Here is a 57,671-nt window from a genome sequence, read left to right as displayed (position 1 = left end):
TGGTCAGTCTGCGCTCCGACGCGACCGCCCGGAACGTGGCGCCGCTCGGCATGGCGGCGCTGGGCCGCTCCGCCCGGCGGGCACTCGCCGCCGGGGAGCCGGCACAGGCCGTCGAGTACGCCGAGCGGGCCGCCCGGCTCGCCGGTGAGTCGGTACCCGGTGGCGACCGGCTGGTGCACGCCCGCGCCCTGCTCCAGGTGGGGCGGATCGCCGAGGCGCTCGCCTTCGCCGAGAAGATCGGGGCGAACGCCGGGGACGACGTCGCCGTACGGGCCGGGGCACTGCTCGTGGTCGGTCAGGCGTACCTGGCCCAGGGCGACCAGGCGCGGGCGGTGAGCTCCTGGCAGGAGGCGTTGCAGGTGGCCACCCGGCACAACCTGCCGGGGCCCCGGGCGTCGGCGATGCGGCGGCTCGGGATGGCCGACTTCGTCAGCGGCCGGCTGAGCCAGGCCAGCAGCCGGTTCGCCGGGGCGTACCAGGTCAACCTGGACGCCGACGATCCCCGGGGACAGGCGTGGTCACTCCAGAACCTGGCCTGGGTCACCACCACCCGGGGCGACTTCGCCGGCACCGACGCCGTACTCGGCCGGGCGGCGCGGCTCTTCGCCGAGATCGACGACCCGGTGGGGCGGGCCTGGCTGCGCGGCACCACCGCGTTCGCCCGGCTGCTCGCCGGCCGGCTCGGCGAGGCGCGTCGGCTGGCCCAGGTCTTCCTGCCGTTCGGCGAGCGGGTCAGCGAGGCGTGGGCGGTCGGCACACTGCGCGCCGTGGAGGCGTTCGCCGCCGCCGAACTGGGTGAACTCGCCGAGGCCGACCGCGAGGCGCGGCGGGCGTACCGGGACTTCGCCGCCGCCGCCGACGACTGGGGCCGGGGCTTCGCCCTGGTCGTACGCGGCGCGGTGGCGCGCGGCGTCGGCGAGCCGGAGCACGCCACCGACCTGCTCACCGATGCGCTCGGGTACGGCCGGCGCACCTCGCACCCGCTGCTCACCGGGCTCGCCAGCACCCTGCGCGGGTTCGTGGCACTCGACCGGGGGGATGTCGCGGCGGCGGAACGGGACGCCGAGGCGGTGCTGGCGGCGGTGGAGCCGCACAACCCGTTGGCGCCGACCCAGCTCGGTCCCCGGATGCTGCTCGCGGCGAGCCGGCTGGCCGACGGCGACGCGGCGACCGCGGTGAACCTGCTCGAACCGATCGCGGCGGCCGGCGCGGTGCCTTCGGTGCTGTTCAGCCGCCGCCAGGCCCTGGCCCGGTACGCGTCCGCGCTGCTCGCCGACGGGCGGACGGCGGTCGCGCTGGACTGGGCCCGGCAGGCGGTGGAGGCTCCGGGCGAGGACATCCGCAGTCAGGTGATCGCCGTTCGGATACTGGCCGAGGCGCTGGCCGGGGCGGGACAGCCGGCGGAGGCGGCCGAGGTCGCCGAGGAGGCGGTCCGGTTGGCGTACTCGACGCAGCAGACCAGTGAGCGGGCCGCGGCGGAGGAGTTGCGGGCCCGGCTGGCCCGGCCGTCGACGGGTCCGGCCGCCCGGGAGGGGCTGGTGGTGGTCCGGCAGCGGCTCGCCGAGGAGATCACGGCGCCGGCCGCCGGGTTCGATTCCATCGATCTTCGGGATACCGCCCAGCCCGGGCAGCCGTTAGCCTAGATCCACTGCCGTCCACAGCGGACTGGCGTCGGCACGGAGGATCGCAGGTGAGACTGCCCCGCTCGGCCGCAGGCTGGACCATCGCCGTCTTCGGAGGGCTCGCCCTGCTGCTCGGCGCCGCCGGCCTGATCCGACCGGAGTGGCTGCTCGCCATGCTCGGCCTCGAGGTGCGTGAACCGGCCGACCGGGTCGCCGGCGACTACACCAGGACCTTCGTCGCGGCCTCGTCGATGGCCTCGTTCAACATGGGTGTCTACTACCTGCTCGCCGGGTGGACCGAATGGCGGCCGTTCTTCCGGTTCACCGTGCTGTTCCGGCTGCTGACCTTCACCGTCTTCACCGTCCTGGTGCTGACCGAGGTGGCGCCGGGCCGGTTCTTCGGAGTGGCCCTCTGGGAGGGCCTCGGTGCGGTTGCCACCGTCGCCGGCCTCTGGTACGACCGGCGTCGGAATGGCAACCAGCCGGTAACAGCCACGGGTGCGGGGGGCTGAACCCGCTCATGTTCCCGGTATTTTCAAGTCTGTGACCGATACCCCGCCAGGCGCGCTGCCGCTGCCCGTCGTGCCCGGCCTGACGGATTTGCAGGTATTTGCCCGGGGTGGTTATGCCACCGTGTACCGGGCGACCCAGCAGTCCGTGGGGCGTGAGGTCGCGGTGAAGGTCGAGAACCGGACTCTGGACAGCGAGCGGGACCAGCGCCGATTCCTCCGCGAGGCGCGGGCGGCCGGCCGGATGTCGTCCCATCCGCACGTGGTCGACCTCTTCGACGCCGGGGTCACCGAGGACCAGCACCCATATCTGATCATGGAACTCTGCGACGGGTCGTACGCCGAGCGGATGCGTACCTCGCCGCTGAACCCGGTCGAGGCCCGCGATGTCGGCGTGAAGATCGCCGACGCGCTCGCCGACGCCCACCAGCTCGGGGTGCTGCACCGGGACGTCAAGCCCGCCAACATCCTCTACTCCCGGTTCAACGAGCCGGCGCTGGCCGACTTCGGGCTGGCCGTACTCGCCGAGGCCCGGGACACGGCGATCACCCTTGAGGTGCTGACCCCGGCGTACGCGCCACCGGAGATGTTCCGGCACAGCCCACCGTCACCGGCCGTCGACGTGTACGCGCTCTGCGCCACCCTCTACGCGGTGATGCACGGCAAGCCGCCGCGCTGGCAGGCCGACCGCAACCCCGGACTACTCACCCTGCTGGAGCTCTTCGCCGAGCCGATCCCGGAGCTGCCGGGCGTACCGGCCCCACTGCTCGACCTGCTCCGCTACGGGATGGCCAACGACCCCGCCGACCGGCCCACCGCCGAGCAGTTGCGGGACCTGCTCGTCGCCGTACCGTTGGATCCGCCGGCTGTGACGAACACGCCGAACCGGAACGTGGTCGCGGGCGTGCCGGTGTCGGGGATCCCGGTCTCCGGGATTCCGGTCTCCGGCGGGTCCTGGCCACCCGGTGCCCTCGGCGCGCCGGCCGGCAGCGTCGCCGCCTCCGGGAGCGGCGGCCCGGCGGGCCCCGCGATGACCTCGGCCCCCGCCGGTACGCCCTCGCCCCGCACACCCACCTCCGGCGCGCCCGTCTCCGGCGTGCCGGTCTCGGGCGTCCCCGTCTCCGGGGCGCCGCCCTCGGGTGGTGCCCCGCCCAGCGTCTACCTCTCGAAGTCCTACACGCCGCCGCCACCCCGGCCCGGCTCCGGCCCGCCGGAGGTGGGCGGGGAGCCCGCCATCTCCCGGCCCCGCCGCAAGCGGCGCTACTGGATCTTCGGTGGTCTGGGCGTGCTTGTCCTGCTGGCCACCATCGCCAGCGGTTCCTGGTTCCTCGCCAACCGAGGGCTGCCGGGGCCGTCGCCGAGCGGGCGGGCGGTGGCGACGACGGCCGGTCCGACCGCCAGCCGGCCGTCGGTCGGGACCGGTGCGCTGCCGGGCTGCCAGTTGCCGCTGCCCCAGGCCGCCCGCTGCCCGGCCGAGCTGGAGTGTTTCGGCCCGGTCCGGCTCCGGGGCACGGTGGCGGAGGCCAGCGAGATTGCCTGCGCGGGCCGGCACACCTGGGAGTCCTATGCCGAAGGTGACCTGCCACCCGGGCTGGACCCGGCCGACCATGCGGCGGTGAAGAACGACATCACCGTTCGCCAGGTCTGCAACGCGACCGTCTTCCGGCACACCACCACCCTGATCGACGTCGCCCCGTGGCGTTTCGAGGTATTGCCGCCGCCGGCCGGCGGAATTGAACGGACCTTCCGCTGCCTGGCCGGTAAGGGCGTCGACCGGCTCACCGGGCCCAGCCTGACGGCGAGCTGATCTCCGCGTGGTGGTGATTACCGAAGTGGGCATTGGCGGCTACGCTCGGCGGTAGCATCCCCCTCCCAGACCGGGGTCCGTCGATGACCGAGACATCGCGCAGAGGCCGGCTACGGCTGCTCGGCACGACCATGGCGGTCGTGCTCACCCTGCTGCTCGCCGCCGGAGCGGGCTGCGACAGCCAGCGCGGTCCCGAGCCCCCCTCGGTGCAGGAGAAGCTCAAGCAGTCGCACATCTACGGCCAGAGCAAGCTGCGGATCGGGGTCGCCACCCTGGAGCCGCTGATGGGCGTACTGGACGACAACGGCAAGTACGTCGGGTTCGACATTGACATCGCCCGGTACATCGCGGCGTCGCTCGGCTACGCCGGGGACCAGCGGATCGAGTTCGTGCAGCTCGCCACCGAGGACCGGATTCCCGCACTGCAGAGCGGGCAGGTCGACATGGTGGTCTCCAGCTTCTCCATCACCGAGGAGCGGCAGAAGCTGGTGAGCTTTGCCGGACCGTACTTCGTCACCACCCAGGAGGTGATGATCCCGGTCGCGCTGAAGAACCGGATCCGCACCATCGAGGACCTGCGCGCCCCCAGCTTGCGGATCTGCGTCGGAGGCGGGTCGACCACCGAGGCCGAACTCGAAAAACACCAGATAAGGACGCTGGTGGTCAAGAACGTCCGGGACTGCGTGCAGGGAATCATCGACGGCAGGTACGACGCGGTGAGTTCCGACGAGACGATCCTCGCCGGGTTCCGCTCCCGCTATCCGGCGAGGTTCGAGATCGTCGACATGCCGTTCGGCACCAGCGAGCAACTCGGCGTCGGGGTGCCGATCAGCGATCCGGCGCTTCGTGACCTGGTCGCCTTCTTCCTGCACAAGAGCTACCAGGAGGGGCGCGCCGGCCGGACGAGTGCATGGCTCAGCGCGTACCACCGGAACCTGGGGCCGTGGCTCCCTCGGCCGGACCGTCAGCAGCCGCCGCCGCTGAACGTCCCGGACCTGGTGGACTTCGACGAGAAGGCGCCGGTGTGACCCTCTCCGGGCGGGAGTCGACGGCACCCCGGTCCGGCGCACCGACCGGCCGGGGCGGCGTCGAGAGTGGACGGCCGGTGGACGGCCGGCCGGCGGCCGGTGACGTCCCGGCGACCGATGCCCTGGCGTCCGACCTGCCGGCGTCCGACCTGCCGGCGTCCGATGATCCGAGATCCGACGTTCCGGTGGTCGCTTCCGCAACCGGCGGCGGTGACCGGGGCGGAGGGGCGGCGGTCGGCTGGCCGTCCACCGCCGACGCCGCGGAGCGGAGATCCCGGGCCAGCCAGTCGTTCTGGACCCTGGTCGTCGGGGTGCCGGCGATCTTCTCGGTACTCCGGCTGGGCGTGGAGGCGGGCGGCGAGTTGCAGACCACCCTGCTGCTGGTCGCCAACGTGAATCCGGTGAACCTGGCCGCCGCGCTGGTCACCACCGCCGCCCGGCTGGTCTCGGCCGGGCTGGTCGCGGTCTTCGCGATCGGCGCCGTGCTGCTGGCCAGTGCCCAGTGCAACCCGTCGCACCGGATCGGCCGGCATCCGCCGATCTTCGCCCGATGGCGGGCGATCACCCCGCCGTGGGTGGTGATCGCCAGCTTCGCCGTCGCGCTCGCCACCTGGCCGATCCTCTACCTGCCACTGCTGCTGCCGGCGTTCGCGGCCGCGTTTCAGCTCAGCCCGGCCCGGCTCGACGAGCGGCGGATCCCCCGGCTGCTGCTCCTCGGCGCACTGCTGGCCGGGTACGCCGTGCTGATGCTGCCGACCCTGGCCGACGCGTGGAAGCAGCGGGAGGCGTTCGCGGTACTCGTGATCGCGGCCCCGCCGCTGCTGGCGATGCTCGTCACCGGCCCCGTACCGGTGGGGGTGGCCCGGCCGCTCGCCATGACGGCCCAGCTGGCGGTACTGGCGATGCTCTGCTGGGCGGCACTGCCGGTGATCACCACTCCGGTGCTGCCGCTGACCGTCACCACGATCCGGGCCGCCGACGACGGCACCGGCACCACGCCGCCGGCCTCGGACGGCGGGCCGGTCGCGCCCGGTGCGGAGGCCGGTGGCGTCGAGCGGATCCGGGGGCACGTGATCACGGTGGACGACGTCAGCATGGTGATCCTCCAGGAGCGCGGTGGCGTCCGGTACGTGCCGACCGGCCGGGTCGAGGCGCAGGTGCTCTGCCCGACCGAGGAGGAACTACCCCGCTACCGGCTGCGGATCCACGGCTTCCACGTCGAGGACTCGCTGCTGGAGGGGATGGGCCGGCGGGTACGCCCGGTGAACCGGATCGACGCGGAGTGCCGGACGGCCACCGGTGCGGGCCTCTGACGCCGTTACCGGCTGATCAGTAGCTCTTGGGCTGGCCGAGGACGCGCTGGGCGACGAAGTTGAGGATCATCTCGCGGCTGACCGGGGCGATCCGGCCGGCCCGTACCGCGCCGAGCAGGGTGGCCACCCCGTAGTCGGTGGTCATCCCGTTGCCGCCGTGCACCTGGATCGCGGTGTCCACGGCCAGCGCCGCCGCCTCCGCCGAGGCGTACTTGGCAAGGTTCGCGGCGACACCGGCTTCGACGTCCCGTCCGGCGTCGTACAGGGTGGCGGCCTTGGCGATCATCAGTCGGGCCAGTTCCACCTGGACGGCGGCGTGCGCTAGCGGATGCGAGACTCCCTGGTGGGCGCCGACCGGCCGACCCCAGACCCGTCGGGTGGCGGTGTAGGTGGAGGCGCGTTCGATCGCGTACCGGCCGGTGCCGGCGCTCATCGCGGCGACGGTGATCCGCTCCGGGTTGAGCCCGGCGAAGAGCGCCGGCAGTCCGGCGTCCAGCCCGCCCCGGTCGCCCGGCTCGGCCGCCCCGCCGACCAGGGCGTCGCCGGGCAGCCGTACCTCGTCGAAGTAGAGCAGCCACTGGTTCTCCGGGGAGACGATCTCCATCTCCAGCTTCGACATGGTCAGCCCGGGGGCGTCGGTCGGGACGACGAAGAGCGCGGGGCGGAGCCGCTCGTCGGGTGTCGGGCGCCCACCGCCGCCCGGGTCGGTCGTTCCGTCGCCCTCCGCCCCGGCGGGCCCGTCGTCGGGTACCCGGGCGACGACCAGCACGTACGGCGCCTCGTCCACTCCGGAGATGAAGCACTTCCGGCCGGAGAGCAGCCAGTCCGCGCCGTCACGGCGGGCGACCGTGCCGAGCCGGTGGAAGTTCGAGCCCGCCTCCGGTTCGGTGATCGCGAAGGCGATCTTCAGGGACCCGTCGGCGAGCCCGGGCAGGAAGGTCCGGCGCTGCGCCTCGGTGCCGTGCCGACCGATCACCGTACCCGCGATGGCCGGCGAGACCACCAGGAGCAGCAGCGGGCAGCCGGTCGCCGCCAGTTCCTCGCAGACGATGGCCAGTTCGGTGATGCCGCCGCCACCGCCGCCGTACTCGGCGGGGATGTTGACCCCGAGGTAGCCCAGCCGGCCGGCCTCGTCCCACAGCTCGGTGGTGTGCTCGCCGCCCTTCGCCTTGGCGACGAAGTAGTCGTGGCCGTAGCGCTGGCCGAGGGCCCGGACGGCCTCGCGGAGCTGCCGCTGCTCGGGAGTGGGGTCGAAGTCCATGCGGGATGCCTTCCTTCGAGGGAGCTGGGGATGGGCGCCGGACTACTCCGGGCCAGGGGCGCCGGGCCCTTCCGGGCCTGGTGTCGTGGGCTGCCCCCGACCTGGTGTCGTGGGCTGCTCCGGGGTGACCACGGCGAGCACCGCACCGGTCTCCACCTGGGAGCCGGCGGCGACCGGCAACTCGGCCACCACCCCGGCGGCCGGGGCGGCGACCGGGTGTTCGAGCTTCATCGCCTCCAGCACGAGCAGCGGCTCACCGGCGGCGACCCGCTGCCCGGCCGTCACCAGGGTCCGGCTGACCGTGCCGGGCATCGGCGCCAGCAGCGAGCCCTCGGCCAGCTCCGGTACCGGCTCGGCGTACCGGGGCAGCTCGGTCAGTACCACCGGACCGTCCGGACCGTCCACGAAGGAGACCGCCCCGACCCGGTGTACGGCGAACGCGTGCCGGACCCCGTCGACCGCCAGCACGGTGCGGGACGGTTCGGCGGCGAGCAGCACCACGTCGGGTTGCCTGCTCGGCTCGGGCTGCCCGCTCGGGTCGGATCGCCTGGCGCCGATCGGCCGGGCCGCCCAGGTGACCAGAGTGCCGGAGCGGTCCAGCCGGTAGTCGACCTCGATCGGGCCGGTCGGGCCGGCGTACCCGATGGTCTGTGCCATGCTGGGGACGTTGCGCCAGCCGGACGGCAGCGTACCGAGCACCGGGGCCGCGGCCCGGCGCTCGGCGGCCCCGGCCAGCGCGGCGGCCAGCCCGGCCAACCCGACCCGGTCCGGCGGGAGCAGCGGGGCGAAGACCTCCGGATGCCGGTCGAGGAAACCGGTGTCGATCTCGCCGGCCCGGAACTCCGCCGAGCGCAGCACCCGGACCAGCAGGTCCCGGTTGGTCGTCACGCCGTGCAGCTCCGCCCGACGCAGTGCGCCGGCCAGCGCCCGGGCCGCCTCGTCCCGGGTCGGTGCCCAGGCGATCAGCTTGGCGACCATCGAGTCGTAGTGCACCCCGACCACCGAGCCGTCCCGTACCCCCGAGTCGAGCCGCAGCCCGGAGCCGCGCCGGGGGTCGGTGCCGAACTCGGCGGTCACCCCCGGCACGGCGAACCGGTGCAGCGTGCCGGTGGCCGGCAACCAGTCGGCGGCCGGGTCCTCGGCGCAGAGGCGTACCTCGATCGCGTGTGCGATGACCGGCGGGGCGGTGGTCGGCAGCGCCCTGCCCTCGGCGACCAGCAGTTGCAGCCGGACCAGGTCGGTACCGGTGACGCATTCGGTCACCGCGTGCTCGACCTGGAGCCGGGTGTTCATCTCCAGGAAGTGGAAGTCGCCGGCCGGGGTGAGCAGGAACTCGACGGTACCCACCCCGAGATAGCCGACGGCGCGGGCGGCGGCCACCGCCGCGCTCTCCAGCCCGGCCCGCAGGTGTGGGGTGACCGCGACCGAGGGTGCCTCCTCGACGATCTTCTGGTGCCGACGCTGGATGGAGCACTCGCGTTCGCCGAGCGAGAGCACGGTGCCGTGCGCGTCGGCGACGACCTGCACCTCGACGTGCCGGGCCCGCTCGACGTACGGCTCGACGAAGACCGTGCCGTCGCCGAACGCGACGGCGGCCTCCCGGCGGGCCGACTCGATCGCCCGAGTCAGGTCGGCCGGGTCGCGGACGATCCGCATGCCGCGCCCGCCGCCGCCGGCCGCCGCCTTGACCAGTACCGGAAACGCGTCGACCTGACCGGCGGCGGTGTACGTCGGCAGCATCGGCACCCCGGCGTCGGCGAGCAGCGCCTTCGCCTCGGTCTTGTCACCCATCGCCGCGATCGCCTTGGCGGGCGGGCCGACCCAGGTCAGCCCGGCGTCACCGACCGCGCTGGCGAAGCCGGCATGCTCGGCGAGGAAGCCGTAGCCGGGATGCACCGCGTCGGCCCCGGTCCGGCGGGCCGCCTCGACCAGCCGGTCGACCCGGAGGTACGTCTCGACCGGCGCGGCGCCCGGCAGCCTGACCGCGACGTCGGCCTCGGCGACGTACGGTGCGTCGGCGTCCGGGTCGGAGTGCACGGCGACCGTCTCGATGCCGAGGGACCGGCAGGTGGCGAAGATCCGTCGGGCGATCTCGCCCCGGTTGGCCACCAGCAGTCTGCGGATCATCCGCCGCTCCTCCTCGCAGGGTTCGGGGTGTGCATCGGTCGTCCGGGCACGCGGCTCAGAACCGGAAGACACCGTAGGTGTCGGCGCCCCGGACCGGTCCGTTGTGGACTGCGGAGAGGCAGAGCCCGAGCACCGTACGGGTGTCCCGGGGGTCGATGACGCCGTCGTCGTAGAGCCGGCCGGAGAGGTGCAGCGCGGCCGACTCCGCCTCGATCTGCCGCTCCACCGTGGCCCGCATGGCGGCGTCGGAGTCCTCGTCGTACGGCCGGCCCCTGGCCTGCGCGGCCTGCCGGGCCACGATCGAGAGCACTCCGGCGAGCTGGGTCGGTCCCATCACCGCAGACTTGGCGTTCGGCCAGGTGAAGAGGAAACGCGGCTCGTACGCACGCCCGCACATGCCGTAGTTCCCCGCCCCGTACGAGGCGCCGAGGTTGACCGTCAGATGCGGCACGGTCGAGTTGGACACCGCGTTGATCATGAGCGCACCGTGCTTGATGATGCCCCGCTGCTCGTACTCGGTACCGACCATGTAGCCGGTGGTGTTCTGCAGGAACAGCAGCGGGGTGTCGGCGGCGTTGGCGAGCTGGATGAACTGGGCCGCCTTCTGCGCCTCCTCGGAGAAGAGCACGCCCTGGACGTTGGCCAGGACGCCGACCGGATAGCCGTGCAGGTTGCCCCACCCGGTGGCCAGGGCACGGCCGTAGGCCGGCTTGAACTCGTCGAACTCGGAGCCGTCCAGGATCCGGCCCAGCACCTCGCGCGGGTCGAACGGCACCCGCAGGTCGCCGCTGGGGATGCCGAGCAGCTCCTCGGGGTCGTACTTCGGCGGCTCGGGCAGGGCGGTCCGGGGTGCCGGACCCTGCTTGCGCCAGGCGAGCCGGCGTACGCACTGCCGGGCCAGCCGCAGCCCGTCCGGCTCGTCGGCGGCGACGAAGTCGGCGAGTCCGGAGGTGCCGGCGTGCATGGCGGCGCCGCCCAGCGACTCGTCGTCGGCGTTCTCCCCGGTAGCCATTTTGACCAGCGGCGGCCCGGCCAGGAAGACCTTCGCCCGGCCGCGCACCATGATGGTGTGGTCGGACATCCCCGGCACGTACGCCCCGCCGGCCGTCGCGGTGCCGAACACCACCGAGACGGTCGGGATCCGAGCCGCCGAGAGCCGGGTCAGGTCCCGGAAGACCCGCCCACCGGGGATGAAGATCTCCGCCTGGCTGGGTAGGTCGGCCCCGCCGGACTCGACCAGGTTGATCATCGGCAGCCGGTTCGCCAGGGCGATCTCGCCGGCCCGCTGGGTCTTGCGCAGGGTGTACGGGTTGACCGCGCCGCCGCGTACCGTCGGGTCGTTGGCGACGACGACGCACTCGACGCCCTCGACCACCCCGATCCCGGTGACCACGCCGGCACCGGTCGGGAAGTCGGTGCCCCAGGCGGCGACCGGGGAGAGTTCCAGGAACGGGGCGTCCCGGTCGAGCAGCAGCTCGATACGTTCCCGGGCCAGGAGTTTGCCCCGGTCGTGGTGCCGGGCCACGTACTTCTCGCCGCCGCCGGCCCGGGCGGCGTCCAGCGCGCTCTCCAGCTCCGCCAGCCGGTCCAGCATCGCCGCCCGGTTCTCCCGGTACGCCGGAGCCGCCGGGTCGACGGCCGTCCGCAACACGCTCACCCTCGGCTCCTCACGCCCACCGCCGACCCGTGCCGGGTCAGCTCCCGATGTCCCACGGTCAGATCCCCAGGCCCTTGGCGATGATCTCGTTCATGATCTCCGTGGTACCGCCGCCGATGCCCAGGATCCGGGCGTCCCGGTAGTGCCGCTCCACCTCGGTGTCGCGCAGGTAGCCGTGGCCGCCGTGCAGTTGGACAGCCTGGTCGACCACCCAGTCGCAGGCCGCCACGGCGGCGTTCTTGGCCATCGCCACCTCGTCCGGCACCGGCTCGCCGGCCGCCACCCGGTCGGCGACCTGCCGGACGTACCCGCGGGCCGCCGCCGTCCGGGTGGCCATCTCGGCGAGCCGGTGCCGGACGACCTGCCGCCGGGTCAGCGGAGCGCCGAGGGTGTGCCGGTCCCGGCACCAGGCCAGGGTCAGGTCGAGGCAGCGCTGCGCGGTGGCGTACGCCTGGGTGGCCAGGGAGAGCCGCTCGGTGCCGAACTCCCGCATGATGGCGGCGAAGCCGGCGTTCTCGGCACCGACCAGGTTTCGCGCCGGGACCCGAACGTCGGTGAAGGAGAGTGCGGCGGTGTCGGAGCAGTGCCAGCCGAGCTTGTCCAGCCGGCGGTCGACGGTGCAGCCCGGTGCGTCCTTGTCGATCACCAGCAGCGAGATGCCGGCCGCACCCGGCGGACCGGTCCGGACGGCGGTGGTGACGAAGTCGGCCCGTACCCCGCTGGTGACGAAGACCTTCGCGCCGTTGACCAGGTAGTCGGCACCGTCCCGCCGGGCGGTCGTGCGCAGCGCCGCCACGTCCGAGCCGCCGTCCGGCTCGGTGACGGCGAGTGCACCGATCCGGGTCCCGGCGAGGGTCGGCCGGACGTACCGGTCGACCAGGTCGGCGGCACCGCCCGACTCCGGCCGACCGTCCCGCTGCCAGGCGCTGACGATGTGCGGCAGAGCGATGCCGTGCGTGAAGAGCGCGGCGACCAGCCCGGACGAGCCGCCGGCCCGGATGAGTTCCTCGGTGACCAGCAGGCTGTCCCGCAGGTCGCCGCCGCTGCCGCCGACCTCCTCCGGAAAGCCGCCCCCGAGCAGTCCCAGTTCGGCGGCGACGCCGTGTAGTGCCCGGGGTACCTCGCCGGCCCGCTCCCACCCGTCTAGTTGGGACAGTACGTCGCGCGCGACGAACCGGCGGGTCAGCTCCCGGAGCTGCCGCCGTTCCAGGCTCTCCGGCTCCCTCATCCCGACCCCGCCACGGCCGGTCGCCCCGCCGCCCGCCCGGGCTGTGCCGCCTGCTCGGCCTGTGCTGTCTGCCCGGGCTGTGCCGCCTCCCCTGTCCCCGCTGCCTCACCGGCCCGCGGGGTCGCCTTGCCGGTCCCCGCCGCCTCTATCGGTGGCCCGGGGAGCAGTTCGGCCGGCAGGTCGACGACGCGGGCGCGCAGCAGTTCGCCGAGCGCCTTGGCCTGCGGGTCGAACCGGGTGGAGCCGGCCGCGCCCGCGCCCAGTAGGCCGGTGAGCACGAAGTTGACCCCCCGTACGTGGGGCAGGTCGTACCGCCGCACCGGCAGTGTGGCGGTCTCCGGCAGCAGCGTGCGCAGCCGTTCGACGGTCAGCCAGCCGCGCAGCCAGCGGTGTCCGGCGTCCGACCGAGCCCACACCCCGAGGTTGGCGTCGCCGCCCTTGTCGCCCGAGCGGGCGCCGACCACCGTCCCGAGCGGTGCCCGCCGGGTCGGGCCGGTCTCGACCCGTGGCTCCCCGTCCGGACCGGCGAGCGGCACCGCGTGCTGCGGCGCGGTGACCGCCGGAGGTGCGATGTCGACCCGCTCGCCGGAGGGAAGTACGGCGACCTGCCGTACCCGCTCCTGGGCCACCTCCTCGGCGACGAAGACCCCGTACGGGCTGGCGTCGCCAGGCGGGGTGGTCAGGGTGCAGCCGGGATAGGAGGCCAGGGCCAGTTCGACGGCGGCGGCCGAGAACGCCCGCCCGGCCCGCTTCGGGTCACCGTCGCTCAGGTGTACGTGCAGCAGCGCGCTCGCCGTCTCGGTGCCGACCGCGTTCACCTGGTCGGTACGGGCGAGCCTGAACTCCAGCCCGTCGCCGCCGACGGCCTCGGTGAGCTGGGCCCGGACCAGTGCCGCCTTCGCCTCGATGTCCAGTCCACAGAGGACGAAGGTCATTGAGTTGCGGAAGCCGCCCAGCCGGGTTACCCCGACCTTCAGGGTTGGCGGCGGGGGCGTGCCACGGGCCCCGCTGACGCGTACCCTGTCCGGCCCGGCGTCGGCCAGGGTGACCGTGTCGAGCCGGGTCACCACGTCCGGGCCCAGATAGTCGGGGCCGGCGATCTCGTAGAGCAGTTGTGCGGTAACGGTCTCCCGGGTGACCGCCCCGCCGGTGCCCGGATGCTTGGTCAGCACCGCCGAGCCGTCCGGGTGCAGCTCGGCGATCGGGAAGCCGGGACGGTGCCCGCCGTCCGGCAGCTCGGTGAAGAAGCTGAAGTTGCCGCCGCTGACCTGGGTGCCGCACTCCAGCAGGTGGCCGGCGACGGTCGCCCCGGCCAGCGGGTCGAGATCGGACCGGGTCCAGCCGAAGTGCGCGATCCCCGGGCCGACCGCCAGCGAGGCGTCGGTGACCCGCCCGGTGACCACCACGTCCGCCCCGGCACCCAGGCAGGCGGCGATGCCGAACGCCCCCAGGTACGCGTTCGCGGTCAGCGTGCCCGGCCGGTCCAGCGAGTCGCCCTCGACGTACCCGATCCGGGCCGGCAGCCCGAGCCGGTCGGCGAGGGTACGCAGCGCGGCAGCCAGCCCGGCCGGGTGGAGTCCGCCCGCGTTCGTCACGATCCGCACGCCCCGGTCCAGCGCGGTGCCGAGGCAGGGTTCGAGCTGCCGGAGGAAGGTGCGGGCGTAGCCGAGTTCCGGGTCGCGCCGCCGGTCCCGGCCGAGGATCAGCATGGTCAGCTCGGCCAGGTAGTCACCGGTCAACACGTCCAGGTCGCCGCCGTCCAGCATCTCCTGCCAGGCGCTGGACCGGTCGCCGTAGAACCCGGAGGCGTTGCCGATCCGCAGCACGTCCGGGCTGACGCCGATCACGGCACCCCGCCCGGCTCCCCGCCGCCGCTATCCGGTTCGCGGCGGCCGCTATCCGGCTCGCCGTCACCGCCTGGCCTGCCGTCGCCGCCTTGCCCGGGATGTTCGGTGGGCTCGCGGCCTGGGCCGGGTGGGCCGGCGAAGACCTGGGCGATGCCGAGCCACTCGGTGGCAACCGGCCCGACCGCGACCAGGGCCAGGTCGGCGTGGTGTCGTCGCTGGGTGACCAGCAGGCAGAAGTCCAGTGCCGGCCCGGAGACCCGGTCCGCCGCGTCGGCCGGCCCGAACCGCCAGGACTCACCGTCGGGCCCGGTCAGCTCGACCCGTACGGGTGCGTCGGGGATCGGGCGGCCGTGCGTGGCGAAGGCGTGTCCGACGGTACGGGCACCGAGGTGGGCGACGTGCCGGAGCCGGGCGGTCGGCGTACGGGTGACGCCGAGCGTGTCGGCGACGTCCTCGCCGTGCGCCCAGGTTTCCATGATCCGGGCGGTGGCCATCGAGGCGGCCGACATCCGGGTGCCGTACCAGGGCATCTTCTCCCCGGCCGGCACGCCGCGCAGCGCCCGCACCAGGGCCGACCGGCTGGCCCGCCACCGGTCCAGCAGTTCGGGTACGGGTGCCAGGAACTCCGCCGCGCCCCGGTCGATGAAACCGTGCGGGTCGTTGGCCGCGTACCGGATCGACTCGGCGAACGCGTCGACGTCGGTGGCGGCCAGCGTGGCGACGTGGTCGGTCCAGGCGAGGTGGGCGATCTGGTGGGCGACGGTCCAGCCCGGCGCGGGTGTGGGACGGCCCCAGTCCGCCTCGGGCAGTTCCGCGATCAGCGCCTCCAGCGCCGCCGACTCGGCGGCCAGGTCTGTCAGCAGACTGTCCAGGTCGACCATTCGCGGCCTCCTTGCCGGTCGCGGATCGTGTGCCTTCGGTGTGGGTGGGTGGCGGTGGCAGGTGGGTGGCGTAGCGGTGCGGGTCAGGGATGTGCGGTGGCGACGATCGAGGCGAGTTGGTGTTTCCAGATGCCGAGCAGAGCGCCGCGCCGGGCCGAGTCGTCGGAGAGGAGGTTGGCCACCCCGAGCCCTCGGAGCAGGTCGAGGGTCGCCTGGATCGCCTCGCGTACCCCCGGTTGCCGCTCGTCGGCGTCGAGCAGGTCGACGGTGAGCCGGTGCATCTCGCGGCCGACCCGGGCCTCCAGCGGCACCAGTGCGTCCCGCAGTTCTGGATCGGTCCGCCCGGCCACCCACAGCTCCAGGGCGGCGACGAAGAGCGGGCCGGTGAACGCACTGGCCAGCATGTCGATGACCCGGTCGAGCCGCTCGGGTCCGGCCGGCAGGCCGGCCGCCTCGGCCCGGATCTCCGCTGCCCGGCGCTCGGCCAGGTGCTCGACGGCGGCCATTACCAGGGTGCTCTTGGTGGGGTAGTGGTGCAGTTGGGCCCCCCGGGAGACGCCGGCCCGGGCCGCCACCACCGTGGTGGTGGTGCCGGACCAACCCCGCTCGACCAGGCACTCCACAGTGGCCTCCAGCACCCGGGCCTGGGTGGCCCGGCTGCGTTCCCGCTGGGGGGTACGGGTCGGTGTACTGGACACGGAGACAGCCTGCCGGGTGAGAAACAAACAGTCAAGACTGCTTGTTTCTCGTCGCTGGTCCGTCGATTCCACTTCGTACACTTGGCGTACGCAACTGAGGCGTCGTGGTAACCCGGAGTTGGTTGACGGCGTTTTGTGCGAAAAGTACCGTATCTCTGCTTCGCGGTCCGCGAGGCGTTCTCCCGCTCGGCGGAAAGGTGGGTCAGCAGGATGTTCGACGACCTCGTAGAGGAGATCCAGGAAGATCTCGACGAGATTGAGGACGCGTTGGAGGACGTCGGCCTCGACGTCGAAATCGACGGGGAGTAACCGTCCGGGGTGGTCGACCCGGGTCGACTGCCCCACGTCGGCATGCTGGACGGACATCCGGACCGCCGAAGGATCGGCCGCTGCTGCCGACGGTCTCGGAATCTTGGCAAATTGGGGCCCGTGGCGAACCGTAGTTTGCCAAGGATCTTGGCGAGGTCACTGTGCGTGGCGGGCGCGGATCAGCCCCGCACCATCCCGGTGGTGGTACGGGGCCGAGGGCGGACGCGGTCGGTCAGTCAGACCCGGGCGCGGCGGGCCAGGCGCTCCGGGTCGAGGATGATGATGCTCTTGCCGTCCAGGCGCAGCCAGCCCCGCGAGGCGAAGTCGGCCAGCGCCTTGTTGACGGTCTCCCGGGAGGCACCGACGAGCTGGGCGATCTCCTCCTGGGTCAGGTCGTGGGTGACCCGGAGCACGCCGCCGTCCCGGGTGCCGAACCGGCCCGCCATCTGGAGCAGGTTCTTCGCCACCCGGCCGGGCACATCGGTGAAGATCAGGTCGGCCAGGTTGTCGTTCGTCCGGCGCAGCCTGCGGGCGAGTACCCGGAGCAACTGCTCGGCGATCTCCGGCCGGTTGTTCAGCCACGGCCGCAGCGCCTGCTTGCGGAGCCGGGCGAGCCGGGTGTCGATCACGGCGGTGGCGGTCGCCGTACGCGGGCCGGGGTCGAACAGCGAAAGCTCGCCGACCATGTCGGACGGGCCCATCACGGCGATCAGGTTCTGCCGGCCGTCAGCGGCCCGGCGACCAACCTTGATCTTGCCGCTCAGGACGATATAAAGGCTGTCGCCCGGCTCGCCCTCGTTAAAGACGATCTCGCCCTTGCGGACCTCGATCGTCTCCATGTCCTTCGCGAGAGCCTCGGCAGCCTCGGGGTCCACGCCCTGGAAGATCCCGCTCCGAGCCAACACCTCATCCATCGCGCACCTCCGCCCACGCGAGCCGCCCGCGGCCGGGTTCCGGCCGGTGATCGGCGCGCGCCGCCAAGTCTAGGCGCATGTGAAGAGTAATCGGAGGAGCACCCCTGGAATCTTGATCTGGCGCCGGGCCGGGTAACCCCAGATAACCCAGGGGTACGCCCGGTTTGGCGGCTGCTGTGTCCGCCCGGGCGGGTCCAGGCCCACGTCCGGGTCCAGATATTGCCGGGCGTCCGGTGGCGACCTGGACAGCAGAGGCGTTACCGGCCATTCGTAACGCCTCTGCTGTCCAGGGGGACGTCCAGGCGGTTGTCGGGCCCGGCCGCGATCAAAGGGCTGTCTGGGGCGACGAAGGGTTTGGGTGGACCGTAGAGTCGGTCGGTGCTTGGCGGACTTGAGTTGACCTACCGTGCCGAGGAGGGGCGGGAGGTTCCGATGCTGGTGTGGCGGCTCGACCGACCGGCGCTGGCGATCAGCTCCGGGCCGCTCGGCGGCGGGATCGGGGTACGACACTGGGTGGTCAACGCGACCGTGTCGATGTCGTACCGCCGGGACGACCCGGACGTCCACCTCGGCGAGCTGGCCGACCGGCTCGGCCTGCGCGGACCCGGGATCGGACTGCTCACCGCGGTCGACGTGGCCGAGGTGGTGACCGCCGACGACAGCGGTGTCCGGATCTGGGCCACCGTTGGTCTCGGTGCCCCGATCTGGGCGGCCGACACCCCCGGCCCGGCACCGTCGCATGGTGCGGCAACGGAGCCTGGTGCGGCAATGGGGCCTGGTGCTGCGCTGGAGGCTGGTGCGGCAACCGAGGCTGTCGGCGCGGTGGGTCCCGTCGGCGCGATGGACCACGTTGGCACGGTGAACATCGTCGCGCTGTTGCCGGAACGGCTCGGCGACGCCGCACTGGTGAACGCCGTCGCGACGATCACCGAGGCGAAGGCGCAGGCGCTGCGCGAGCTGGGCCTGCCGGCCACCGGTACCGCCACCGACGCGGTGACCGTGCTCTGCCCGCCGGACGGTCCCGCCGCCCCGTACGGCGGCCCACGGTCGCGCTGGGGTGCCCCGCTGGCCCGCGCCGCCTGCCGGGCGGTCCGTGAGGGCGGCGCTCGGCCTACCGTCCCCTGGTCGCAGTGCTGAGCGCTGCTGCGTCACGCGGCGAAATCGCGGGTCGAGCCGATGCCCTGTCCGTCGAGGCGATGGCTGGCGCGTCGAGGTGCTGGCACGGCGGAGGTCGATGTGTCGAGGATCCGGTCCTGACCCCAACGGTCGGGTGCCTGGCGGGGCTGCCGCGACAGCTTGGGTAGGCCATGATGACTCACGTCGATCTGGCTGACACGACGTCGTGGTGTACGGGGGAGCGTTTCGATGCGACGACTCGGCGGCATTCTGCTGATTTTCGCGCTGACCTGCGGATTGGCCGGCTGTGGCGGTGGCGACGAACCGCGCCTGCTTCCGGTCCCCGACACCTTCGTCGCCGAGGGCACGTCCCGACTCTCGGATCCGTTCGGCGATCTGGAGATCGAGTCGCGGGAACTTCCCGAGGACGCCGTACTCGTCGGCGCGGAGTACGAGGTGGCACTGAGCCGGTACGGCGTGGCGAGCGAACTGACCGAGGAGGCGGTCCGGGAGCTGCGCCTGCGGGGTCAGGCGCAGGCCGCTCCCTGGCTGGCCGGTAACGGCCGGGAGTTCCTGATGCTCCACCTGACCGAGCCCGAGCGACCCGAGCGTCGGCTGTCCAACCGGTTCCCGGAGGCGGCGGTGCTGGTGGACGGCGAGCCCCGGAGGCTCGGCGAGACGGCACTGCTGCCGAACCGGGTGGTCGTGGTGTCGGTACCGGCGGGGGCGGACGCCACCCTCGCCGTCACCGAGGGCGGGCAGACCCAGTCGATCAGCATTCGTACCGGCAAGCTCGTCGGACCGTCGCCGAAGCCGCTGACGCCGACGTCGGCCCCACCCGGGGCGGACCGGCCGGTCGCCTCGGGTTCCGTCCGGCTGGCCGACTACGTCACCGTCGCCCGCCGGGATCCGGGCCTGGGTTGGGACGCGCTGATCGACGTCGACGTCGAGGTCGAGCTGCGCCGGTACGACCAGAAGCGGGGCGCGGCCCCGGACGGCGCCCTCTGGGCGTACGTCAGCGTGAAACTCCATGCCAACCCCACCCGCGTCAAGTTCAAGATCGATCTGTCCCGGAGCCTGACCATCCGGACCGCCGCCGGACAGGTGCTCCAGGTCCCGGCCGGTACGACGCTGACGGTGCCCAACTTCCAGGCGCCGGGTTCGACGCTGACGGTTCCGGTCACCTGGTCCGAGGCGTTCCGGGTGCCGGCGAAGACCCGGAAGCTGTCGGTGACCTACCGGACCCGGGCCACCGTCACCGAGGACGACGGCCGGAAGGCGGCGTTCGAGCGTCGCGACACCCGCAACACCGGCACCATCACCCTGAAGTGACGGCGCCGGTGTAGTCGACCGAACGCGGGTCGAGGACCGGCCGGAGGTGACCCTCGGGGAAGTCCCGACAGGCGGTGCGGCAACATCGGCCGGTCGACGGTCGCCCCGGTTGCCCGATCCCGGTACTGTCACCGGGCGATGTACGAGACCGGACCGACCACCCCCAAGTCCCGCCGGGCGCCTCGCAGCGCCGGCCGGACCGCCCTCGTCGTGACCGCGGTCCTCGCCGTGCTCCTCGGCACGGGGGTGGCCGGAGTGGCCGCCTTCGACATGCTCGGCGGCGACGACCCGGCCGGGCCGCCGGCCGCGCCGAGCGCTGCCGGCTCCGCCTCGGCCGACCCGTCCCCGACCGGGGAGCCGGCGCCCAAGGTCATCTCCATGTCCGCCACCGGCGACATCGTGATGGGCAACGCCCCCGGACGGCTGCCGGCCAACGGCGGCAAGGGGTTCTTCAACTCGGTCAAGAAGGCGCTCGCCGCCGACCTGGTGATGGGCAACCTCGAAGAGCCGCTGACCGACGACACCGGCACCTCCAAGTGCGGCGCCAACTCCACCCGCTGCCACCAGTTCCGGGCCCCGCCGTCGTACGCGGCGCACCTCAAGGAGGCCGGCTTCGAGCTGCTCAACCAGGCCAACAACCACGGGTACGACTACGGCGAGGCCGGCTACGAGAACACCCAGGAGGCCCTGGAGAAGTACGACCTCCAGCACACCGGCGCGCCCAACCAGATCACCGTGGTCGACGTCGAGGGTGTCAAGGTGGCGGTGGCCGGCTTCTCGTCGTACGTCTGGTCCAACAGCCTGATCAACATCAGCTCGGCGAAGAAGGTGATCCAGAAGGCCGCCACCATCGCGGACCTGGTCGTCGTGCAGGTGCACATGGGCGGCGAGGGCTCGGAGAAGACCCGGGTCCGGCCGGGCACCGAGATGTTCCTGGGCGAGAACCGGGGCGACCCGATCAAGTTCTCGCACTCGATGATCGACGCCGGTGCCGACCTGGTGGTGGGGCACGGGCCGCACGTGATGCGGGCGCTGGAGTTCTACAAGGGCCGGCTGATCGCGTACAGCCTCGGCAACTTCGCCGGCGGCGGGGGGACGCTCAGCAACAACGGCCGGCTCGGCTGGGGAGCCGTGCTCAAGGTCTCGCTGACCGCCGAGGGCGAGTGGGCGGGCGGGCAGCTCATCTCGACGTACATGAACGGCGCGGGCAAGCCGACGATGGACTCGCAGCGCCGGGCCGCCGGGCTGGTCCGGGACCTGTGCAAATCTGACTTCCCGAAGACCGGCGCCCGGGTGGCCGCCGACGGCAAGATCACCCCGCCGGCCGCCGCGAGCTGAGGCTGGACGTCGCGAGCCGAGGCGGGGCGGGCGTCGTGACCTGAGGCGGGGGCGTCGCGAGCTGAGGCGGGGCGTCGGGCCGGCTGCCTTCGGGGCGGGCTGGCTTCCCAGGGTTCGGCCGGGTCGGGCTCCCCGGCGTCGATGTCGGCGCCGCGACGTAGGCTGGCCGGCGTGAGTGCCAGAGACGACTCCGCGCAGACCGGAGTCGCAGTCACGCCCGGCGAGGTGACCCGGGCGATCCGGGCGGCCCGGCCGACCCGGCGTACCGTCGAATCCGATCTCGGTCGCAAGCGACGGGCCCGGCGGATCGGCCGGGTGCTGACCGAGACGCACCCGGACGCCCACTGCGAGCTCAACCACCAGGGACCGCTGCAACTGGCCGTGGCGACCATCCTCTCGGCGCAGTGCACCGACCAGCGGGTCAACGAGGTGACGCCGAAGCTGTTCGCCCGCTATCCGACCGCGGCCGACTACGCCGGGGCGGACCGGGCCGAGCTGGAGGAGATGATCCGGCCCACCGGCTTCTTCCGGAACAAGACCAACTCCTTGATCAACCTCGGCCGCCAGCTCGTCGAGCGGTACGACGGCCAGGTGCCCCGCCGGATGGCCGACCTGGTAACCCTGTCCGGGATCGGTCGCAAGACCGCCAACGTCATCCTCGGCAACGCCTTCGGGGTGCCGGGGATAACCGTCGACACCCACTTCGACCGGTTGGTGCACCGGTGGGAGCTGACCACCGAGACCGACCCGGTCAAGATCGAGCACGCCGTCGGCGCACTGTTCGAGCGGCGCGACTGGACGATGCTCTCGCATCGGGTGATCTTCCATGGCCGGCGGGTCTGCCACGCCCGCAAGCCCGCCTGCGGCGCCTGCACCCTGGCCCGGCTCTGCCCCTCCTACGGTCTCGGCCCGACCGACCCGGCCGCCGCCGCGAAACTGCTCAAGGGCCCCCGGGCCCGCGAGCTGGCGGTGCAGGCGGGGGTCGATCCCGACCTGGTGCCGGCGACCGCCGCCGTCGGCGACACCCCGTGAAGCGGCTGGGGCTGGGCGGGCCACTGCTGGCACTGGTGTTGCTCGCCGCCGCCTGTACCGGGCCGGACGCGGAGCCGGAGGCCGGCGCGGCCCCGGGCGCGGAGGAGAGCGCCACCACGGCCGCCTTCGCCGACTGCGCCGCCCTGACCGCCCCGGTCGCCGCGCCCAGCGGCCCGGCCGGCCCGGCACCCGGGTCGGGGCGGTTGTTGCCTTCGCTGAGCCTGCCCTGCTTCGTCGGGGGCGGCGAGGTCGCCGTCGGCGAGCTGCGCGGGCCGGCCGTGGTCAACCTGTGGGCCTCGTGGTGCCCGCCCTGCCGGAAGGAGCTGCCCGCCTTCCAGCGGCTCGCCGAACGGGCCGGCGACCGGCTCCGGGTGGTCGGAGTGAACAGCGGGGACGCCCGGCCCGCCGCCCAGTCGATCGGCGAGGACTTCGGACTGGAGTTTCCCAGCCTCTACGACCGCGACAAGAGGCTGCTGACCGAGCTGGGCGGCCGGGCCGTACTGCCGGTCACGCTCCTGGTGGACGCCGAGGGGCGGATCCGGCACCGGGACGAGACGGGTGCCCTCGACGATGCCGAGCTGGCCACGCTGGTCCGCCGGCACCTGGGGGTGGCGGTGCCGTCGTGACCGAGTACGAACTTCCGGCGTGGTGCGAGCCGCTGATCACCCGGGTCCGGTCGGCGCGTACCGAGGACTTCACCCGGGTACGCACCCCCGCAGCCGGCGGGCGGGCCAGTGCCGTACTCGTGCTCCTCGGCGAGCAGCCGGAGCACGGGCTCGACGTGTTGATCCTGCAGCGGGCCGCGACCCTGCGTACCCACGCCGGGCAGCCGGCCTTTCCGGGCGGGGCCTGCGACCCGGACGACGAGGACGCGGCGGCGACCGCGCTGCGGGAGGCGCACGAGGAGGTCGGCCTCGACCCGACCAGCGTCACCGTGCTGGCCCAACTGCCCCGGCTGTGGATTCCGGTCAGCGACTTCGTGGTCACCCCGGTACTCGCCTGGTGGCACCGGCCCCATCCGGTGCACTCCCGCGAGCCGGCCGAGGTGGCACACGTCGCCCGGTTGCCGATCGCCGAGCTCGTCGACCCGGCCAACCGGGTCCGGGTACGCCACCCCAGCGGCTGGATCGGCCCGGCCTTCCAGTCCCGGGGCATGCTGGTCTGGGGCTTCACGGCCGGGGTGCTCGCCACACTGCTGGAGATGGCCGGCTGGGCGGGGCCCTGGCCGCAGGACCGGATACTGGACCTTCCGCCGACGAGCCCGCCCCCGAGCCCCGCACCCAGCGCCGGGGAACCCGACACGGCGGACGAGCTGACCGGGCCGGCAACACCCTCCTGACCGGGCATCCGGCCCTGGACGACGGTGCTGGCGGAACGCTCTCGGCGGGGAGGTACGGAAACCGATTCGACGGTAAGCGCCGGTGGCCCAGGCCATTTCCAGGTCTCCCCCGTACCCTGAACGGGTGTCGGTGGTGGATGTCGTTCTGATCCTGCTCATGTTGCTGTTCGCGATCAGCGGCTACCGGCAGGGATTCGTCATCGGTCTGCTCTCCTTCACCGGCTTCTTCGGCGGCGCCCTGATCGGGTTGCAGGTCGGTCCGCTGCTCGCGGAGCAGTTCACCAGCAACTCGACCCGGGTCGTGGTCGCGTTGGTCTCGATCTTCGGCCTGGCGGTGCTCGGTCAGGCTCTTGCCGGCTGGCTCGGTTCGCACCTGCGGCACGCCATCACCAGCCAGGCCGGCCGGACGGCCGACGACGTCGGCGGGGCGCTGGTCTCGCTGTTCGCCGTACTCCTGGTGGCCTGGCTGGTGGCCGTCCCGCTGGCCTCCTCCTCGCTGCCCTGGCTGGCCAGCGCGGTCCGCAACAGTGCGCTGCTGACCGTGGTGGACCGGGTGCTGCCGCCGGAGGCGCAGGCACTCTCCGAGGCGCTGCGCGACACGGTCGACACCAACGGCTTCCCGGACGTGTTCGGCGGACTGACCCCGACCCGGTCCCGCGAGGTGGCCTCGCCCGACCCGGCACTGGCCGGCTCGCAGGTGGTGGTGAACGGACGACGCTCGGTCGTCAAGGTGCTCGGCAACGCCCCCAGCTGCTCCCGCCGGATCGAGGGCTCCGGTTTCGTGTACGCGGAGAACCGGGTGATGACCAACGCGCACGTGGTGGCCGGTACCCGGAGCGTCCAGGTCGAGGTGGCCGGCGAGCGGCACAGCGCCCGGGTGGTCGTCTACGACCCGGACCGCGACCTGGCGGTGCTCTACGTGCCGGAGATGTCCGCCCCGGTGATGCGGTTCGCCACCGGTGAGGCGGCGATCGAGGACGACGCCATCGTGCTCGGCTTCCCGCTGGACGGGCCGTACAACGCCCAGCCGGCCCGGATTCGCGACGTCGGCGAGATCGCCGGTCCGGACATCTACGAGTCGGGTCGGGTCAACCGGGAGATCTACACGATCCGGGGTCTGGTCCGCAGCGGCAACTCGGGCGGCCCGCTGGTGGCCCCGGACGGCCAGGTGCTCGGGGTGATCTTCGCGGCGGCGGCCGACGACCCGAACACCGGCTTCGCGGTGACGGCCGACGAGGCGCGCTCCACCGCCAGTACCGGGCTGGAACGGACCCGGGTCACCAACACCGGCGCCTGCACCTGAACCTGGTGGGACCCGGCGGCGGCGAAACCGTGATGGGACCAGCGGCGAAGCCTGACAGGTGATGGGACCGGCGGCGAAGCCTGACAGTGACGGGGATCGGCGGCGAATGGCGCCGACCGGGTGGTGTCAGGGGCGGTCGCGGTGGAACCGGCGCCGGACCACCAGCACCGCCCCGGCGACGACCAGCAGGAAGAGGACGCCGCCGCCGCTCCACAGCCTGGGCAGTGGATGGCCGACCTGGTCGCCCGCCGCCTGGGCGGTCCAGTCGGCCGAGCGGCCGGACGCCGCCGTGCCCACGGTCTCCGCTCCGTCGCTGGGCGGTGGGGGCGTCGACTCCTGACCGGGCGCCGAGCCGAAGCCGGCGACGCCGGGCGGCGCCGCGCCGTCGTCCAGCGGATTGGCCCGTACGCTCGACACCTCGCCGTTCAACGCGGCGACGGGGTCGACGACGCCGAAGCCGAACCGGTCGTCACGGCCGGACGGCCCGACGTCCCGGGCGGTGTTGATCAGCCGGTTGACCACGTCCCCGGCGGACATCTTCGGCCAGTGTGACCTGACCAGGGCCGCCGCCGCGGCCACCAGTGGCGAGGCGAAGCTGGTGCCCTGGACCCGCCAGAAACCACCCGGCCGGGCGCCGGTCAGCCCGGTGGCCGGGGCGGAGAGCACGGTCTCGGGGCCGGTGATCGAGCCGGACCAGAGCGCGTCGCTCTCGCGTTCCAGGCCCGCCACCGCGACCACACCCGGCTCGCGGGCCGGATACCAGACCCGTTTGCCGGCGGACGATCCCAGGTTGCCGGTGCAGGCGACGACCACCACGTCCCGGGCGAAGGCGTAGTCGAGGGCGGCGGCGAGCGCGGGACTCTCCCCGGTGCCGCCGAGCGACAGGTTCACCACCTGGGCGCCGTTGTCGACCGCCCACCGGACGCCCTTCGCCACGATCAGGGCGTCGTCGTAGCGGTTCTCCTCGTCGAGCACCCGGACCGGCAGGATCTTGGCCTTGGGGGCGAGCCCGGCCACGCCCCGGGTGTCGTCGTTGCGTCCGGCGATCAGTGCGGCGACGGTGGTGCCGTGCCCGACCGGGTCGGTCTGCCCGTTGCCGCTCCCCGCGACCAGGTCGATGCCGGGCAGGACCTGCCCGGCGAGGTCCGCGTGCGAGGCGTCGACCCCGGAGTCGACCACGGCAACCGTGACGCCCTTGCCGGTGGCGACCCGCCAGACCGCCTTGGCGTCGAACTCGTCCAACTGCCACTGCTCGTCCCGCACCGGGTCGGCCAGCACAGGCAGGCTGACCGGCGGCGCCGGCACGGCGGCCGTCGCCGGTGCCGGACGCGGACCGAACAGCGACCCGGCGATCCCGGCCGTGGCGAGCAACGCCGCTCCGGCGACCCGGGCGACAGCACTCTGGTGTATATGCGGCAGCCTGGTCACAGCATGGTCATTTCACCCCGGGGGACACATGATGCACGGAGGTTACCCCGTTTCACCCCCGTCGCGTGGCGAAACTTTGCAACCGATCTGAGATCCACTGTCCATCGCCCCGAGACCGAGGGCCCGGCCGCCCTGGTGATCAGGTCGGCCGGGCCCTCGGGCTCGGAAAAGGGTCAGGTCGACGGGAGGTAGGCGAGCTGCACCAGCCGGATGCCTTCCTTCCGGGTCACCAGCCGGCCCCGGCCGGGCGGCATCGGGCCGGGGCGTACCGAGCCGATCAGGGCGCCCTCGTCCTTGCTGCCGGACATCACCAGACCGGGGGAGGAGAGCTCCCGGAGGCGCTGGATGATCGGCTCGTAGAGCGACCGGGAGGCGCCACCCGAACGCCGGGTCAGCACCAGGTGCAGACCGACGTCCCGGGCCTGGGGGAGATATTCCACCAGCGGCAGCAGCGGGTTGTTCGGGCCGGTGGCGACCAGGTCGTAGTCGTCGACGAGTACGAACAGCTCGGGCCCGGTCCACCAGGAGCGGTCCCGCAACTGCTGCGGGGTGACGTCCGGCCCGGGCAACCGGCGCTGCATGTAACCGGCGACCGACTCGATCAGCTCGCTGGTCGCCTGCGCGGCGGTGCCGTACCCGATCAGGTGGTCGGACTGGATCACGCCCAGCAGGCTGCGCCGGAAGTCGACAAGGATGATCCGGGCCTGCTCCGGGGTGTACCGGCTGGTGATCGAGGTGGCCAGCGCCCGCAGGAAGGACGACTTGCCGCACTCGGCGTCGCCGAAGAGCAGGAAGTGCGGCTCGGAGGCGAAGTCGATCGACACCTGCTGGAGGTCGGCCTCGGAGATGCCGATCGGCAGCCGCAGGCCGGCCGCACCGGCGACGTCCAGGTCGGCGTAGGGCAGTACCGGCGGAAGCAGCCGGACCCGGGGGGCCGGTGCGCCGCTCCAGTTGCCGGCGACCGCCTTGACCAGAGCCTGGGTCTGCCCGCCGCCGAGGCTGGACAGCTCCGGCAGCACGGTCAGGAAGTGCAGGCTTTCGGCGGTGATGCCGCGACCCGGCGTCTTCTCCGGCACGTTCACCGCCGCCTTGCGGGAGACGATCGAGTCGGTGGGGTCACCGAGCCGCAGCTCCAGTCGGGAGCCGAAGAGGTCGCGGATCGCGGGCCGGAAGTCCATCCAGCGGGGCGCCGCCGCGACCACGTGCACGCCGTACGAGAGGCCACGGGTGGCGATGTCGGTGACCAGGGGTTCCAGGTCGTCGTACTCGCCGCGCAGGGTGGGCCAGCCGTCGATGACCAGGAAGACGTCACCGAACGGGTCCGCGCCGACCCCGACGCCGCCGGCCGAGGCCCGCCGCTTCCGGTACGCCGGCATCGACTCCACGCCCAACTCGGCGAACCGCTGCTCGCGTTCGTTGAGCAGGGTGGAGATCTCGCCGACGGTACGCCGTACCGCCGCCGCCTCGGACCGTCCGGCGACCCCGCCGACGTGCGGCAGGTCGCGCAGCGCGGCGAGCGAGCCGCCACCGAAGTCGAGGCAGTAGACCTGTACCTCGGTCGGGGTGTGGGTGAGCGCCAGCCCGCAGATCATGGTGCGCAGCAGGCTCGACTTGCCCGACTGCGGACCGCCGGCCACCGCCACGTGCCCGGCGCCGCCCTCCAGGGAGAGCCAGAGCAGGTCACGCCGCTGCTCGAACGGCTTGTCGATCATCGCGACCGGCACCTGGAGCGCGCCGTGCAGCTCGGGGTTACCGAAGGTGAGCCCGCGCGCCGGGTCGGTGACCACCGGCCCGAGGATCTCGTCCAGCGCCGGGGCCTGGGACAGCGGCGGCAGCCACACCTGGTGGGCCGGCGGGCCCTGGCCGACCAGCCGGGAGACCATCACGTCGAGCAGGCTCTGCGCCGCCGGGTCCTCCGGGGCCGGCTTCGGGGTGGCCGGTACCACCGGCTTGGGTACCGGCACGAAGTGCGTCGAGTACGACAGCAGCCGGGGACCGGTGTAGCCCTGCGCACCCGGTCCGCCTGCGGTGGTCTTCTGGTACGGCCCGGAGACGTACGCCGCCTTGAACCGGACCAGCGGCTCGGTGCCGAACTTGAGGTAGCCGTGTCCCGGCGCCCGGGGCAGTTCGTAGGCGTCCGGCACGCCCAGCACCGCCCGGGACTCCAGGGCGGAGAAGGTCCGCAGACCGATCCGGTAGGACAGGTGCGTGTCCAGCCCGCGCAGCCGGCCCTCCTCCAGCCGCTGCGAGGCGAGCAGCAGATGCACCCCGAGCGAGCGGCCCAGCCGGCCGATCTGCACGAAGAGATCGATGAAGTCGGGCTTGGCGCTGAGCAGCTCGGAGAACTCGTCACAGATGATCAGCAGCGAGGGCAGCGGTGCCAGCGCGGCACCGCCGGAGCGGGCCTTGTCGTAGTCCTTCAGGTTGGCGTAGTTGCCCGCCTTGCGCAGCAGCTCCTGCCGGCGGATCATTTCGCCGTTGATGGCGTCGACCATCCGGTCGACCAGCGGCAGCTCGTCGGCGAGGTTGGTGATCACGGCGGCGGTGTGCGGCAGCCGGTCCAGCGAGGAGAAGGTCGCGCCACCCTTGAAGTCGACCAGTACGAAGTTGAGCGCCTCGGACGAGTGCGTCGCCGCCAACCCGAGCACGAGGGTACGCAGCAGCTCGGACTTTCCGGAACCGGTGGCGCCGATGAGCAGGCCGTGCGGGCCCATACCGTCCTGTGCGGACTCCTTGAGGTCGAGGTCGACCACGCCCCCGTCGCCGCCGACGCCGATCGGTACCCGCAGCTTGTCCCGGTTGGGCCGGGGCGCCCAGCCCTGCACGGTGCTGAAGTTCTCCGGGTCGCCGACCCCGAGCAGCTCGCCCAGGGTCATCTCCTTGACCAGTGAGTCGTCCGAGGAGCCCTTCTGCGCGGCGGCGAGCCGCAGCGGGGCGAGCCGGCGGGCGACCGCCTCGGCCTCCTCGACGCTGAGCCGGTCGGGGGTGCCGACCTCGGCCTGCCCGTCCATCGAGTAGGTGTTCAGCCGGCTGCCGTCGGTCTCCAGCACCAGCATGGCCCGGTCCAGCAGCCGGGGCGGCGGACTGTCCAGGTCGATGATGGTCACCGCGTCGATGCCGCTGTCCCCGGCGAGATAGCTGGCGCCGTTGAGGTCGCCGCCGTCGAGCACGATCACCACGTGCGGGCCGTCGGTCGCCGGGCCGGAGAGGCTGAACCGGGAGCGGTTGCCGACCACGTCGTCGATCAGCTTCTCCAGCTCGACCGCGGAGCTGGCCACCAGGCGTACCGGGCCGAGCGCGTCGACGGCGGTCGGGTGGTGCGCGTGCGGCAGCCACTTGGCCCACTCCCACCGGGCCCGGCGCTCCGGGCCGGCGCAGATCGCGATCAGCAGCTCCTCGGGGGCGTGGAAGACCGAGAGCTGGGTGAGTACCGCCCGGGCCAACGACTGCGGGTCGCCGCCGGCCGGCTCGCGGGACTGGTCGCGCTGGCTGGGCGCGTTGCGGACGAAGACCCGGGCGAAGCCCCGGATGGAGAGCGCCACCGGCAGGTCCGGCACCACCGAGTACGCGTCGAGGAACCGGCGCAGTGCACCGGCGGTCATCGGCTCCAGGTCCTCCAGCGGCCGGGTCACCGGCGGCACCAGCGGGGTGGCCAGGGTCTGCGGGCCGACCGCGACCCGGACCACGCCGAAGTCGCCGTCGCTGGGGCGCCGTTCCCAGACCCGGTAACTGCCCACAGTGGACCAGAGCTGGGCCGGGTCGGGATGCCGGTAGAAGAGGCCGGCCCGCTGCTTCGACGCGGTCTCCCGGACCCGGCGCCGGAGCGTGGCCAGGTGCCGCAGGTATTCCCGGCGGGCCTGCATCATCTCCGACTTCTTCGGCGAGCCGGAGGCGCTGCCCCAGGAGGAGGCCACCATGGCGAGCGAGGAGACGCCGAACATCGCGCCGACGACGTACGAGTAGGCGCCGCCGCCCCGGCCGAACATCATCGCCATCGCGACGGAGCCGCCGAGCATCGGCAGCACCATCATGATCTGCTGCCACTTGCCGCCGGTCGCCTGCGGGATCTCGGGCGGTGCCTCGACGGCGAGTTCGCCGGTCGGGATGTCCGGCGCCGGCCGGCGCGGCGGGCGCTTGATGACGACGGTGCTCATCGGTCGCCTCCCGCCGGTCGGTCCGCGCTGTCCCGCCGATCGGTGCCCACCTGCCCGGACCGGCCGCCGTCCGGCCGTACGTCGAGCTCCGGGGCGCGTCCGGCGCGGTCGCTGCCGCCCCGGCCCTGGCTACCCGTGTCCATGTGAGAGACCTCCCCTAAGGCCGCACCGGCGGAGCAGTTGGCCGTCCGGCGGGCCATCCGACGCCCCCGCGTCGCAAATGTCATCGCGCTCGGTCGGACGAGTGTGACCCATCCTAGGTAAAGTGCGGTCGTCCGCGCAGCCATGGGTTGCCCCTTCGATGGAGGACTGTCGATGAGTACCGGGCTCGCCCGCGTCACGATCAGCGCGCCGCAACGACGGGTGGACGTCGCGCTGCCCGAACACCTGCCGCTGGCCGAACTCCTGCCCGAGGTTCTCCGGCATGCCGGCGAGGGGCTGGCCGACGACGGCGAGAAGCACGGCGGGTGGTTGCTGCGCCGTACCGACGGCGAACCGCTGGCGGCCGGCAAGGCCCTGCTGCCGCAAGGGGTGCGCGACGGCGACGTGCTGCACCTGGTGCCGGCCCGGGCGCAGTGGCCGGAGCTGGAGTACGACGACGTGGTCGAGGCGATCGCCGACGGGGCGCGGCGCCGGGGCAGCGCGTGGGCCGGGCGGAACACCCGGATCGGCACGCTGGGCGCGGCGGGCGCCCTGCTCGCCGTCTGCCTGCTCGCGGTCATCGCGGGCGGCACGCTGTGGGAGTTCGGTGCCTTCGTCGCGCTCGGTGCGGCCGTACTCCTCGCGCTGAGCGCGGTGGTGGCCTCCCGGGCGTACGGGGACGCCACCGCCGGTGCCGCCCTCGGCGGGTACGCGATGCCGTTCGCCTTCTTCGGCGGTGCCCTGTTGGTCGCCTCCGGTGATCCGGTGGGCGTGGTCGGGTGGATCGGCTGGCTCGGTGCGCCGGAGGCGCTGGCCGGATCGGTCGCGCTGCTGCTGATCGCGGTGCTCGGCATGGTCGGGGTCGCCGCCGGGCTGCGGGTCTTCGCCGCCGGTGTCTCGGTCGGGCTACTCGGCGCGCTGACCGCGCTGGTCGGATTCCTGCTCTCGGCGGCCGGGTCGGCCGCGATCCTGATGGCCGCGCTGGTCTGCGCGATCGGCATGCTGCCGCTGCTGGCGATCCGGTTCGGCAAGCTGCCGATGCCGCCGATCACGCTGCCCACCGGCGCCGAGGCGGCGGAGGGCTTCACGGCCTCGACCCCGCTGCCGAGCGGCGTGCGGGAGCGACCGGACCGGGGGCGGGTCTTCGCGGCGGTCGCCCGCACCGAGGAGATGCTCACCGGGATGCTGGTCGGGCACGCCATACTCGCCGTGGTGGCGGCGCTGGTGCTGGTGGTCGCGGGCGGGTTCTCCGGCCGGCTGATGGTCGCGGTCTCGGCGGCGGCCCTGCTGCTGCGGTCCCGGCTCTTCGTCACGGTCCGGCAACGGGTACCGCTGATGGCGGCCGGGATCGGCTCCGCGGTGGTGCTCGGGATCGCCCTGCTGTTCCGGATGCAGGAGACCGGCCTGCTGCTGCTCACCGCCGGCGGCCTGGTGCTCGCCCTGGTGGTGATCGCGGCCGGCGCGACGTACTCGAAGCGGGAGCCCGGGCCCTACCTGGGCCGGACCGCCGACATCATCGACACCCTGATGGTGATCGCGGTGGTCCCGGTGGCCTGCGCGGTGCTCGGCCTGTACGCCCAGGCCCGCGGCCTGCTCGGCTGACCCGCGTGCCCGTCCCGGCGATGGGCTGACCGCGTCCCGTCCCGGCGATGGGCTGACCGCCCGCGTCCCGTCCCGGCGATGGGCTGACCGCCCGCGTCCCGTCCCGGCGATGGGCTGACCCGAGCCCGGTCCCGGCGGTGGCCGGACCGTCATGACCGACGAAATCAGCCGGTGGCCCCTGACGGGTGCCACCGGCCGGTTGCTGTGCCGCCGGAGTTCAGTGCGGCGACTCGCCCCGTTCGACCGCTTCCTGGTGCCGGCGGAAGGACGTCCGGATCTCCGCCTCCGCCTCGGTCCGACCGACCCAGGTGGCGCCCTCGACCGATTTGCCTGGTTCCAGGTCCTTGTACACCTCGAAGAAGTGCTGGATCTCCAGCCGGTCGAACTCGCCGAGGTGGTGGATGTCCCGCAGGTGCTCCTGGCGCGGGTCCTCGTACGGCACGCAGAGGACCTTGTCGTCGCCGCCCTTCTCGTCCGTCATCCGGAACATGCCGATCGTCCGACACCGGATGAGGCAACCTGGAAACGTGGGTTCGGGTACCAGCACCAGAGCGTCGAGTGGGTCGCCGTCCTCACCCAGGGTGCCTTCGATGAAACCGTAGTCCGCCGGGTACTGGGTCGACGTGAAGAGGGTCCGGTCCAGCCGGATCCGGCCGGTCGCGTGGTCCACCTCGTACTTGTTGCGGTGACCCTTGGGGATCTCAACCGTGACGTCGAAATCCATCTCACACGCTCCCTCGTTTGCCGGCGCTGGCCAACGGAACCACAACGGTCGGCACCTGCGCGGGTGATCTCGCGATTCACCTTGCGGCGCCGGCCCCGGTGCGGTGTTCGGACCAAAGTAGTGTCGCCTAGGCAGAATTCGACGGGGAGGAGGGGCCGGTGGGGAGTGAAGATTCACACTCGGGCCTGACCGGAGAGAACCCGCCGGAGCACCCGGCACAGGGCCGCGTGGTGGTGCCGGGCGCCAGCGGGCCGCAGCCGCCCGCCGGGTCTGGCCCGGTCCGTGGCCGGGCCGCCGTGCCGCTGCCGACCAATCTGCCCATCCCGCCGTCAAACACCCCGAATCCTCTGCCCGGCGCCACCGGCTGGTCCGGGCAGAGCGTGCCGATTCCGCCGTCCGGTGTCGCGCCCGGCTCGTCGGGGCAGGCCGTGCCCGTGCCACCGGCCGGCGCGGCCGGGTGGTCGGGGCAGGCCGTGCCCGTGCCGCCCGGCGGGCCGGGGAAGGCTCCGACGGACCCCTCCGCCTGGTCCGACCGGCCCGCGCCGCCGGCCTGGTCCGACCGGCCCGCGCCGCCGGCCTGGCCCGGGCGATCGGGCGCCGACGCGCCGGGCACGCCGGCTTCCGGCAACGGCACGCTCCCGCCGGGTACGCCGCCGCCGGGCAGCCCGCCGCCGGGGGTGACCGTCGGCGGGGCGGTGCCCGGTGGGGTACCGCCGGCCGGACCGCGGAGCCGGGGCAGGCTGCTCGGAGTCCTCGCGACCGTCCTGGTGCTCGCGCTCGCGGTCGCCGGGGTGGCCGTGGTCCGCCCCGGTCCGGTGGACGGCTGGCTGGGCGGGGACGACCGGGCCACCCCCGGCGCGCTCGACCCGACCGAACCGCCGCCACCACCCGTACTGGCCGCCGCCGGGGCGAACGCTCCGGCACCCACCCCGGCGGGCGTACGGGCCGCGCTGAGCCCGTTGGTCACCTCGTCCCCGCTCGGCAAGGAGGTGAACATCTCCGTGGTCGACGCGGTCACCGGGCAGGCGCTGTACGAGAACGGCCAGGACACCCCGACCATCCCGGCGTCGACCACCAAGCTGGTCACCGCGGCTGCCGTACTCGCGGCCCGTGGCCCGGCGTACCGGATCGCCACCCGGGTGGTGGCCGGGCCGAACCCGGGCGAGGTGGTGATCATCGGTGCGGGTGACCCGACGCTGGCGGTGAACGCCTCCGGCTGGTACCCGGGCGCCGGGCGGCTCGACCGGCTCGCCGCGCAGGTGAAGAAGGCGCTCGGCGGTACCGCGCCGACGAAGGTGATCGTCGACGGCACCCTCTTTCCCGGCCCGGTCGTCGAACCGGCCTGGGACTCGGACATCCCCACCGGCGGGTTCGGTGCGGTGATCACCGCCCTGATGACCGACGGTGCGCGGAAGGACCCGCAGGACAAGGGCCGGGGCCAGGAGCGGTACGCCAAGCCCGACGAGGCCGCCGGGCGGGCCTTCGCCAAGCTGCTCGGGCTGCCGAACTCGGCGGTGGTGATCGGCCAGGCACCGGCCGCGGCCGCGACCGCACCGGCCGCGGCGACCAGCGCCAGCCCCGGCATCCCCAGCGCCGGCACCGAACTGGGCCGGGTCTCCTCGCCGCCGATGATCAGGCTGGTCGAGTTCATGCTCCGGGAGAGCGACAACGTGGTGGCCGAGGCGCTGGCCCGGCAGGTCGCGCTGAGCCGGGACAAGCCGGCCTCGTTCGTCGGCGCGGCCGAGGCGGTCGACGAGATGGTCGCCGAGCTGGGGCTGCCGGCGGCGGAGAGTTCACTCGCCGACGGCAGCGGGCTGTCCCGGGCCAACCGGGTCACCCCGAGCCTGCTGACCGACGTGCTGACGATGGCCGCCAAGCGGACCCGCCCGGAACTCGCCGACCTCTTCCCGGGGCTGCCGGTGGCGGCCTGGTCGGGCACGCTCAGCGACCGGTTCGACCGGTCCGGCCCGAGGGCGACCACGGCCGGGGCGGGGGTGGTGCGGGCCAAGACCGGCACGCTGAGCGGGGTGCACGCGATCTCCGGTGTGGTGACCACCGCCGACGGCCGGCTGCTGGCCTTCGCCGTACTCGCGAACAAGGTGCCGGTGGGGCAGGACGAGGCGCAGCCGGAGCTGGACCGGATCGCCACCACCCTGGCCCGGTGCGGCTGCCGCTGACCCGAGAGGTCGGGTTGGGGTGTGAGCACCCGGGTACGGTGGTGGTATGGCGCAGTTCGTGGACTGGGATCTGGCCGCCGCCACCGCTGGGGCGTTGGGAAAGTCGGGACCGCGGGTCTCGTACGACGAGGCGACCGAGGTGGTGTCCGAGCTGCGCCGGCTGACCGACGAGGCGGCCGGTCACGTCCTGGCGTACACCGGGCTGCGCTCGCAGGTGGCCCATCCGCCGGTGCGGGTGGTGGACCGGCGGGACTGGGCGGCGACCAACATCGCCGGGCTGCGTGAGGTGATCACCCCGTTGATCACCCGCCTCTCCGGGGACAAGCCGCCGGGGGTGATCACCGACACGATCGGCTCCCGGCTGACCGGGGTGCAGGCCGGCACGGTGCTGGCCTATCTCTCCGGCCGGGTCCTCGGCCAGTACGAGGTCTTCTCCGCCGATCCCGGCCAACTGCTGCTGGTCGCGCCGAACATCGTCGAGGTCGAGCGGAAGTTGCAGGCGGATCCCCGGGACTTCCGGCTCTGGGTCTGCCTGCACGAGGTGACCCACCGCACCCAGTTCACCGCCGTGCCGTGGATGCGCGGGCACTTCCTCGGCGAGGTGCAGGCGTTCGTCGACGCCTCCCAGGCCGGCGGCGACAACTTCCTCGACCGGATCCGCCGGGGCGTGGGCACCCTCTCCGACTCGATCCGCAATCCGGAGAGCCGGGCCAGCGTGCTGGACATCGTGCAGACGCCCGGCCAGCGGGCCGTACTCGACCGGCTGACCGCGCTGATGACCCTGCTGGAGGGGCACGCGGAGTTCGTGATGGACGGCGTCGGGCCGGAGGTCATCCCGAGCGTCGAGTCGATCCGGGCCAAGTTCAACCGGCGCCGCGAGTCCGGCAACCCGCTGGAGAAGGCGATCCGCAAGCTGCTCGGCGTCGACGTCAAGATGCGCCAGTACGCCGAGGGCCGCAAGTTCGTGCACGGCGTGGTGGACCGGGTCGGCATGGAGGGCTTCAATCGGATCTTCAGCTCTCCGTTGACCCTGCCCCGGCTGGAGGAGCTCTCCGACCCGGACGCCTGGGTGGCCCGGGTACACGGCCCGGTCGGCCCGGTCGCCGCCACCGGCTGACCCGTCGTGGCCGCCCTGCCGCCGCCGGTCGCGGCGATCCGGGTCGCCATCCGGCGTGCGCTGCACGGCGTACCCCGGAACCGGCCGGTCCTGGTCGCCTGCTCGGGCGGCGCCGACTCGCTGGCGCTGGCCGCCGGCACCGCCTTCGTCGCGCCCCGGCTGGGCGTGCCGGCCGGGCTGGTCACCGTCGACCACGGCCTCCAGGATGGCTCGGCACGCCGAGCCGCCGACGTCGCGCAGTGGGCCGGCGGGCAGGGGTTCGCGCCGATCGAGGTGGCGACCGTCCAGGTCGCCGGCCGGCCGGGCGGGCCGGAGGCGGCGGCCCGGGAGGCGCGCTACCGGGCCCTGGTCGAGGCCGCCCGGCGGCACGACGCCAGCACCGTGCTGCTCGGGCACACCCGTGACGACCAGGCCGAGACCGTGCTGCTCGCGCTGGCCCGGGGCGCCGGCCCGCGCGGGCTCGCCGGAATGCCGGCCAGCCGGGAGTACGCCGGGGTGACGCTGGCCCGTCCACTGCTGGAGATCACCCGCGAGCAGACCCGCAAGGCGTGCGCGCTGTTCGGGCTGACCCCGTGGGAGGACCCGCACAACACCGACGACCGGTACGCCCGGGCCCGGGTCCGGGCCGACGTGCTGCCGGTGCTGGTCCGGGCGCTCGGTCCCGGGGTGCTGGACAACCTGGCCCGGACCGCCCGGCTGGCTGCCGAGGACGGCGCCGCGCTGGACGAGCTGGCCCGGGCGGGTTACGCCGAGGCCCGGATTCCGCCGGCCGGGCCGGTCTCCTCGGGCGGGCCGGTCTCTTCGGGCGGGCCGGTGGTGGCGGGTGCCGCGGCCGGCGGGCTGGCCGTACCGGTGCTGGCCGGGATGCCGCCGGCGGTGCGTACCCGGGTGCTGCACCTCTGGTGCCGTGAACTCGGTGCGGCGCCGGCCGCGCTGTCGTACCGGCACATCGCGGCGCTGAACGCGCTGGTCACCGCGTGGCACGGCCAGGGCGCGACACATCTGCCCGGCGGCATCCGGGCGACCCGGCGCGGCGGGATGCTGATCGCGGAGTAGACATGGGGGATGTCTTCCCCCCGACAGCCGCTCTTCGCGCCGCACGGTGCCGTCGCCACCAGCCAGCCGCTCGCCGCCGCCGCCGGACTGGCCGTACTCAGCAGGGGCGGCAACGCCGTCGACGCCGCGCTCGCCACCGCGATCACCCTCACGGTGGTGCAGCCCGGCTCCAACGACATCGGCGGTGACCTGTTCGCGATCGTCTGGGACGGGGAGCGGCTGCACGGGCTGAACGCCTCCGGCCGGTCCCCGGCCGGGCTGACCCGGGAGCTGGTGCTCGCCGCGACCGGTGGGCGGGGTGCCGAGCCGACCCCGGGCCTTGGCGGCGCACAGGCGGTCGGGCCGGCGATGCCGGCGCGTGGCTGGCTGCCGGTGACCGTACCCGGGGCGCCGGCCGGCTGGCGGGACCTGCACGAGCGGTTCGGCAGGCTGCCCTTCGCCGAACTGTTCGGCGACGCGGTCGGCTATGCCGAGCACGGCTTCCCGGTCTCGCCACGGGTCGCCGCGAGCTGGGCGCGGTCGGTCGAGGTGCACGCCGAGCTGGTCGGCGAGGAGTACGCCGAGTGGGGCCGGGTCTTCACCGTCGACGGTGGACGGGCGCCCCGGACCGGGCAGCGGTGGCGCAACCCGGACGCCGCCGGGACGTTGCGCCGGATCGCCGAGACCGGTGCGGCGGACTTCTACACCGGCCGGATCGCCGAGACGCTGGCCGGGTACGCGGCCCGGACCGGCGGCCGGCTCACCGGCGACGACCTGGCCGGGCACGCCTCGACCTGGGTGGATCCGGTCCGGGCCGGCTACCGGGGGCACGAGGTGTGGGAGCTGCCGCCGAACGGGCAGGGCGTGGCCGCGCTGCTCGCGCTGAACATCCTGGACGGGGTGGAGCTGGCCGACCTCGACCCGACCGAGCGCCTGCACTGGCAGATCGAGGCGGTCAAGCTCGGCTTCGCCGACACACACGCGTACGTCGCCGACGCGGAGCGGGTGCAGGTGCCGACCGCCGAGCTGCTGACCCCGGAGTACGCCGCCGCCCGCCGGGCGCTGGTCACCGACACGGCCGGCACGCCGGCACCCGGCGACCCGGCCCGGGGCGGCACCGTCTATCTCTGTGCCGCCGACCGGGACGGGATGATGGTGAGCCTGATCCAGTCCAACTACCTGGGCTTCGGCTCGTACGTCGTCCCGCCGGGTCTCGGCTTCGGGTTGCAGAACCGGGGTGCCGGGTTCAGCCTCGACCCGGCCCACCCGAACGTGGTGGCGCCGGGCAAGCGCCCGTTCCACACCATCATCCCCGGCTTCCTCACCCGGGACGGCGAGCCGGTGGGCCCGTTCGGGGTGATGGGCGGGCACATGCAGCCGCAGGGGCACCTGCAGGTAATCTCCGCGACCCTGGACGACGGGCTCGACCCGCAGGCCGCGCTGGACCGGCCGCGCTGGTACTGGCATGCCGGCCGGTCGGTGCTGGTCGAGCCCGGCCTGGCCGACGGGGTGGCCCGGGACGTGGTCGAGCGGTTGCGCGCCCGGGGGCACGAGATCGCCGTCGAGCCGGAGCCGTCCTCCTTCGGGTACGGCCAGGCGATCTGGCGGCTGCCCGACGGCGGCTACGTGGCCGGCTCGGAGCCCCGGGCCGACGGTTGCGCGATCGGCTATTGAGCTGCCGGCGCACTGCCGACGGCGAGCACTGCCGCGGGACGCATTGCCGACGGCGAGAGAGCTGGCTGTCACGAGACTGTCGAGCTGCCCCGTCCCGCGCCCCCACCCGTCCCGCGGATCCGCCTCAGCGGCTCCGCCGATCGCAACGGGGAAACTTGTTGTGGTCCCAGCCCCGGTGATGTTCCCCGTTCCGGGTGAGCCGTACGGGTTAGGCGGTGAGGGTGGTTGCGGGGAGGCGGCCCCGGAAGGTCGAGCGGTAGGCGTGTGGGGTGGCGCCTAGCCGGCGGCCGAAGTGGTGTCGCAGGGTGGCCGCGTCGCCGAAGCCGGCCCGGGTGGCGACCGCCTCGATGCTCAGCTCGGTCTCCTCCAGCAGCCGCCGGGCCAGCAACACCCGCTGGTTGGTGATCCAGTCGTGCGGTGTGGTGCCGGTCTCGGCCCGGAACCGCCGGGCGAACGTCCGGGGCGCCATGTGCGCCCGGTTGGCCAGGTCGTCGACGGTGAGCGGCCGGTCGAGGTGCTCGATCAGCCAGCCCAGCACCGGCTCCAGGGTGGGCGCCGCCGGGGTGGGCGCGATCGGTGCCTCGATGTACTGCGCCTGCCCGCCGTCGCGATGCGGTGGCACCACCATCCGCCGGGCCAGCTTGGTGGCGAGCGCCGAGCCGTGCTCCTGGCGGACCAGGTGCAGGCAGGCATCGATCCCGGCCGCCGTACCGGCGCCGGTGAGCAGGTTGCCGTCCTGGACGTAGAGCGAGTTGCACCGCACCTTGGCCAGCGGATACATCTCGGCGAGCCGGTCGGCGTACTTCCAGTGGGTGGTGCACTCGCGCCCGTCCAGCAGGCCGGCGGCGGCCAGCACGAACGCGCCCGAGCAGACACTCAGCACGTACGCCCCGCGGTCGGCGGCCCGGCGCAGCGCCGCCAGCACGGTCTCCGGGATGGGGGCGCCGATGATGTGCACCGCCGGCACGGCGACCAGGTCGGCGTCCTCGACCGGGGTCAGGTCGGCGCTCGGGGTCAGCCCGAAGCCGGATCGGGTGCGGACGGGCCTGCCGTCGTGGGTGCAGACGTCGAAGCGGTAACCGGGGAAGCCGTCGGCGGCCCGGTCGGTCCCGAAGACCTCGCAGAGCACGCCCAGCTCGAAGGGGGCCACCGGGTCCAGGGCGATCACGGCCACGTTGCGAAGCATGGATCGATGCTAGCGGAGAAGTGGCAGAAAATCGATGCTGCATGGCAAAGCTGCCACTGTCCGGTTGGCGCCCGGCGGCGCAGACTTGAGTCGTAACAGCCGGTGCGCACCGGCGGCGAACCAAAAGACCTGGCCAGGCCCGAGATCCCGGGCCGGCCGCAGCCAACGGAGGTCGCGCCGCCATGGAACTCTTCGTCCCGCTCTTCTTCCTCGTCCTGCTCCTCGCCTCGATGCTGGGACTCACCGCCGACAGCCGTGACTCGGCCGACTGGCGGCCCAGCAACGCGGGCTGGCGGTCGTCGCCCCGTGGCTGACGAACCGTGTCGGAGAGTCCGCGCCTGGCCAGCCGGGGTGGGCACCGTGCGAAGGTGCCGCCCCGGCGACGGGCGCGAACCGGCGTACGGCAGGCTAGGCGCATGGCTCAGGGCTCCTGGTACGACGCCGACATCGACCACGTGATCATCTCGGAGGAGCAGATTCGGGAAAAGATCGCGGAACTGGCCAAACAGGTGGCAGCGGACTACGCCGGCATCAAGGACGGAATCCTGCTGGTGTGCGTGCTCAAGGGCGCCATCATGTTCATGGCCGACTTCGCCCGGGCGCTCGGCCGGCACGGGCCGTCGGCCGAACTGGAGTTCATGGCCCTCTCCTCGTACGGGCAGGGCACCACCTCCTCCGGCACCGTGCGGATCCGCAAGGACCTGGACCGGGACATCGCCGGCCGGCACGTGGTGGTGGTGGAGGACATCGTCGACTCCGGGCTCACCCTCTCCTGGCTGCTGCGCTATCTGGAGTCCCGGGCGGCGGCCAGCGTCGAGGTGGTGGCGCTGTTCCGCAAGCCGGACGCGATCAAGGTCTCGGTGCCGGTGAAGTACGTCGGCTTCGACATCCCGAGCGAGTTCGTGGTCGGCTACGGGCTGGACTTCGGCGAGCGCTACCGCGAGGTGCCCTACGTCGGTGTACTGAAGCCGGAGGTCTACGCCCGGTCCTGATCGAGGCCCCGTTCCGCCCGATCCCTGCCCGGTCGTCCGTTCGTCAACCCGAATCGTTGTCCGGTACGCCCTGACCATCCTGAATGTCATCGCCGAAATATCGAGTCGACGTACAGCGCGCTCCCAGGAAACGCGGTTACGGTATGCGGTGGTGGCGCGGAAGCATCCCGCGTCGGGCCTCCTGCCCAGTTTGACCCGAAAGATGGGGCCGTACGGGGCCAGGCGTCCGGCACTGGTCCGTGGTCACCCGGCACCGGGCGGAAGCGGACCTGTTACCCCAGGGCTCGCAGGCTCGCTCCTCGCGTTCACGGTGTACCGTCGAATGACCGCGGCGCGGTACCAAGCGCCCGGCGTCGAGGCCGGCTCGCAGGGGGCGGCTTCGGCCCGCCGCTCCGGTGGCGGCAGTAGGCAACCAGGACGATCAGGACGTCGATCAGGAGGGTCCGGGCGTTACGGCGCCCGACAACAGCATGGAACGTACGCGTTTCTTCCGCCGCCCGGTGGTCTGGATCATCCTGGTGATCATCGGTGCGATAGCGCTCAGCTCATTCTTCAGTGGTGGCCCGAGCTATCACAAGGTCGAGACCAACGTGGTGCTCGACCAGCTCAACAAGGGCGACATCGAGAAGGCCATCTTCCAGGACAAGGAGCAGACGCTCCAGCTCGACCTGAAGAGTGCGGCCAAGTTCGGTGACACCGATACGGACAAGATCCAGGCCCAGTTCCCGTACGAGGTGGGCGACGAGGTCTGGAACTCGGTGGCCGGCGCCAAGGCGGCCGGCCGGATCAGCGGTCCGATCGACACCGAGGTCTCCGGCGACAATCTCTTCGTCTCGTTGCTGGTCAACCTGCTGCCGATCGTCATCCTGGTGATCCTGCTGCTGCTCTTCATGTCGCAGATGCAGGGCGGCGGCTCCCGGGTGCTCAACTTCGGCAAGTCCAAGGCCAAGATGATCACCAAGGACACTCCGAAGACCACCTTCGCGGACGTCGCGGGCTCGGAGGAGGCCGTCGAGGAGCTGCACGAGATCAAGGATTTCCTGCAGAACCCGGCGAAATACCAGGCCCTCGGCGCCAAGATCCCCAAGGGCGTGCTCCTCTTCGGCCCGCCCGGTACCGGTAAGACGCTGCTGGCCCGGGCCGTGGCCGGCGAGGCCGGGGTGCCGTTCTACTCCATCTCCGGCTCCGACTTCGTCGAGATGTTCGTCGGTGTCGGCGCCAGCCGGGTCCGCGACCTCTTCGAGCAGGCCAAGGCGAACGCTCCGGCGATCGTCTTCGTCGACGAGATCGACGCGGTCGGCCGGCACCGTGGCGCCGGCATGGGCGGCGGCCACGACGAGCGGGAGCAGACGCTCAACCAGCTCCTGGTCGAGATGGACGGCTTCGACACCAAGGGCGGCGTGATCCTGATCGCCGCGACCAACCGGCCGGACATCCTCGACCCCGCGCTGCTGCGCCCCGGCCGGTTCGACCGGCAGATCGCGGTCGACACCCCGGACATGGAGGGCCGCAAGGCGATCCTGCGGGTGCACGCCAAGGGCAAGCCGTTCTCGCCCGACGTCGACCTCGACGCGGTGGCGCGGCGTACCCCGGGCTTCACCGGTGCCGACCTGGCCAACGTGATCAACGAGTCGGCGCTGCTGACCGCCCGCAGCGACAAGCGGGCGATCTCCAACGACTCGCTGGAGGAGTCGATCGACCGGGTGGTCGCCGGCCCGCAGCGCCGGACCCGGGTGATGAGCGACAAGGAAAAGAAGATCACGGCCTACCACGAGGGCGGGCACGCCCTGGTCGCCTGGGCGCTGCCGCACTCCGCCCCGGTGCACAAGGTCACGATCCTCTCCCGCAGCCGCTCCCTCGGGCACACCCTGGTGCTGCCGACCGAGGACAAGTACACCCAGACCCGCGCCGAGATGATCGACACCCTGGCGTACGCCCTGGGTGGCCGGGCCTCCGAGGAACTGGTGTTCCACGAGCCGACCACTGGTGCCGCGGACGACATCGTGAAGGCCAGCGCGTTGGCCCGGGCGATGATCACCCAGTACGGCATGAGCAGCAAGCTCGGCGCCATCAAGTACGGCACCAGCGGCGACGAGCCGTTCCTCGGCCGCAACATGGGCCACGAGCGGGACTACTCCGACGCGGTGGCCGCCGAGATCGACGCCGAGGTGCGGTCGCTGATCGAACTGGCCCACGACGAGGCCTGGGAGATCCTGGTGGAATACCGGGACGTCCTGGACAACCTCGTGCTGGAGCTGATCGAGAAGGAGACCCTCTCCACGGCCGACATGGCGCGGATCTGCGCCCGGGTGGTCAAGCGGCCGCCGATGGCCCCGTACAACGGGTTCGGCAAGCGGCAGCCGTCGACCGAGCCGCCGGTGCTCACCCCGGCCGAGAAGGAGAAGCTCAAGGCGCAGGCCGAGGCCGACGGCGTGCAGGCGACCGTCGGGGGCAACACCAACAACACCACGCCGAACTCGGACGGCCCACACTGAGCGCAGCACACCATCAGGCCGCCGGCGGAAACGTCGGCGGCCTGTCCGCGTCCGCCACCGAGCCGGACGGCGACGACGAGCTGGACTACCTGGCCGCCCGGCTGGTCAACGGCAGGCTCGGCGGCGGGCCGGTCGAGGAGGCCGTCGACCTGGCCCGGATCGAGAAGGCGGTCCGGGAGATCCTGATCGCCGTGGGCGAGGACCCGGACCGGGACGGCCTGCGCCAGACGCCGGCCCGGGTGGCCCGGGCGTACGCCGAGCTCTTCGCCGGGCTGCGGGTCGACCCGGCCCAGGTGCTCAGCACCACCTTCGAGGCCAACCACGAGGAACTCATACTCGTCCGGGACATCGACGTGATGAGCCTCTGCGAGCACCACCTGCTGCCGTTCCGGGGTTCGGCGCACATCGGCTACATCCCGGGCGAGAACGGCCGGATCACCGGGCTCTCCAAGCTGGCCCGGCTGGTCGAGGTCTACGCCCGCCGGCCGCAGGTGCAGGAGCGGCTGACCTCGCAGATCGCTGACCTGCTGATGACCAGGCTGGAGCCGCGCGGCGTGATCGTGGTGCTGGAGTGCGAGCACATGTGCATGGCGATGCGCGGCATCCAGAAGGCCGGCGCCAGGACCATCACCTCGGCCGTACGCGGACTGCTGCAACGGGACGCCAAGTCCCGCGCCGAGGCGATGGCCCTGATCCTGAGCGCCAACCGCGCCATCTGACCGTCCGCCCCGCGCGACGCGGCGACCGGTCGACACCTGTCCCGGTGGTAGCGGCATGCGCCCGTCGCCCCGGCCGGCAGTTCGATTTCCGTGACGACTGCGGCCCTTGGCGGAAGCCCGACGAACAGCAGCGGGCGCGTGCACGTCCCGCTAGCCGCGCCACCCGGCCAGGTAGACGCCGGCGAGGCAGAGCACGGCCAGCAGACCCAGCAACGCCGTCACGAGTGCGCCGTAGAGCAGTACCCGGGTCCAGGGCAGCGGGCCGGCCCCGGGCAGCCGGGTGGCGGCGTCCGCCGCGTCCGCGGTCGCCCGGGCGTCCCGCAGCGCCGCCAGCACCGCCTGCGGGCCGCCGGCCATCGCCTGACCGGCCGCCGCCACCTCCCGTTCGGACGGCACCAGGTCGGCCTCGGCGACGCCCAACGCGCGCAGCCGGGACTGCTGGGGCACCAGCCGGGCCCGTATCCCGGCCAGCTCCTCCCGGGCGCTGTGCACGCCCCGATCCTGTTCGGCGGCGGCGGTGGCCGCGGACCGGCGTACCTCGTCGAGCCGCTGTGCGGCGGCCAGGTAGTCCTGCCAGGCGTCTCCGCTCACGGCGTACCCTCCCCGTCCGGTGTGCCGTACGGGACGACCAGGTTGGCCAGGTCGGTGCGGCGGTCGTAGAGCAGTGCCCGGCCGGCGCGGGGGTGCCACCCAACCGGCCGACCGAGCAGCCGGGTGACCTCCGGCTCGGGTACGTCGAGGAAGAGCAGCCCGTCGATGCCGGACGGAGCCGCGTCGACCGTCCCGGCATCGCTGCCCGGCTCCGGATCCGCGGGCGGTTCGGGCGCCGGCGGTACCGCGACCAGGTCGGTGAACGGGCCCACCGCCCGCCACCAGCCGAGCAGGTGTACGCCCCGGGCCGGGCCGTCGCGCAGCAGGGCCCGGAGCCGGTCGGCCGGCAGGTCGGCCGCTGCCAGCTCGTCCAGCCCGAACACGACCAGGTAGCCGGGCCCGGCCAGCTCCAGCGCGGCGTCCAGCCCGGCGGCGTCCACCCGGCCGACCGGATGTCGCCGGGCCAGCTCGGCGGCGAGCGCGTCGGCCGCCGGGTCGGGGCCGGGCGCGGCGATCACGAACTCGACGCTGCCGGCGGGATGCCGCGCGGCAAGTCTCCGGGCCGCGCCGGCCACGACCCCGGCACCGGCCGGATCCGGCCCGAGGACCGCGAGGTGCCGGCCCGGCGCCCGGTCGAGCGGCAGCTCCGCCGGGCGCGGTGAAACGTCGACCAGCAGCCCGACGGGTGCAGCCGCCGGCCCGCCTACTACGGCCGGGTCCGGCTCGTCGACCGGGACCCGGGGTGGCGAGGGGGTCAGGTAACCGGTGAAGACGGCCGGCGCGGGTGTTCCGGCCGGCCGGTCTGCCCAGAGGCGGTGCCGGAGCCCACTGAGCGCCCCCTGGTCGGCGTGCGGATCGGGAAACCGGACCGTCCGTTCGTGCCCCCGGGTCGCGCCACGCGGCCCGCCCAACCCACCGGCGGTGTTCACCACCGCCGTGCCGAGCGGCAGCCCCGCCGCCGAGTCGTTCGTCGGCTCCAGCACGTCCGCGCCGCCGGGCAGCGCCACCCGGACCGGGAACTGTCCGAGGAACGAGTCCCGCCGGGCGCGCAACGCGGCCAGCGCCGGCGCCGGTCGGCCGGTCAGGATCAGGTGTACGCCCGCCGCCCGCCCCCGCCGGGCCACCGACTCCAGCCGGGCCAGCGCCTCGGTACCGATCGCGTCCTCCTCGGCCAGCAGCAGCGCGTACTCGTCCAGCACGCAGAGGATCCGGGAGGTGGGGCGGCGGTCGGCCTCGGACCGCTGGGCGGGCACCGGCACCGCGCCGGCCGGGTGATCCGGACCCACCGCTGCCGGGTACCGGTCCGCCGCGCCACGGCGGTCCAGTTCGGCGTCGAGTTCGCGGAGCACCGCGAGGCCGTACTCCCGGTCGGCCTGCACCCCGACGGCCCGGACGTGCGGCAGCCACGGCCCGCCCGGCCCGGTGCCGCCGGACCCGTCCGCCGGCACCGGCACGAACTCGGTGAACGCCGTCCCGTCGGCGAAGTCGAGCAGATAGAGCGCCAACTCGTCGGGGTGGTAGCGGGTGCAGAGCCCGTAGAGGACGTTGACCAGGAAGGCGCTCTTGCCGGCACCGCCCCGGCCGCCGACCAGCCAGTGCGGGGTGCGCTCGTCGAAGCCGAGCGGCACGGTCCGGTCGCCGTCGTGCCCGACCGGGGTGCTCAGTCCGTCGGCCGCGGATTCGGTCCAGAATCCGTCCGCCGGCTCCGGCAGCAGGTCGCCGAGGGTACGCCGGTAGTCGGCATGGAACCGCGCGGCCAGGTCCCGGCAGACCCGGTCCAGCAGCGGGGCCGGCGGGCACTCGTCGAGGAAGACCGGTGCGTTGAGACCGGTGCCCGGCAGGTGCGGCACCGGGGCGCTGAACGAGGCTCCGGGCGGATCGCCGACCAGCGCGTACGGGTTGCGCATGGCGATCATGGTGGATCGGGAGAGCGGTGCCTGACTTGTCTGGACGGTCAGCGGCGGCGGTGGCCAGCCGGCCACGATCAGGTGCAGCCCCGCCTCGGGACCCTCCCGGGCCAGCGTGCCGATCCGGGCCAGGTCGCTCGCCTCGGTCAGCTCCGGCAGCGAGCCGACCACCACCAGCAGGGTTCGGTCGTGCCGGTTGTAGCGGGCGGTGGCCGGGCGGGTGGGGCGTACCCACTGCTCGGCCTCGGCCAGCACGGCCCGCAGGCCGGTGCGGTCGGTGACCGGCGGCGGCATCAGGCCGGCGTCGGCAAGCGGCGCGAACGGCGCGAAGAGCCGGCCCTCGGCGGTGGCATCGACGCCCCGCACCAGCAGCGAGCCGGCCGGGGCGGCGGCGAGCAGCCGGAGGAGTACCGACCGGAGTAGTCCGGCCACCCGGGGATCCCGGCTGTCCGCGTCGACGGTGAGGTGGCCGGTGCCGAGCAGCGGCACCAGCACCGGAAACCGGGCGTCGTCCAGCGGCTGGGCGGTGCCGATCCGCACGAAGGCCGGCTGGGCCGGGCCGCCGAGCGGGGCGTCCTCGGACTGGGCGTCCAGCGGCGCGCCGAGCCAGCCCGGGGCGAGCTGGCTCGCCGCCGCGCGCAGCCGTTCGGCGAGTTCGTGCTGCTCCCGCTGGTCGGCGGGGATCGGCCGGATCGCCTCCAGGGCGGTGGCCGCGGCGGCGGTGGTGGCGGCGGCCCGGCGGTGCAGTACGGCCGCTGTGCCGGCGGCGGCCCGCCAGCGCAGCGTGGCGGCATGCCCGGTCGATCCCCTCCAGGTGTCCACCGCACCAACTCCCTCATCCTGGTCTGAGACGGTATCCCAGCGCGGCGGCAACTTCGCGGACCTGTGGGGATGGTCGTGGCACAGATAGCGGACATAGCGGGTAGTTACCGCTTGCTCCCTTTTGGTTACCAAGCTGGAATTCGCGCCCATTGGGTACGGAGGCGCCAGCGGCTAGCCTCAGGGGGTGGAATCAGTGCACCCCCCGGCCGATTCCCAGGTGTCCCGGGTACCCACCCAACGGACCCCGCCCGGACAGGCCGCTCCCGAGCCGGTCGCGCCGCCACCGGCGCCGCCTCGACGGCGGCTTGGTCTGGTACTGGCGGTGGTCGGTGGTGCACTGGCACTCTTCTGCCTGGCCGGCGCCGCGTTCGCCTACGTCGCCTACGACCGGTTCACCGCACCTGACCGGAGCGCCCCGGACGTGGTGGTGGACAACTACCTGCGGGCCTTCCTGGTCGACGAGAACGACATACTGGTCGAGCAGTTCGAGTGCGCCGACTCCGCCGGCCTCGCCCCGCTGCGGGCGCTGCGCGCCGACCTGGCCGCCCGGGAGAAGCAGTTCCAGATCACCTTCGTGGTCAAGTGGGGGCCGCTGGACGTACGCACCCAGGGGGAGCGCGCCGAGGTCTCGGTGGAGCTGGTGATCTCGTACCTGGTGGACAACCTCTCGCAGACCGAGCACCAGCGGTGGCGTTTCGGCACCGAGCAGGACGACGGCTGGCGGGTCTGCGAGGCCAACCCGGTCACCTGACCGGGCTCGCGGGGTCACTCGATCCAGAGCAGGTGCACCGGGACCTCCAGAGTGGTCGGCGGCCGGCCGCTCCACGCCCAGCGATACCAGTCGAGTTCGGCGGTGACCCGTACGCAGATGTCCCCGTCGTTGCTGGTGTAGACCTCGGTGACGGCGCGCAGGTCGCGCCGCTCGATCGCGTCGGCGACCTGGACCACTCGGCGGCCGGCGACCGCGTCCGCCTCGACCACCGGTACCGGTGCCCGGTGCGTCGGCGCGTCCAGCGACACCAGCCGGGAGATCACGTCCTGCCGGGCCGGTCGGGGGACCGGCGGGGTGCCGGCGTCCCACCCGGATACCTCGCCGAGGGTCTCCACCCAGACCCGTTCCGCCGGCACCAGCGGGGCGAAGACCTCGACCTGCTCGGCCTCCGCCCTGTACCACTCGTGCTCGGCCAGTACCGGCACGTAGGTGCGGCTGCCCTGCACCACCCGCTCGTCCGCCCGCAGGTCGCCCCGCCAGCCGAGTCCGGGCAGCCCGACCAGCAGCCGGCGACCGCGCAGGTCCACCCGGTTCGCGGCGGGGGCGATCACGATCGGTCGGGGCGGCGCCGGAGCCCAGTCGGGCTGGCCGGCGAACGGATCGGGAAGTGGATCATGGCTCACGGGTCGCTCCGCCGGCTCATCAAGAGCCGCCATCTGTCAGCGGTGCGCCCCGGTCCCGCATGAACGGCACCGGGTCGGTGGCGCCGTGCCTGCTCCGGTCACCGCGCAGGTGCACCTCGAAATGCAGATGCGGCCCCGAGGAGTTGCCGCTCGATCCGACCCGACCGATCACCTGCCCGGCCTCCACCATGTCGTTCTTCGAAACCATCGGTCTGCTGACCATATGGCAGTACCGGGTGATCACGTTGCCCGCGTGCAGGATGTCGACGTACCAGCCGCAGCCGCCCTTGCCTGGGAAGCCGTCGACGTTGCAGCTCAACCGGCCGCGCCGGTCCGGGTCGCAGCGGGAGACGAGTACCCGGCCGGCGGCCGCCGCCCTGATCTGGGTGGTGTACTTCGCCGCGCCGATGTCGACGCCGTTGTGCGACGGCCGGCTGGCGGTACGGAATCCGGAGCCGACCGCACCGGGGATCGGCGCGGTCCAGCCCGAGGCGGCGATGTCTGCCCCGTCGGCGCAGCCGAGCCCGAGATCGGTACCGGCGGCCCGGGCTGCCCCACCGGTCAACGCGTTCACGATCTCGGTCGCCAGCGGCTCGTGCTTGGCGTACGCGTCCGGGAAGGCGCTGACCTGCACCGCCTGGGCGGCCCGGGTGAGGGAGCGCTTCTGCCAGTTCCGGACGGTCTTCAACTTCTCGTAGAACTTCCGGGCCGCGTACTCCGGGTTGCGGATCTGCTCCGGGGTGCCCCAGCCGGTGCTGGGTCGCTGCTGGAAGAGCCCGAGCGAGTCGTGGTCGTTGCGGTCGCCGAGGTGACCGAGGTTGGTCAGGCCGGACTCCTGCATCGCGGTGGCGACCGCGATCACCCAGGCCCGGGGCGGCAGGCCCATCTCCCGGCCGACCTTGATGATGATCGCCGCGTTCCGCATCTGGCTCGTCTTGTACGGCCCGACCAGCGGCAACTCGCCTTCGATCTTGATCGGCTCGGTGTTGCCGCAGCCGAAGGTGGCCGCCGCCAGGTTCTCCTCCTCGGAGGCGAACATGGTCACCAGGAACGCACCGGTGCCTCCGACGCAGCAGAGCAGTGCGAGTACCCCGGTCAGTGCCGTCGCCAGCGCGACCCGGCGTACCGGCCGTCGGGCCGGACCACGGTCGGCCATCCCCACCCCACCTCCCCGCGCCCGCTCAGCGCCGTTGCCAGTCCACCGTGTCGACCCGCCAGCGGCCCTCCAGGGCCACCAGGCCGAGCCGGAGTTCGCCCGAGTCCACCGGTACGACCGCCTCGACCAGGCTGTCGTTCTGGGGTACGACCAGCAGCTCGCCGGTGATCCGGTCGGCCGGCACGGTGGCCGGGTCGACGCCGGTCAACTGCTCGGCCAGGTTCTCGGTGACGAGCGGTCGCAACCCCTCGTGCCACTCGTCGGCGGTCACGTCCCGGTGGTCGAGCCAGGCGGTCGTGAACGACCGGGCCACCTGTGCCGGCTCGGGCGCGCCGGGACTGGTCCGGGGCGACGGCTCCGTGGTCACGGTCAGCCCGTCGTCGCCGGCCTCCGGGTCGGTGACGCTGATCGGGCCGGGAGTTCCGCCGATCAGTCCGGGCCGGTCGTCGCCGGGCCCGGCGACCAGCCGGGCCGCGCCGACGATGCCGAGGACCACCACGGCGATCACGACCGCGATCCCGAGCCGGGACCGGAGGAGCCGGGTGAAGAGGAACTCGACGGCCCGCCGCATCGGGTCACCTCGCCTCGGAGCGGATCCGGGGCGCCGGCGCGGGGGCCGGGTCGGGCGCGGGTGCGGGTGCGGAATCGGGGCGGTAGATCACGTAGGAGGGGTTCTCCACCGGTACGTCGGGCTCGGTCCACTCCGCAGGCCGGCGCCGGGACGGCCGTCCCCGGCCCGGTCGCGAACCGGACCCGCCAGCCGGGGGCGTGTCGGGCGGATCGGTACCCCGGTCGGTGCTGGTCTCCGAGCGGCTGCCGACGGCACTCTGCGCCGGGTCCTCGTGCCGGGCCTCCGGGCGTAGGTTGGTTTGCCGGATCACCACGCTGCGGTCCTTGCCCCGGACGTCGGTGCGGTCGTCCGAGTCGTTCTCCAGCCGGGACGCCGACCGGACGTCCCGGAAGAACCGGCGGTGCCACGAGCTGGCCGATCCGATCACCTCGCTGCTGTCCTTGCCGCCGAGCTGGGTGATCCGGCGGTACGGCCGCAGCAGCAGCCAGCCCACCACACCGCAGAGCCAGACCAGCACCACCTGGAGCCAGCCGGGAATGGTGGGGGTACTCATCACCAGGTCGACGGCGAAGAGATAGATCGCCGCGCCGGTGCCGAAAATGGCGATGTTGAACACGGCGGCCACCACAGCGTTGCCCAGCCGGCGCAGCCCGGCACTGGCCGGGCGGAGCAGCCCGACCGTGCCGAGCACCGGGGCGGCGATCACCGCCCACCGGAAGAGCAGGAAACCGAGCAGCACCAGCAGCGACGCGGTCAGGTCGAACATCGCGAAGAGGATCGCGGCGAGGATGGCGATCAGCCCGGCGCCGATCCGATCCGAGTCGCGGGCGCCGCGCAGGTACTCGTACGCCTCCGGGTCCTCCTGATGGATCTGCTCGGCGACCTTCATCCACTGTTCCTGCTTGGCCTCGACAGCGGCTGCCCGGGTGCCCGGGTTGGCGGCGATCCGGGCGGCCTCCTCCCAGGTGAACGCCTTGGCGTCGTAGAGCGCCCGACCGTACTTGCGGGCCGTCTCGCTGTCCGAGGAGCCGAGCGCGCCGCGCAGCCAGTTGCGGTAGAGCATGGTCTCGGTCGCGGTGTCGCCAGCCCGCAGCGCCGGCGGCCGGTTGTCCTTGCAGGCGGCGGGACTGAGCGATCCGCACCGGTCGGCCGGGATGCTCTTGTCCCGGGGGCCGACCGCCTCGTGCACCACGTTCAGGGTGGTGACCAGGGTGCCGTCGGCGACGTTGGCGGACCGGACCGGCCAGGCGGCGATCGCGGTCACCGCGACCATCACCAGCACCGCCCAGCCGGCGGTGGTCATCGCGTTGCTCATGTCGGACTGCCGGGAGCGCCAGAGCAGATAGACGCCGACCACGCAGAGGGTGATGATGCCGAAGACGCTGAAGACCCGCTCGTAGACCGCCTTGGTGGCCTGCTCGACCAGCGGATCGGCCCAGTCCCACATGGTGCTCGGATCCCAGGCCCGCTCGCGCAGCGCGTTCGAGGCGCCGATGATCGCGGCGGCGATCCGGATCTCGCCGTCCGCGATCTTGTTGAACACCTTGCTGCCCGGATCGATCACGTCCGAGGCGCAGCCGCCGGTGTCGTCGTACGTCTCGTAGCTGTAGCCGGCGTTGCCGTACTCGGTGTACATGCCTTTGACACCCGGCTTGCCGCTCGCCTCCGGCCGGGTGGCGAACCAGCCGCCCAGCCCCTGGTCCGGGGTGCTCGGGGTGGGCGCCTTCACGCAGTCGCGGATGTTCTGCCCGACGTCGGCGAGCCGCTCGACGCAGTCCCGGAAGTTCGCCTCCCACTCGGCAGTGGTGCAGAGCGCGACCTTGGCCCGGCTCGGGACCGGCGCGGCGGAGGCGGGCGCGGCGCCGCCGAGCACCGGCCATACCAGCGTCGCGGTCGCCAGCACCCCGATCGCGAGCAGCAGGGCGGCGAGGCGGGCGCCGGTCCTCGTCGAACCCTTTCCAACTCCGACGGCGGGGCGCCGGCGGCCACCGCGGACCGCGAACGGCGGTTGGAAACGGTTCATCGGTCAAGCCTCCAGGTCCGCGACGGGGGAGGGCAGGTTGGTCGCGGCGGCCTTCGCCGTGACCGGGGTGGTGTCCAGGTGGTCGAGCAGGCCGGGCACGTACGAGACGTCGACGCGTACCTTCTGCACCCGGCCGTCGACGTCGCGCATCACGAACTCCCGGAAACCGAGCCGGTCCGCCGAAGAGGAGTCCACGTTCGACAGTGACGCCAGGGTCGCCTCGTAACCGTCGTTGACCGGCACCCGGAGCAGCCGCAGCGCCTCGGAGGCGATGTCGACGTCCTCGGCGATCCGTCCGACGAAGACGGTGGAGACCAGGTTCTGCACGTCCAGCCCGAGGATGTCCTTCGGGTTCTGCGAGGAGACCAGCGCGGCGAGGTTCCACTTCCGGGAGTCCCGGGCCAGCCGGACCAGGAACGACCGGCCGGAGCGCCAGCCCTCCATGAAGTGCGCCTCGTCCAGGCCGACCAGCTTCCGCGACGACATCGCGCCGCCGTAGCAGCGGCGTACCGCCAGCCGGTGCGCGGTGTGCAGCATCGGCAGCGCCAGCGCCTCCTCGGCCGACCAGTACTCCCGCTCGATCTTCAGGTCGGGAAGCCGGAGCCCGGCCATCGTGATCACGGTCAGCGTGGCGTCGGCGCCGAGCAGTCCCTCCGGCGGCCGGCCGAAGAAGAGCAGTGCGAGCGGCATCTCGGCGGTGTCCAGCAGCAGGTTGGCCAGCTCCCGGCCCTCGTCCTCCAGCCCGGCCAGGCAGGCCACCACGTCGTCCAGCGTGGAGGTCTCCTCGGCCGGCACCTGGCGTACGGCGTGCCGGAACAGCGTCGCGGTGGACGCCTCCCGGGCCACCTGCGGGGGTACCAGCATCATGCAGATGTCCTGCACCAGCATCCGCCGCTCGGCTCGGGCGTTGGAGACCGCGATCTGGAACTCCCGGTCACCGGCCGAGCCGGTGGGGAACTCGCTGCGCAGCGGGGTCGGGATCAGCGCGTACGGCGCCAGGGTGCCGTGCTCGGAGCCGGTCAGGTTCAACACCCGGGAATAGGGACGCAGCTCCGGCATCGCGCAGAGCCGGGCCAGCGGGCCGGACGGGTCGAGCAGGGTCACCTGCACCCCGCGCCGGGCGGCCAGATAGCCGAGCGCGCCGAGCAGGGTCGACTTGCCACCGCCCGGCTCGGCGACGAAGACGGCGAGGCCGGAGCGCTCGCGTACCTCCATCGGGAAGTGCATGTCGAGGAAGACCGGCCGGCGGCAGGTGCCGGCGGTCCGCCCGATCAGGTCGCCGCGCCGGTCGCCGACGGTGGAGGCGGCCTGCGGCAGCGCGGCGGCGAGCAGGTTGACCGGCATCCGGCGTAGGTAGCCGGTGTTGGCGATCGGTTCGCCGGGAATGAACTCCCGGGCCAGCCAGTCCTGGTTCTTCGGATGCTGGAGCGAGATCCGAAGCTCTCGCGAGTAGAGCTGGATCAGCCGACGGGCCCGCTCCAGGCACTCCTCCCGGGTCCGTCCGCCGACCGCGATCCGGTGCCAGCCGTGCGCCCTGGCCGAGTCCACCGGCAGCCCGGTGGTCATCTCGTCGCCGATCACCAGGGCCCGCTTGGCCAGCCGCTCCAGCTCGGGCGGGGCGTCGATGCCGTGCTCGGCGTAGTCGAGCTGCTGGGAGCGGATCATCCGCAGCCGGTGTTCGAGGTTGCGGAATGAGTCGCCGGGACCGAGGATGTCGACCCGGGTGGAGAGCTCCATCGGCCAGGGCAGCCGCTCGTGGAAGTGCAGCCACGGCTCGTGCCGCTCCGGGATCTCCAGCGGCTCCATCCGGCCCACCGCGAGTACGGCGACGTGCCGCTCCTCCCCGGTCACCCGGTTGACCAGCTTCACCGTCGACCCGTACGGGGTGCGGTAGCGCTCCACCTGCTCGGTCAGGGCGAGCAGGTCACCGCGTTCCCAGCGGCCGTTGGTGACCGGCGAGAGCTGGCCGGGCGGGGCCATGCAGAGCGCCACGGAGCGGTACATCAGCCACTCCAGCTCCTCGGCGCTGACCTGCCGCCCGCGCATGCCGAACGCGCCGAGTACCTCGTCGAACTGCTCGACGGTCCGGCCCAGCTTGCGCCGCTCGCCGTCGGCGACGCCCCGGCCGAAGGTCCGGAGGATCCGCTCGGCCAGCGAGTTGCCGAGCGACCGGCGGGCGAAGGTGACGCCGAGATAGGTCTGCCCCTCGGCGTGGTTGACCGAGAGCAGGTGCCGCTGGGCGGCGACCAGGTGGTCCGACCAGCTCGGCGCGCCGGCCACGGTGGCCAGCGGCTGCGGGGTGTGCTGGTCGATCGTCCGGGCCCACTCGTCGGCCGGGAACGGCCGGGTGGTCCGGCGCAGGTGCAGCCGGAAGCCGGCGAGGCCGGCGTACTGCTCGGAGATGGCCGAGAGTAGCGCCTCCCGTTCGGCGTCCGGCCGGAACGCCCAGCGCACCTCCGGCAGCCAGTACCAGGCGGTAACGGTGTTCGGGGTGAAGGTCAGGTGACCGGCGATCTCGGTGATCGCCAGCTCGACGGCGGGATCCCGGTCGCCGAAGCGGAGCTTCGGTGCGCGTACCCGTTGGGGTTTGGTCAGCGGTTGCGGTCGGGCCGGCTTCGGCGTGCTCCGCCGCTGCTTCGGGGTGACCGGACCCGGGTCCCGGTCCGCCGGCCTGGCTGCTCGGCGAGCCGGCTGCTCGGCGGGCTCGCGGACGATCGGCAGCGCACCGGAGTGCTCGCCGCCGCGCTGCTGCGGGGCCGGGCTCGGCCGCCCCGGGTACGCCTCGGCCTGCGCGCCGGCGGTGCCACCCGGGACGGCGCGGGGGGGCGCCGGTTCGGCCGGCCAGCCGGCGCCACCGGGCGGATCAGGGTCGGGGCGGACCGGTTCCACCGGCCGGAGGCTGCCGTCGGCCCGGGTGCCGGTGATGTCGTCGTGCACCGGCCGGGCCGGCGCGGCGGCCGGCGGGGCGTGCCGGGCGGTGGGCTGTCCGGATGCGGCCTCCGGCCGGCCGGTGGCGCCCGCCGGGAGGTCGTCCGGCTGCCAGGCAGGCAGGCCGACGGCGGCGTCCGGATCCTCGCCCCAGCCTCCGCGTGGCTGCGGTGCGGGCGGGCGAGGTGCGGGGCGGGGCGCCGGGGCGGCCGGCGACGAGGGCTGGACCGGGCCGCCGAAGAGGTCGAGGAAGGGGGAGTCGATGTCCGGGTGTTCGACCGGGGCCGGTGACCGGGCCGGCGGCGCGGCGGCGGGCCGGGCCGGGCGGTTCCGGGCCGGTGGCTGCGGTGCCTGGAAGACCCCGACCCCGCCGTGCCCGGTGTTGCTGAGCAGCGCGGCGTCGTACTCGATCTCCTCGGCCAGCTCGGACGGCGGGTAGCTGGAGGATTGCGTACCGTTACCGGGGTTGTCGGCCGGGCGACCTGCCGGGTGCGACGAGCCCGGCCGGGAGGGGCGGGTCATGCCGCCGCCTCGCCCAGCCCGACGGGTTCCACCGGGAAGCGGCAGAGGAGTCTGGTTCGCTCGGTCACGCCGTCACCTCGCTGCGCTCGGTCATGTCAACTGCTCCCGGATCCGGATACGGGTCGCGACCAGTCGGGGGTCGCGCTGCTCTGTCGCCGGTTCGCGGGTGCGTCGCCAGTCGGTCAGTGCCGTCCGGATGACCATCCGGGCGGGACGGTCGGGGTCGACGTACCGGAAGACGAACGAGGTGCTGACGATCGCGAGCGCGATCTCCCAGGCGGGGATCAGCTCGACCTTGAGCGTGAAGAGCCAATGAATGAACATGAACAGCGGCACCAGCAACATGAACAGCCCGTACTGCGTGTAAGGCAGGTGGATGGGCAGTGTGTAGCCGGGCGGCCCCAGATAGACCAGACGGGCCCGGTAGATGTCGTCGTCGGTGCGCAGCCGCATCTCGTGCTCCGCGGTCTATTCGAAGATCAGGTTGATCAGGTTCTCGCCGACGAAGAACAGCGTCGCCGCCCCGGCGATGAAGGCCAGGCCGAGCAGCGCGATCGCCGAGCTGGTCAGCACCTTGGAGACCTCGCCCTTGCTGGCCCGACCGATGAAGATCACGCCGAGTACGGCGAGCAGGATGGGCGCGATGTTGCTGGCGAAGAAATTGACGATCCCTTTGGTGTTGATATTGCCCTCGGGTTCGGCCGCCGTCACGGACGCGAGGGTGTGGAGCGCGTGCGTGGCAGTCGGCCATGCCGTCTCCACCAGCTCCATGGCGAACATCGGAATCCTCCCCGGGTGCGGCGACGCCTCGCCTCCGCACTGCTGTCAAGCCCGGTCAACCGGGTCGGTCGTGGGGTGTTGATCGACCCTGCGTCCCGCAATCACCGCGAAGGGTGATGGTTTGTGGGCATCTTTGTCCTAATTCGGCCCATCTCTTAAGTTCTGGCATCTGGCTGATGCGAGCGTACGGCGCGTGCCTGTTTGGAACAAGCGGCGCCGAGTGCCACCGATCCGTCCCGACCGGGCGGTTTTCACGTGCCCGCCGTCCCCGGATCCGAGCGAGATCGGGCTGGCCCGCCGTCCCCGGATCCGACCGAGATCGGGCTGGCCCGCCGTCCCCGGATCCGACCGAGATCGGGCTGCTTCCGGGCAGGAGCGGCCTGCGCGCCGGGTCGCAGGGGCATCTTCACGGAAGCGGCGCGACCCCGGGGGCGACCGGGGTGGCGACCGGGCAGGTGGGTAGCGTCGAAGCCGTGACCGAGTCAGTCGAGGGCACCGCCGCGACCGGCGGTGGTTCGCCGGGCGACGGCGGGCTGCTCCGCTCGTCCCGGCCGGTGGTGATGGGCGTCCTCAACGTCACGCCCGACTCCTTCTCCGACGGCGGCCGCTACGCCGACCTCGACGCCGCGGTACGGCACGGGGCGCAGATGCACGCCGAGGGTGCCCAGCTCGTCGACGTGGGCGGCGAGTCCACCCGGCCCGGCGCGGAGCGGGTCGACGCGGAGACCGAGGCCGCCCGGGTGCTGCCGGTCATCCGGGAACTCGCCGCCCGGGGAGTACCGATGAGTGTCGACACCTACCGGGCCGGTGTCGCCGCCGCCGCGCTGGCCGCCGGCGCAACCGTGGTCAACGACGTCTCCGGTGGACTCGC

41 protein-coding genes and 5 pseudogenes (2 of these 46 only partly in view) are annotated in these 57,671 nt (G+C 73.1%); 25 read left to right on the top strand and 21 right to left on the bottom strand.

Going from position 1 to position 57,671, the window contains the following annotated elements:
• The 5 genes and pseudogenes from R6Y94_RS45155 to R6Y94_RS17215 form a co-directional block, all read left to right on the top strand.
• Window positions 1–1,502: pseudogene (locus R6Y94_RS45155) on the top strand (adenylate/guanylate cyclase domain-containing protein); its annotated part reaches 520 nt to the left of the window's first position; the annotation flags it as partial.
• Window positions 1,503–1,690: 188 nt separating this feature from the next.
• Entirely contained in the window at window positions 1,691–2,134 is a 444-nt protein-coding gene (locus R6Y94_RS17230; protein ID WP_318396868.1) for a hypothetical protein, read from the top strand.
• A gap of 31 nt (window positions 2,135–2,165) precedes the next feature.
• Complete coding sequence (locus tag R6Y94_RS17225; protein WP_412102784.1) at window positions 2,166–3,938, top strand: protein kinase domain-containing protein; 1,773 nt, start codon at window positions 2,166–2,168, stop codon at window positions 3,936–3,938.
• 83 nt (window positions 3,939–4,021) lie between these two features.
• Entirely contained in the window at window positions 4,022–4,966 is a 945-nt protein-coding gene (locus R6Y94_RS17220; RefSeq protein WP_318396867.1) for a transporter substrate-binding domain-containing protein, read from the top strand.
• Window positions 4,963–6,279, top strand: coding sequence for a hypothetical protein (locus R6Y94_RS17215; RefSeq protein ID WP_318396866.1), 1,317 nt, complete (start codon window positions 4,963–4,965; stop codon window positions 6,277–6,279). The genes R6Y94_RS17220 and R6Y94_RS17215 overlap by 4 nt, the downstream gene beginning before the upstream one ends.
• A gap of 16 nt (window positions 6,280–6,295) precedes the next feature.
• Here R6Y94_RS17215 and R6Y94_RS17210 read toward each other — a convergent pair whose 3' ends face one another.
• The 8 genes and pseudogenes from R6Y94_RS17210 to R6Y94_RS17175 all read right to left on the bottom strand — a co-directional run bounded on the left by R6Y94_RS17210 (window position 6,296) and on the right by R6Y94_RS17175 (window position 17,201).
• Window positions 6,296–7,540 carry an acyl-CoA dehydrogenase gene (locus R6Y94_RS17210; RefSeq protein WP_318396865.1) on the bottom strand — a complete coding sequence of 415 codons (1,245 nt, stop codon included), beginning with the start codon at window positions 7,538–7,540 and terminating at the stop codon, window positions 6,296–6,298.
• A gap of 42 nt (window positions 7,541–7,582) precedes the next feature.
• Window positions 7,583–9,667: a biotin carboxylase N-terminal domain-containing protein gene (locus tag R6Y94_RS17205; protein ID WP_318396864.1), complete on the bottom strand. Its 2,085-nt coding sequence runs from the start codon at window positions 9,665–9,667 to the stop codon at window positions 7,583–7,585.
• Between the two features lie 55 nt (window positions 9,668–9,722).
• The gene (locus R6Y94_RS17200; protein ID WP_412102794.1) at window positions 9,723–11,261 is read right to left on the bottom strand and encodes an acyl-CoA carboxylase subunit beta; all 1,539 of its coding nucleotides are present in this window, start codon (window positions 11,259–11,261) and stop codon (window positions 9,723–9,725) included.
• A 121-nt stretch (window positions 11,262–11,382) separates the two neighbouring features.
• The gene (locus R6Y94_RS17195; RefSeq protein WP_318396862.1) at window positions 11,383–12,552 is read right to left on the bottom strand and encodes an acyl-CoA dehydrogenase family protein; all 1,170 of its coding nucleotides are present in this window, start codon (window positions 12,550–12,552) and stop codon (window positions 11,383–11,385) included.
• Entirely contained in the window at window positions 12,549–14,318 is a 1,770-nt protein-coding gene (locus R6Y94_RS17190; RefSeq protein WP_412102793.1) for an acyclic terpene utilization AtuA family protein, read from the bottom strand. Before R6Y94_RS17190 ends, R6Y94_RS17195 begins: the two co-directional genes overlap by 4 nt.
• Window positions 14,319–14,506: 188 nt before the next feature.
• A pseudogene (locus tag R6Y94_RS17185) lies at window positions 14,507–15,280 on the bottom strand (TIGR03084 family metal-binding protein); the annotation flags it as partial.
• An 83-nt stretch (window positions 15,281–15,363) separates the two neighbouring features.
• Entirely contained in the window at window positions 15,364–15,978 is a 615-nt protein-coding gene (locus R6Y94_RS17180; protein WP_318396860.1) for a TetR/AcrR family transcriptional regulator, read from the bottom strand.
• A 545-nt stretch (window positions 15,979–16,523) separates the two neighbouring features.
• Window positions 16,524–17,201 (bottom strand): Crp/Fnr family transcriptional regulator, encoded by a 678-nt coding sequence (locus R6Y94_RS17175; RefSeq protein WP_192766500.1) that lies wholly within the window; start codon window positions 17,199–17,201, stop codon window positions 16,524–16,526.
• 378 nt (window positions 17,202–17,579) lie between these two features.
• Here R6Y94_RS17175 and R6Y94_RS17170 point away from each other — a divergent pair, with 378 nt between their 5' ends.
• From R6Y94_RS17170 to R6Y94_RS17140, 7 genes are all read left to right on the top strand, one after another.
• A complete protein-coding gene (locus R6Y94_RS17170; RefSeq protein WP_412102783.1) occupies window positions 17,580–18,338 on the top strand; it encodes an adenosylcobinamide amidohydrolase in 759 nt (252 codons plus the stop codon).
• A 228-nt stretch (window positions 18,339–18,566) separates the two neighbouring features.
• On the top strand, window positions 18,567–19,649 hold the full coding sequence (locus tag R6Y94_RS17165) for a hypothetical protein (RefSeq protein WP_318396859.1): 1,083 nt from the start codon (window positions 18,567–18,569) through the stop codon (window positions 19,647–19,649).
• Window positions 19,650–19,787: 138 nt separating this feature from the next.
• Complete coding sequence (locus R6Y94_RS17160) at window positions 19,788–20,987, top strand: CapA family protein (RefSeq protein ID WP_412102782.1); 1,200 nt, start codon at window positions 19,788–19,790, stop codon at window positions 20,985–20,987.
• Window positions 20,988–21,212: 225 nt separating this feature from the next.
• Window positions 21,213–22,019 carry an endonuclease III gene (gene nth / locus R6Y94_RS17155; protein ID WP_318396960.1) on the top strand — a complete coding sequence of 269 codons (807 nt, stop codon included), beginning with the start codon at window positions 21,213–21,215 and terminating at the stop codon, window positions 22,017–22,019.
• Entirely contained in the window at window positions 22,016–22,645 is a 630-nt protein-coding gene (locus tag R6Y94_RS17150) for a TlpA disulfide reductase family protein (protein ID WP_318396858.1), read from the top strand. The genes nth and R6Y94_RS17150 overlap by 4 nt, the downstream gene beginning before the upstream one ends.
• Complete coding sequence (locus tag R6Y94_RS17145; RefSeq protein ID WP_318396857.1) at window positions 22,642–23,358, top strand: CoA pyrophosphatase; 717 nt, start codon at window positions 22,642–22,644, stop codon at window positions 23,356–23,358. The genes R6Y94_RS17150 and R6Y94_RS17145 overlap by 4 nt, the downstream gene beginning before the upstream one ends.
• 124 nt (window positions 23,359–23,482) lie before the next feature.
• On the top strand, window positions 23,483–24,661 hold the full coding sequence (locus R6Y94_RS17140) for a MarP family serine protease (protein WP_318396856.1): 1,179 nt from the start codon (window positions 23,483–23,485) through the stop codon (window positions 24,659–24,661).
• A gap of 126 nt (window positions 24,662–24,787) precedes the next feature.
• Here the strand turns inward: R6Y94_RS17140 and mycP are convergent, their stop codons facing one another.
• Together mycP and eccCa are read right to left on the bottom strand one after the other, a co-directional pair.
• A complete protein-coding gene (mycP, locus tag R6Y94_RS17135; RefSeq protein ID WP_412102792.1) occupies window positions 24,788–26,080 on the bottom strand; it encodes a type VII secretion-associated serine protease mycosin in 1,293 nt (430 codons plus the stop codon).
• Window positions 26,081–26,262: 182 nt separating this feature from the next.
• Window positions 26,263–30,243 (bottom strand): type VII secretion protein EccCa, encoded by a 3,981-nt coding sequence (gene eccCa / locus R6Y94_RS17130; protein ID WP_318396854.1) that lies wholly within the window; start codon window positions 30,241–30,243, stop codon window positions 26,263–26,265.
• Window positions 30,244–30,558: 315 nt separating this feature from the next.
• Between eccCa and eccD the strand changes: the two genes are divergently transcribed.
• Complete coding sequence (gene eccD, locus R6Y94_RS17125; protein ID WP_318396853.1) at window positions 30,559–31,986, top strand: type VII secretion integral membrane protein EccD; 1,428 nt, start codon at window positions 30,559–30,561, stop codon at window positions 31,984–31,986.
• Window positions 31,987–32,203: 217 nt separating this feature from the next.
• Here eccD and R6Y94_RS17120 read toward each other — a convergent pair whose 3' ends face one another.
• On the bottom strand, window positions 32,204–32,710 hold the full coding sequence (locus R6Y94_RS17120; RefSeq protein WP_107257365.1) for an inorganic diphosphatase: 507 nt from the start codon (window positions 32,708–32,710) through the stop codon (window positions 32,204–32,206).
• Window positions 32,711–33,405: 695 nt separating this feature from the next.
• On the opposite strand from R6Y94_RS17120, the gene dacB reads away from it, so the two are divergent.
• From dacB to R6Y94_RS17100, 5 genes and pseudogenes are all read left to right on the top strand, one after another.
• On the top strand, window positions 33,406–34,887 hold the full coding sequence (dacB, locus tag R6Y94_RS17115) for a D-alanyl-D-alanine carboxypeptidase/D-alanyl-D-alanine-endopeptidase (RefSeq protein ID WP_318396959.1): 1,482 nt from the start codon (window positions 33,406–33,408) through the stop codon (window positions 34,885–34,887).
• 46 nt (window positions 34,888–34,933) lie between these two features.
• Window positions 34,934–36,004, top strand: coding sequence for a zinc-dependent metalloprotease (locus tag R6Y94_RS17110; protein ID WP_318396852.1), 1,071 nt, complete (start codon window positions 34,934–34,936; stop codon window positions 36,002–36,004).
• A gap of 6 nt (window positions 36,005–36,010) precedes the next feature.
• Window positions 36,011–36,740: pseudogene (gene tilS / locus R6Y94_RS17105) on the top strand (tRNA lysidine(34) synthetase TilS); the annotation flags it as partial.
• A 98-nt stretch (window positions 36,741–36,838) separates the two neighbouring features.
• Window positions 36,839–37,060 (top strand): annotated as a pseudogene (locus R6Y94_RS45150) (TilS substrate-binding domain-containing protein); the annotation flags it as partial.
• 9 nt (window positions 37,061–37,069) lie between these two features.
• On the top strand, window positions 37,070–38,713 hold the full coding sequence (locus R6Y94_RS17100) for a gamma-glutamyltransferase family protein (RefSeq protein ID WP_318396850.1): 1,644 nt from the start codon (window positions 37,070–37,072) through the stop codon (window positions 38,711–38,713).
• Window positions 38,714–38,921: 208 nt separating this feature from the next.
• Here R6Y94_RS17100 and R6Y94_RS17095 read toward each other — a convergent pair whose 3' ends face one another.
• Window positions 38,922–39,899: a GlxA family transcriptional regulator gene (locus R6Y94_RS17095; RefSeq protein ID WP_318396849.1), complete on the bottom strand. Its 978-nt coding sequence runs from the start codon at window positions 39,897–39,899 to the stop codon at window positions 38,922–38,924.
• A 182-nt stretch (window positions 39,900–40,081) separates the two neighbouring features.
• On the opposite strand from R6Y94_RS17095, the gene R6Y94_RS17090 reads away from it, so the two are divergent.
• The 4 genes from R6Y94_RS17090 to folE all read left to right on the top strand — a co-directional run bounded on the left by R6Y94_RS17090 (window position 40,082) and on the right by folE (window position 44,105).
• The gene (locus tag R6Y94_RS17090) at window positions 40,082–40,213 is read left to right on the top strand and encodes a hypothetical protein (RefSeq protein ID WP_318396848.1); all 132 of its coding nucleotides are present in this window, start codon (window positions 40,082–40,084) and stop codon (window positions 40,211–40,213) included.
• A gap of 102 nt (window positions 40,214–40,315) precedes the next feature.
• Window positions 40,316–40,891: a hypoxanthine phosphoribosyltransferase gene (hpt, locus tag R6Y94_RS17085; RefSeq protein ID WP_318396847.1), complete on the top strand. Its 576-nt coding sequence runs from the start codon at window positions 40,316–40,318 to the stop codon at window positions 40,889–40,891.
• 470 nt (window positions 40,892–41,361) lie between these two features.
• Complete coding sequence (gene ftsH, locus R6Y94_RS17080; RefSeq protein WP_318396846.1) at window positions 41,362–43,386, top strand: ATP-dependent zinc metalloprotease FtsH; 2,025 nt, start codon at window positions 41,362–41,364, stop codon at window positions 43,384–43,386.
• 41 nt (window positions 43,387–43,427) lie between these two features.
• Window positions 43,428–44,105: a GTP cyclohydrolase I FolE gene (folE, locus tag R6Y94_RS17075; RefSeq protein ID WP_318396958.1), complete on the top strand. Its 678-nt coding sequence runs from the start codon at window positions 43,428–43,430 to the stop codon at window positions 44,103–44,105.
• Between the two features lie 150 nt (window positions 44,106–44,255).
• Here folE and R6Y94_RS17070 read toward each other — a convergent pair whose 3' ends face one another.
• A complete protein-coding gene (locus R6Y94_RS17070) occupies window positions 44,256–44,696 on the bottom strand; it encodes a hypothetical protein (RefSeq protein WP_318396845.1) in 441 nt (146 codons plus the stop codon).
• Window positions 44,693–47,386, bottom strand: a complete 2,694-nt coding sequence (locus tag R6Y94_RS17065) for an FtsK/SpoIIIE domain-containing protein (RefSeq protein WP_318396957.1) — start codon at window positions 47,384–47,386, stop codon at window positions 44,693–44,695. The genes R6Y94_RS17070 and R6Y94_RS17065 overlap by 4 nt, the downstream gene beginning before the upstream one ends.
• Window positions 47,387–47,618: 232 nt before the next feature.
• On the opposite strand from R6Y94_RS17065, the gene R6Y94_RS17060 reads away from it, so the two are divergent.
• Window positions 47,619–48,176 (top strand): hypothetical protein, encoded by a 558-nt coding sequence (locus R6Y94_RS17060; protein ID WP_412102791.1) that lies wholly within the window; start codon window positions 47,619–47,621, stop codon window positions 48,174–48,176.
• A gap of 14 nt (window positions 48,177–48,190) precedes the next feature.
• Here the strand turns inward: R6Y94_RS17060 and R6Y94_RS17055 are convergent, their stop codons facing one another.
• The 5 genes and pseudogenes from R6Y94_RS17055 to R6Y94_RS17035 all read right to left on the bottom strand — a co-directional run.
• A complete protein-coding gene (locus R6Y94_RS17055) occupies window positions 48,191–48,853 on the bottom strand; it encodes a hypothetical protein (RefSeq protein ID WP_318396843.1) in 663 nt (220 codons plus the stop codon).
• Entirely contained in the window at window positions 48,840–49,976 is a 1,137-nt protein-coding gene (locus R6Y94_RS17050; protein ID WP_318396842.1) for a peptidoglycan DD-metalloendopeptidase family protein, read from the bottom strand. The genes R6Y94_RS17055 and R6Y94_RS17050 overlap by 14 nt, the downstream gene beginning before the upstream one ends.
• A 25-nt stretch (window positions 49,977–50,001) precedes the next feature.
• Window positions 50,002–50,547 (bottom strand): hypothetical protein, encoded by a 546-nt coding sequence (locus tag R6Y94_RS17045; protein ID WP_318396841.1) that lies wholly within the window; start codon window positions 50,545–50,547, stop codon window positions 50,002–50,004.
• A 4-nt stretch (window positions 50,548–50,551) separates the two neighbouring features.
• Window positions 50,552–52,570 (bottom strand): MFS transporter, encoded by a 2,019-nt coding sequence (locus R6Y94_RS17040; protein WP_318396840.1) that lies wholly within the window; start codon window positions 52,568–52,570, stop codon window positions 50,552–50,554.
• Window positions 52,571–52,573: 3 nt separating this feature from the next.
• Window positions 52,574–55,395: pseudogene (locus R6Y94_RS17035) on the bottom strand (ATP-binding protein); the annotation flags it as partial.
• A 365-nt stretch (window positions 55,396–55,760) separates the two neighbouring features.
• Here R6Y94_RS17035 and R6Y94_RS45145 point away from each other — a divergent pair.
• Entirely contained in the window at window positions 55,761–55,937 is a 177-nt protein-coding gene (locus R6Y94_RS45145; RefSeq protein ID WP_412102780.1) for a hypothetical protein, read from the top strand.
• A 173-nt stretch (window positions 55,938–56,110) separates the two neighbouring features.
• Here the strand turns inward: R6Y94_RS45145 and R6Y94_RS17030 are convergent, their stop codons facing one another.
• Both R6Y94_RS17030 and R6Y94_RS17025 read right to left on the bottom strand, forming a co-directional pair.
• A complete protein-coding gene (locus tag R6Y94_RS17030; protein WP_318396838.1) occupies window positions 56,111–56,473 on the bottom strand; it encodes a hypothetical protein in 363 nt (120 codons plus the stop codon).
• A 15-nt stretch (window positions 56,474–56,488) separates the two neighbouring features.
• On the bottom strand, window positions 56,489–56,800 hold the full coding sequence (locus R6Y94_RS17025; RefSeq protein ID WP_318396837.1) for a hypothetical protein: 312 nt from the start codon (window positions 56,798–56,800) through the stop codon (window positions 56,489–56,491).
• A 560-nt stretch (window positions 56,801–57,360) separates the two neighbouring features.
• Between R6Y94_RS17025 and folP the strand changes: the two genes are divergently transcribed.
• Window positions 57,361–57,671: the 5' end (the start) of a dihydropteroate synthase gene (gene folP / locus R6Y94_RS17020; RefSeq protein WP_318396956.1), read on the top strand. The gene runs 511 nt beyond the window's last position; the window shows 311 of its 822 coding nt (coding positions 1–311); it begins with the start codon at window positions 57,361–57,363; the stop codon falls past the right edge of the window.

This window comes from Plantactinospora sp. KLBMP9567 (genome assembly GCF_033446045.1).
In the GTDB taxonomy this organism is placed as follows: Bacteria; Actinomycetota; Actinomycetes; order Mycobacteriales; family Micromonosporaceae; genus Plantactinospora.
The sequence above is the reverse complement of the archived record's forward strand: the minus strand, read 5'-3'. Positions and strand labels throughout refer to the sequence as shown.

What these genes read in the sequence shown, in the direction of transcription:
- R6Y94_RS17220 (WP_318396867.1), top strand. Translation starts at nt 4,022, where the DNA reads ATGACCGAGACATCGCGCAGAGGCCGGCTACGGCTGCTCGGCACGACC.
- R6Y94_RS17210 (WP_318396865.1), bottom strand. Translation starts at nt 7,540, where the DNA reads ATGGACTTCGACCCCACTCCCGAGCAGCGGCAGCTCCGCGAGGCCGTC.
- R6Y94_RS17205 (WP_318396864.1), bottom strand. Translation starts at nt 9,667, where the DNA reads ATGATCCGCAGACTGCTGGTGGCCAACCGGGGCGAGATCGCCCGACGG.
- R6Y94_RS17200 (WP_412102794.1), bottom strand. Translation starts at nt 11,261, where the DNA reads ATGCTGGACCGGCTGGCGGAGCTGGAGAGCGCGCTGGACGCCGCCCGG.
- R6Y94_RS17195 (WP_318396862.1), bottom strand. Translation starts at nt 12,552, where the DNA reads ATGAGGGAGCCGGAGAGCCTGGAACGGCGGCAGCTCCGGGAGCTGACC.
- R6Y94_RS17190 (WP_412102793.1), bottom strand. Translation starts at nt 14,318, where the DNA reads ATGCTGGACGGCGGCGACCTGGACGTGTTGACCGGTGACTACCTGGCC.
- R6Y94_RS17175 (WP_192766500.1), bottom strand. Translation starts at nt 17,201, where the DNA reads ATGGATGAGGTGTTGGCTCGGAGCGGGATCTTCCAGGGCGTGGACCCC.
- R6Y94_RS17165 (WP_318396859.1), top strand. Translation starts at nt 18,567, where the DNA reads ATGCGACGACTCGGCGGCATTCTGCTGATTTTCGCGCTGACCTGCGGA.
- R6Y94_RS17160 (WP_412102782.1), top strand. Translation starts at nt 19,788, where the DNA reads ATGTACGAGACCGGACCGACCACCCCCAAGTCCCGCCGGGCGCCTCGC.
- eccCa (WP_318396854.1), bottom strand. Translation starts at nt 30,243, where the DNA reads ATGAGCACCGTCGTCATCAAGCGCCCGCCGCGCCGGCCGGCGCCGGAC.
- eccD (WP_318396853.1), top strand. Translation starts at nt 30,559, where the DNA reads ATGAGTACCGGGCTCGCCCGCGTCACGATCAGCGCGCCGCAACGACGG.
- R6Y94_RS17120 (WP_107257365.1), bottom strand. Translation starts at nt 32,710, where the DNA reads ATGGATTTCGACGTCACGGTTGAGATCCCCAAGGGTCACCGCAACAAG.
- R6Y94_RS17110 (WP_318396852.1), top strand. Translation starts at nt 34,934, where the DNA reads ATGGCGCAGTTCGTGGACTGGGATCTGGCCGCCGCCACCGCTGGGGCG.
- R6Y94_RS17100 (WP_318396850.1), top strand. Translation starts at nt 37,070, where the DNA reads ATGTCTTCCCCCCGACAGCCGCTCTTCGCGCCGCACGGTGCCGTCGCC.
- R6Y94_RS17095 (WP_318396849.1), bottom strand. Translation starts at nt 39,899, where the DNA reads ATGCTTCGCAACGTGGCCGTGATCGCCCTGGACCCGGTGGCCCCCTTC.
- R6Y94_RS17090 (WP_318396848.1), top strand. Translation starts at nt 40,082, where the DNA reads ATGGAACTCTTCGTCCCGCTCTTCTTCCTCGTCCTGCTCCTCGCCTCG.
- hpt (WP_318396847.1), top strand. Translation starts at nt 40,316, where the DNA reads ATGGCTCAGGGCTCCTGGTACGACGCCGACATCGACCACGTGATCATC.
- ftsH (WP_318396846.1), top strand. Translation starts at nt 41,362, where the DNA reads ATGGAACGTACGCGTTTCTTCCGCCGCCCGGTGGTCTGGATCATCCTG.
- R6Y94_RS17055 (WP_318396843.1), bottom strand. Translation starts at nt 48,853, where the DNA reads ATGGCGGCTCTTGATGAGCCGGCGGAGCGACCCGTGAGCCATGATCCA.
- R6Y94_RS17050 (WP_318396842.1), bottom strand. Translation starts at nt 49,976, where the DNA reads ATGGCCGACCGTGGTCCGGCCCGACGGCCGGTACGCCGGGTCGCGCTG.
- R6Y94_RS17045 (WP_318396841.1), bottom strand. Translation starts at nt 50,547, where the DNA reads ATGCGGCGGGCCGTCGAGTTCCTCTTCACCCGGCTCCTCCGGTCCCGG.
- R6Y94_RS17040 (WP_318396840.1), bottom strand. Translation starts at nt 52,570, where the DNA reads ATGAACCGTTTCCAACCGCCGTTCGCGGTCCGCGGTGGCCGCCGGCGC.
- R6Y94_RS45145 (WP_412102780.1), top strand. Translation starts at nt 55,761, where the DNA reads ATGTCCGGGTGTTCGACCGGGGCCGGTGACCGGGCCGGCGGCGCGGCG.
- R6Y94_RS17030 (WP_318396838.1), bottom strand. Translation starts at nt 56,473, where the DNA reads ATGCGGCTGCGCACCGACGACGACATCTACCGGGCCCGTCTGGTCTAT.
- R6Y94_RS17025 (WP_318396837.1), bottom strand. Translation starts at nt 56,800, where the DNA reads ATGTTCGCCATGGAGCTGGTGGAGACGGCATGGCCGACTGCCACGCAC.